The following is a 46,155-nucleotide window of genomic DNA, read 5'->3' on the forward strand; positions in this document are numbered from 1 at the left end:
GAGAAGCTGCGACTGCAGGTGCAGACGGCGCGCCTCGCCGCGGATGCCGCCGCGCGGATCCGCTTCGAGAACATCGACAAGGACAATTTCCTGCTCGTGCTGGCGCCCGTCTCCGGCGTGATCACCGACGTGACCACGACGCAGCCCGGCGACAAGATACTCGCCAACACCCCGCTCGGCAGCATCGCGCCGTCCGATGCGCGGCCGGTGGTGAAGGTCGCGATCGCGGAGCAGGACCGCGCGTTCCTGCATGAGGGCTTGCCCGTGAAGCTCAAGTTCAATGCGTTTCCGTATCAGCGCTATGGCGTGATCGACGGCACGCTGGAATACATCTCGCCGGCGACCAAGCCGCAGGCGCAGACGAAGGAACCCGTCTACGAAGGCCGCGTGGCGCTGGTGCGCAACGCGTACACGATTGCCGGCACGACCTACCCGCTGCGCTACGGGATGACGGCCACGGCGGAAATCGTGGTGCGCGAGCGCCGCCTGATCGGGTTCGCGCTGGACCCGTTCAGGCAGATCGCGGGTTGAGGGAGACTGCCACGGCGTCGTGGAGCGGGGCAGGCGGTGATGCGAGGCACCGGCGGCGAATCAGGGCGATCGCCGCGTACAGGATCAAGGGGAACGAAATGACGGCAATAGTGCGTATCGACGACGAGGTGATCGGCACCGACGATTTCATCCGCGTGCTGAAGCTCACCGGGCAGTTCGAGGGCCTCGTCGAGCAGCAGGTTCGCGACCGGCTGACGGTGATCGCGGCGCGCAAGATGGGCATGCAGGTGACGCCGGCGGAAATCCAGGAGCGTGCCGACCAGTTTCGCCGCGTGCGCGGCCTGCATCGCGCCGCGGACATGAACCGCTACCTGGACGTGTTCGGCGTCAGTCTCGACGAGTTCGAGCGATTCATCACCGACACGCTGTACCAGGAAAAGACGCTCGACACGGTGTGCAGCGATGCGGCCGTCGAAGCGTACTTCAAGCTCAATTCGCCGAAGTTCGACAGCATCGAGGTCAGTCACATCGTGCTGGATTCGGAAGGCAAGGCACGCGAAATGATGGCGCTCCTGGAGGACGACCCGGGCTGCTTCGGCGACATGGCGCGCGAGCATTCGATCGCCGACACGAGCGAGCGTGGCGGCGTGATCGGCAAGGTGCTGCGCGGCTCGCTGAAGACGGATATCGAGGCCAAGGTGTTCAACGCGCGGGTGGGCGACCTGCTCGGGCCGTTCGCGGCGCCCGACGGCGCGTTCTTCGAGATCTTCTCGGTGACCGCGAAACACCCGGCCGCGCTCGACGCCGACGTCGCGTCGGAGGTGCGTCGCCTGCTGCGCGAGGAGTGGCTCGCCGAGCGCGCGCAGGAACACATCATCGATGCACGCTGATCACGGAGAACCGCCGCGATGGACGCACAAGCCCCCGCCCCGGCCAGCAGCCCCCCGTCGCTCGCGGCGTTTCTCGCGTCGGTGGAGCCGCTGTCGCTCTTCTCGCCCGACGAACTCGAGCGCATGGCCGCGCAGGCGCAGGTGCGCACCTACGCGTTCGGCGACACCGTCTGCAATCGCGGCGAACCGGCCGAGGGCCTGTATGTGCTGCGCTTCGGGTCCGTGCGCCTGATCGCCGACGAGCGCGGCAAGGAAACCAGCGTCGGCGTGCGCAAGGAACGCGAGGTGTTCGGTGAAATGGCGATGCTGCGCGACTACTGGCACGAGGTGTCGGTGCGCGCATCAACAAAGATCGAGATTCTGTGCATCCCGCGCAGCGCGATCGAGCCGATCCTGCGCGACAATCCCGCCGCGCAGTCGTTCGTGACGAGCTATGTCGCGATCAGCTCGGCTGGCGGGTTCGTGACGCGGCTGTTCGACCTGCGCGGCAAGCTGACGCGCGCCGAACTCGAGGAGTACGTGTCGAGCGTCGGCGTGAAGCGCGTGGCGGCCGGCAAGGAGATCGTCCGGCAGGGGCCGGGCGGCGACCTCCGGCTGTATGTCGTGCGCCAGGGCGAGGTGAGCGTCTCGTGCCACGAGGACGGCAACGACTATCCGCTCGCGACGCTCGCCGCGGGCGAGATCTTCGGCGAGCGCGCGTGCCTGCTGCGGCAGGAGCAGGCGGCGACGGTCACGGCCGTCACCGATACGCGCCTGCTCGTCATTCCGGAAAAGACCGTGCACTTCATGCTCGAGCGCAACCCGAAATTGCGCGAGGTGCTCGAGGAGCGCATCCGCTTCGTCGATCAGGAGCTGAAGCGGCAGAAGAAGCTCGCCGAACGGCGCCGCCACCCGCTGCAGATCGATATCGGCGCCGACGCCGCGTTCGGCGAGCGCATGATCAAGCGCTTCGTGCTGGTCGAACAGGCCGAGGAAATGGATTGCGGGGCGGCGTGCCTCGCGATGATCTGCCGTCACTACGGCGTCGCGATGACGCTCGGCAAGCTACGCGATCTGGCGAACGTGACGACGCAGGGCGCGACGCTCGACAGTCTCGCGCGCACCGGCGAGGCGGTCGGCTTCGCGACGCGCGGCGTGCAGTGCACGTACGAGGCGCTGCTCGGGTTCGACCTGCCGTTCATCGTGCACTGGGAGGGCTACCACTACGTCGTCGTATACGGTGTGTCGAAGTCGTGGGTGCGTATCGCCGATCCGGCGCTCGGCTTCAGGAAGCTGAGCGTCGAGGCGTTCGAGCGCGGCTGGAGCGGCACGTGCCTGCTGTTTACCGCGAGGGGGCCGGCCGCGGCGCCGGCCGAGACACGTTCGCCGTGGGTGCGCTTCATCGGCTATCTGCGCCCTTACAAGAAGATTCTCGCGCATCTGTTCCTGGCGACATTCGTGATCCAGGTGCTGGGCGTCGTACCGCCGATCATCATCCAGAGCATCCTGGACGGGGTGATCGTGCACCAGAACGTCAACCTGCTGCACTTGCTGATTGCCGGGCTCGTCATTTCGCACGTGTTTACCCAGCTGATGACGACGATCCGCGCCCACCTTTCCAACTTCATGGTGCGCAGTCTCGACTTCGCGATGATGTCGCAGTTCTATAAACATACGATGTCGCTGCCGTATTCGTTCTTCGCGCGCCGCAAGAGCGGGGACGTGTTCGCGCGCTTCCAGGAGAACCAGACGATCCGGGCGTTCCTGACGGAGTCCACCGTGACCACCGCGCTCAATCTCCTGATGATCTTCATCTACTTCACGATCATGTTTCTCTACAACGTGAAGATGACGCTGGTGCTGATCGCCTTCGTGATCCCGATCATGGCGCTCACGGCGCTCGCGACCCCGAAGCTGAAAGGCTATGCGCGCGAGGTGTTTGCCGCATCCACCGATGCGAAGTCGCTGCTGATGGAGACGCTCGGCGGCGTCGAGACCGTGAAGGGCATGGGGATCGAGCGGTCGGTACGGCTGAAGTGGGAGCGCAAGTATGCGAAGGCGCTCGACGTCCAGTACCGTGCGCAGGCATTCAATATCCTGGTGGCGCTGTGCAGCCAGCTGCTGAATGCGGCAACCACCATCGTGATCCTGTGGGTCGGTGCGAACCTCGTGCTCGCGCACGAACTCAGCATCGGGCAACTGATCGCCTTCAATGCGTTCATGGGCAGCGTGCTGGCGCCGCTGATGGGACTCGTCGGCATGTGGAGCCTGATGAACGACGCGGCGGTGGCGATGGAGCGGCTCGGCGACGTCCTCGACATCGAGCCCGAGCAGCAGCCGTCCGAACTGGCCTCACGCGTGCTGCTGCCCGACCTGCAGGGCAACATCAGCTTCGACAGCGTGTATTTCCGCTATGGCGGCAACGAAACGCCTTACGTGCTCGAGAACATCAACTGCACGATCAAGCGCGGCGAGATGGTGGCCATCGTCGGGCGCAGCGGTTCGGGGAAAACCACGCTGGCGAAGCTGCTCGTCGGATTCTATGCACCCACGGACGGCAAGATCGTGGTCGACGGCTACGACATGAGCGCGATCGACAAGGCTTACTATCGTGCGCAGATCGGTTACGTGATGCAGTCCAATCTGGTCTTTTCCGGATCGATTGCCGAGAACATCGCATGCGGTGACACGAGCCCCGACTGGCACCGCATGGAGGAGGTCGCCCGGATGGCCGACGCGCATGCATTCATCAGCAAATTGCCGCTCGGCTACGAGCAGGTGGTGGGCGAGCGCGGCGTCGGCCTGTCGGGCGGCCAGATCCAGCGGCTCTGCATCGCCCGCGCGCTCTATCACGACCCGCGCCTGCTCGTGTTCGACGAGGCGACCTCGTCGCTCGACACGCAGTCGGAGAGCAACATCCTTGCGAACATGCATGAAATCCTGCAAGGGCGCACCGCGGTGATCATCGCGCACCGGCTCAGCACGATCATGCGCGCGGACAAGATCCTGGTCCTGTACGAAGGCGCGATCGTCGAACAGGGCTCGCACGACGAGCTGGTCGCCCTCAAGGGCATGTATTACCAGCTCGTGCAGAAACAGCTGGGTGCCGCATGAAACTCTTCGACCCGCACGGATTCGGCAACTCCGCGATCTCGTATGCCGGCCTGCTCGAGAAGATCGAGATCCTGCGCTCGATGCTGCGCTGGGCACCCAAGCTCGAGCGTGCCGACATCGAGAAGCTGCTCAACCAGGCGAACGTGCTGCGCGACGAAGTCATGCAGATGTCGCGCAAGGAGCGCTTCGTCGAGGCCGCCGTGGCCGCGCCGCAGACGTCCGATGCGACCGATGCGCCGGACGCGCCCGCCCCCCCCGTGCAGCGACGCCGGCAGGCGTTGATCGAGCGCAGTTTCATCTTCGAGGGCATTTTTGGCGACAATCCGAAGCTGCTCGCCGCACTCGAAATCGCCGAAAAGGCCGCACCGACCGATCTGCCGGTGCTGATCGACGGCGAGAGCGGGACCGGCAAGGAGCTGATGGCGAAAGTCATCCACGCGAACGGGGGGCGCGCCAACCGCCCGTACATCTCGGTGAACTGCGGCGCGATTCCCGACAACCTGCTCGAATCCGAGCTGTTCGGCCATCGGCGCGGCTCGTTCACCGGCGCGTCGAACGATCGCAAGGGCAAGTTCGAGAGCGCGCACACCGGCACGATCTTCCTCGACGAAATCGGCGAATTGCCGCTGTCGGGGCAGGTCAAGCTGCTGCGCGTGCTGGAGTCGCACGAGATCCAGCGGGTCGGCTCGGACGAGCTGATCAGCGTCGATACGCGCATCGTCGCCGCCACCAACAAGAATCTGCGGCAATTGAGCGAACAGGGGCTCTTTCGCGAGGACCTGTTCTACCGCCTGAGCGTCATTCATCTGACGCTGCCGGCATTGCGCGAGCGTCGCGATGAAATTCCGCTGCTGCTCGCCTACTTCGGCGACGAGGCGGCAGGGGCACTGAAGCGCAGGCCCGTCAAGACGACGCCGAAGCTGCGCGACTTCCTGCTGACCTACGCTTATCCGGGCAACATTCGCGAACTGCGCAACCTCGTCTACCGTCTGTCGTGCCTGGCCGGCGAGATCGCGGATATCGAGCACTTGCCCGAGGACATCCGCCCGAAAACCGTGTCGAGCGCCGTGCGTGCGACGGATGACGGCCTGCCGGGCAGGCCGATGTCGCTCAGCGACGCGAAGCGTGCCGCAAGCGACGAGGCGGAGCGGGCGTTTCTCGAACGCGGGTTGCAGGAGACCGGCGGCACCGTGGCCGAACTGGCGCGCCGTTGCGAGATGAACCGGTCACACCTGCAGATGCTGCTCAAGAAGCACGGCATCCGCTCGAAAGCATTCCGTCATCAGGACGGCGCGACGCCTGACAAGGACGCGTGAGCGTCGCGCGGGTCCGCTCGATCGTTCAGCGTTGCACGGCAGGATTGGCGAGCGTCCGGTCCGACGCATCGGGATCGTCGGCGCGGATCACGACGGCGGTGATGTTGTCCCGGCCGCCCTCGCGCAACGCGAGGTCGACGAGCATGTCCGTTGCGCGTGCGCAATCGCCGCAGGCGAGGGCGGCCGAGATGTCGGCTTCGTCCATCTCGTTGCTCAGGCCGTCGCTGCACAACAGAAACATGTCACCGTCGCACACGTCGATGCGTCGTTCGTCGAGATGCAACTGCTCGGCGGCGCCGACGGCGCGCGTGATCAGATGCTGCGACGGGTGATGGCGCGCCTGCTGCGCGCTCAGGTGGCCCTGGGCCTGCAGTTCCGCGACGTGGCTGTGGTCGAGCGTGAGCTGCGTCAGGTGTGCGTCGCGGTACAGGTAGATCCGGCTGTCCCCGGCCCACAGCCAGCCGCACTGACGGCCGCTCGCCAACAGCACCGCCACCGTGCTGCCGATCAAGCGTACGCCGCGCTCGGCGGCCGATGCGCGCAAGTGCAGGTTGACCGCATCGAGCGCGGTGCGCGCCGCCTCGATGAAGTCCGCCAGCGTGGCCGGGGTGGCCAGCCGTTCCAGCGCCTGCACGATCATCCGGCTCGCGAGGTCGCCGGCCGAATGTCCGCCCATTCCGTCCGCGACGGCCCACAGGCCGCGGTGCGGCAACGCGAGGCAATCGTCCTCGTTGATCTCGCGAACCAGGCCCACGTCACTGCGTGACGCCGAAGTCCATTGCAGTTCTGCGCTCACGGCGCGCCATTCCCTTTCGTCCAGTGCCTGTTCATGCCGGTAACGGGCTTGCGAACATGCATTGGCGGTTGGCGTGAAGACGCTAGACGAGCCGGTTCCTGCCGTCCGCACCCACCCCGACCGCAATGTTCGCGCCGGGCGCCGAGTTCGTGACGTCGACGTTCTGAATCTGGTTGAGGACCTGATTCGCGTAGAACGTGTTGTACGTCTGATAGAGGTTCACGACGGGCCCGAACGCCGGCGCCGGCGGCGCGTAGGGCTGGATCCAGCCGAATACCCACGGCGCGCCCGCGCCGCGGATGAACGACATCGTCTTGCGGTCGATGTCGTGCTGCATGTGAAGGTCGGTAATTGCGAGCGTGGTCATGACGATTCTCCGAATGGGGCCTGCCGACGGACCGGGTAACCGATACGTGCAAACCTCGTGCCATGCGTGACACAACCCGCGTGCGTTGCCCGGGCGCGTGCGTCGATCCGGTGAGCGCCGCACGCGGCAAGGCAAGGCGTCATCGACACGCGATGCTTGCATGCTAGTGCGTCGCGCCCGTGTCCTGCAATGGTTGTACGCAAGCCAACAGTTGCGCGCACGAACGTGGCCGCGAACCCGACACATGCCCCGGCAGACGCAAACGGCTGTCCGGCGCGCCGACTGGTGCTGTCACACCAACGAAATCCCCGGCAAATGGTTGGCCGCGCGGCGACAGCGCGGCAACCGGCTCGCCGCGCATGTCCCGTCGAGCTTCGCGCGACGGGCTCCGGCTGATTGGCACGCTTGATGCAGGTTAGTTGGCAACCGGCTAACCCTTGCGCAACACGGGCGGCCGCCAACCAGCAGACGGAGCCAGTCATGGAACGCGATCTCCAACCAGTGAACAGCGCTGCGTCCCGCACGGCTGTCGGCGCTGCGGATGCAATCGCGCACGCGGCTTCGCTGCCCGGCCGCGTCGACGCACTGCTGCCTGGCGCACACCTGGTTTCCGATCGTGCCGGTTACAGCCATCACGGCATCTACGTCGGCGACGGGCGCGTCGTCCACTACGCGGGGCTTTGCACGTCGCTGCATCGCGGCCCGATCGAGGAAGTCACGCTCGAACGCTTCGCCGCCGGTCATGCGGTTCGCGTCGTGCCGCATCCGTACGCGGCCTATGCGGGGCGCACCGCGGTGCTGCGCGCACGTTCCCGTCTCGGCGAAAACCGCTATCGCCTGCTGACGAACAATTGCGAGCACTTCTGCACGTGGTGCCTGGAAGGCACGGGCTACAGCGAGCAGGTTCGCACGTGCGTCATGCATCCGCGGACGGCGTTCCGGTTCGCGCTGTCCGTCTGCCGCGTGCTGCTCGTGGCGCGGCGTGCGGGCGGACGGTGCACCACGGTCGCCATCGCCGCCGCATGAGCGACGTCCCGGCGCGTTCGACATCGCCACGAGGGGGCTCAAATGAACGGGATCACATCATCACTGCGCATGCAGGTCGACAAGTGGCTCGCGCCGAGCGCGCGCGTGCCGGCGCGCATCGTGCGCTTCAGCCGCATGCCTGCGCAACGGCGGCGCTTTGTCTGCGTCGAGGCCGTGCATCCGGCTGGCACGATCGCGATCTTCTTCTTTCGTCACGACGACGGCTCATGGTGGGTGTTCCCGCCGGCCGACCGGCGGCCAGCGATGACGGTGCGAGCGGCCTGAGCGGGCACGCGGCGTGGTGCGTCCGTCAACGCAACAGCGTCGGACGCGCCGGCGACGCCGTTGCGTCGGCCACCGGTGCACGCGCCGACGCGGCATTGCGTGCGTCAGTGTGCAGATACGGGAACGGTTGCGGCGCGAGCATCGTCTGATGCGCACGTACCTTCGCGCCACCCGCGATGGCGGCCATCGCCTGCTTGTCGAGGTCGACGCTTTCGGGAAGATCGTTGATGACGAGCACGCCCATGGTTGGCTCCGCGAAATCGGATGGGAGAAGCGTGAAGCGGGCAGCCACGCAGCATCATGCGATGTGCCGACGTACCCGGGATCTGTCCAGTATAGGTTCCGCCGCACGGCCGCGCGGCCTGGAAATGCTAGTTCCGGCACCGATTGCACAGGGCGTTACCGCGGACTAGTATGATTTGTTAGACATCCTGTCAGAAGGCCGGCGGACGGTGCGTCGCGCGGTCGAATTCGTCTGACGATGGCGTGGCGGCGACCGCGTGTTCGACGGTGTCCGGTGCATCACCGATACGTCGCGCCGCATGGGTACGTCGTGGATAGTCCTTGCCCTGGCGGCGCCGCGAGGCGCCGAAGCGGGTCGGCAAGCTGAAGCTGAGTAGACGGCATACGAATGATGAGCTTTGCGCAGCTGATTCAGACATTCCAGAGCGGGGCGCTGTCGCAGGACGCGTTCTTCTCGGAGATCGACCGGGTGCTGGCGATCGATCAGGTCGATTGCGCACGTCTGCGCGAAGTACTCGACCAGACGCAAACCACGCAGCCGCTGTCGGACGATATCTATGCGGAAGTGCTGAAGCGCATCGAGCGATGTCATGACAGGACGGCATCCGCGGGCGATGCAACCCGGATCCAGGAGAGCCCGCTTCGGCCGGAGGCGCGGCCAGCCCCACCGTCCGGGCCGTCGGGCGGCGCGATGCCGGTCGACGGCGAATGCGTGAAAGGCATCGGCGATACGCTGAACGGGCGCTTCGTGCTGGAGGAGTGCCTGGGCGTCGGCGGGATGGGTACCGTGTACAAGGCGCTCGACCTGCGCAAGCTGGAGGCCTCGGATCGCAAGCCGCACATCGCGATCAAGGTGCTCAATGTGCAGTTTCGCGGCCAGCCGACGTCGCTGATCGCGCTTCAGCGTGAAGCCCGCAAGGCGCAGACGCTCGCCCATCGCAATATCGTCACCGTCTACGACTTCGATCGCGACGGTCCGCTCGTCTACCTCACGATGGAGTATCTGTCAGGCCGGCCGCTCAGCAAGGTGCTGCGTGCGCCGGACTTCAAGGGCATGCCGCTCGATGCCGCGTTGCCGATCATCGCCGGCATGGGCCAGGCGTTGGCCTACGCGCATGAACGCGGCTTCGTCCACTGCGATTTCAAGCCCGCCAATGTGTTTCTCACCGACCGCGGCGAAGTGAAGGTGATCGACTTCGGGATCGCACGCGCGTTCCAGCGGCGCGACGAGGATCCCGACGTGACCGTGTTCGATCCGGCGAGCCTTGGCGGCATCACGCCGGCCTACGCGAGCCCGGAGATGTTCGAGCATCTCGAGCCGGATCCGCGCGACGACGTCTACGCGCTCGCCTGTGTCACCTACGAATTGCTGACCGGACGCCATCCGTTCAACCGGCTGTCGGCTACCCAGGCGCGTCACGACCACTTGCGGCCCGCGCGCCATCCCGGTCTGGATCGCACGCAATGGCGAACCTTGAGCGCCGCGTTGTCGTTCGACCGCGCGACGCGCACGCCCAGCGTCAATCTTTTCCTGGAAGGCATGGGCGTGTTCAGTCGCCCGACGCGGGCGTCGGGCGTACGAACAGGGGTGACCGTGGGCGCTTGCACGGTGGCGGCGATCGCCGTGCTCTGGTACGGCTACCAGGCGCTTTCGCGCAGCGGCGAAAAGCGCCCCGCCGCGGACACGGTCGTGCACGCGTTTGCCGGTGGCGGAGGTGGTGCGACGGCAGGCGCCGAGGCCGGCAGCGCACCCGCGGCCGTCGCGAACGCCGTGCCCGCTGCCGCCAGCGTGCCGCCGCCGGCACCGCCACCGGCGATCTCGCTGGCCTCGGTGACGGCTGCGCTGTCGCGCATCCCGTGTTCGGCGCTGGACGCGTCGGTGCAGGATCACGTGCTGCAGGTGCGCGGTTACACGGAAGCCGGTGTCGGTATCGGACGCGTGCGAACCGCGCTCAGCGGCATGGCGGGCGGGCAGACGGCCAATCTCGACGTGCGCCCGGTCGATGCCCACAATTGCGAGATCGTGAGCGCGCTTGCCCCGTACTGGCGATCGAATCGGGCAGCGTCACACGCCGCGTCGATCCGCACGCGCGCGCCTGATGCGCATCTCGCGGAAGGCAACCCGCTGGTCATCGACATCACGACACCAGGTTACGACTCGTATGTGAACGTCGATTACTACGTGCTGAACGGGAGCGTCGTGCATCTCGTGCCAAGCAACCGCGAACGCGACAACCAGGCGCCGCCGAATTACGCCGCGACGATCGGCAGCATGGGCGAGTGGGTGATCGGCAAGCCTTTCGGGACCGAGATGATCGTGCTCCTCGTCACGCCCGCGCCGCTGTTCGACGGGATGCGCCCGCCATCCGAGCCGCGTGCCGCCTATCTCGCGGCGATCGAGCGGCAATTGAAGCTGTTCGAGGCCAAATATGGCGAGGGGCGCATTGCCGCCGATTTCGTCCAGATCACGACGCGTGCCAACGGCAGCTGAGCGAGCGGGCTCGCGCGTATCAGCGGCCTAGAGATTCCGCCGCCTTGTGAATGGCCTTGCGGATGCGCGGAAACGTGCCGCACCGGCATGCGATGTTCTTCATGGCCTCGTTGATCTGATTGTCGTCGGGGCGAGGGCATCGCATGAGCAGGGCCGTGGCGGCGATCAGCTGTGCGCTCTGGCAATAGCCGCATTGCACGACGTCGACGGCAATCCACGCGTCCTTCAGTGCGCGCGCTTCCACGCTGTCCAGCCCTTCGACGGTCGTGATGCGCGCGCCGTTCAGCGTCCCGACCGGGAGTTGGCAGGCGGGCACGGCCTGATCGTTCAAGAGCACCGTGCATGCACCGCAGACCCCGACGCCACAGCCGAACTTCGTGCCGGTCAGCTTGCGTTCGCAGCGAATCACCCAGAGCAGCGGGGTGGCGGGCTCGGAATCGACATGAGCGGTTTCCCCGTTGATACGGACTGACACCATCGGTCGTCTCCTTGGTCGGGTGGGATCGGCTTGACGAACGGCAGCGTGCGATGGCGCACGCCCGTGAGCGAATACAGCGCATTCGCCACGGCCGCCGCGATCGGCGGCGTGCCCGCTTCGCCGACGCCGTGCGGCTCGGTCCCGCCTGCCACGACTTGCGTGACGATCTCGGGACACGTCTCCATGTTGACGAGCGGATAGCTGTCGAAATAACGCTGTGCGACTTGCCCGTTCTCGATCGTGATCGCCTGCTCGAGCGCGGCCGACAATCCGAAGATGATCCCGCTTTCCATCTGCTGCTCGACCAGATTCGGATTCACAGCCAGCCCGCAGTCGATCACGCAGACCACGCGCGTCACGCGAAAGCCGTCACCTTCCTGCCGGACTTCGGCGACTTGCGCGACCACGCTGCCGAACGACTCATGCATCGCCACGCCGCGTGCGCACCGCGCGCCGGTCTTGTCACGCCATGCCAGCGGCGAACGCCAGCCGGACAGCGCGACGAGCGCCCGCAACACGGACGCATGGCGCTGGTGCGCCGGCTGCTTGAGCAGGTCGAGGCGAAACTGGATCGGGTCTTTCCGTGCCAGCGCGGCCATCTCGTCGATGAAGCTCTCGACGAAGAATGCCTGATGCGAGTGCCCGACGGAGCGCCAGTAGCCAACCGGAACCGGGAGCGTCACCGTAGTGTGCTGGACGAGCATGTTGTCGCATTCATAGGGCAGGTCGAACGCGCCTTCCGCCGTGGTGGCGTCGGGCAACCGTTTCGCGGCGAGGCTCGGCATGCCGAAAGTGCGAGGCATCGCCTGCGCGCTGATCGACTGGCTTGCCGACATGCCCTTCCAGGCGACCAGCCTGCCGCTTGCATCGATGGCGCCGCTGTATCTCGCCACACAAGCCGGGCGGTAGAAGTCGTGCGTCATATCCTGCGGGCGCGACCAGATCGTCTGTACCGGCCGCCCCTTCGCATGGAGCGCGATGGCGGCCGCCTGCGTGATGAAGTCGACCTCGAGCCGCCGGCCGAATGCCCCGCCGATCAATTGCTGATTCACGACCACCTTGTCTTCGTCCAGGCCCAGCAGCGCGGCGACCGCCTTGCGTGCCACCATCGGGACCTGCGTGCCGCACCAGATCGTTGCCGCGTCGTCGTCGACACGCACCGTGCAATTCATCGGTTCCAGCGGCCCGTGAGCCAGGTAGGGCACTTCGTACTGCGCGACGAACGGCTTCGCGCGGCCCAGCGCCGCATCGACGTCGCCGATGGCGTAGAACACGTGGCGGCCCTCGTCGCCGTCGAGGGCGTGCATCAACGCCGTGCGGACATCCACGCTATTCACGCCGGCAGCCGGCCCGTGATCCCATGTGACCGACAACTGGCACAACGTCCGCATCGCGATGAAGGGATTGTCGGCAATGACGGCAACGCCTCCCGTTCCACCGTTGGATGGCTCGATCCTGAAGATGCCGGTCACGCCTTTCAGGCTGGCGACCCCGGACTTGTCGAAATCCAGTGCATTTCCGCCGAGTGTCGGGCACATCGTGACGCTCGCATACAGGAGCTTGTCCGGAAGCACATCGATGCCATAGCGCGCGCTGCCATCGAGCTTCGCGTGCGCCTCGATGCGGCCCAGCCGTTTCCCGACCAGCGTGAACGCCCTTGGGTCCTTCAGGTCGACATGTGGCGGGCGCGGCACGTCCCGCGCGAGCTCGACAAGTTCACCGTACGTCGCAGAGCGTCCCGACCGATGCAGCACCACGCCGGCTTTCGTCTCGCATTCCGCGACGGGCACCTGCCAAAGCTTCGCCGCGGCGCTGCACAACATGACGCGGGCCGTGGCGCCCGCCTCGCGCATGGGCCCCCACAGATCGATCATGCTCGTCGATCCTCCGGTGACCATCGAACCCAGGTAGCGTGCGCCATGGCGCGCCAATGCCGCCGCGCCGCGAGCGATCAGGCTGTCGTCGTCGGGGCGAAATGGCAGGCCCTCGGCGAGGGATTCACGGTCCTTGTAGATCGTGTCGAGCGGAGACATGACGATGCGGACCCGGGGCCAGTCCGCATCGAGCTCCTCCGCCAGCAACATGGCCGAGCCGGTATGTATCCCCTGGCCCATTTCGGATTTGCTCATGACGATCGTCACGTCGTTAGACAAACTGATCATCACCCAGCCGTTCAGCGGCACATCGACGCGTGACGTCTCCAGCTGCGCGGGTATTTCCAGCCGGTCGTCGGGGCGCCACCATGCCCAACCGACCACCAGCATGCCCGCCGCTCCCGCACCGCCCAACAGGAAGGTTCTGCGCTTCAACATGATGTGGCCGCCGACATGTGTTGGTCGAGTCACGGCGCATTCGGCGAACCACGCCCACGTGCCTCGACAATTCAATGTTTCAAACACAATCCGACATTTCATTGCTGCTGCAATCACCTATATTAGTCACTGATATCGGCAACCGAGAACCGGAAAGTGATGTTCGTTTGAAACAAGCGCTGAAGACGCGGCCTGCTGTAGCCCGAGGGACGTCCGTGGCTTCCGGGACGCGAAGCGCATCGTGCCGATCGCTTCGCATGCACCACCCACCGGAGGTTGTTGATGCTTGTCGATGAGGTTCACGCGTTGCGGACCGGGGTGGCGCGAGTGCAGGCGCTGACATCGCGTGCGACAGGCTGAGGGACCGGGCTATATCGTGTGCGGCGATGCGGCGGGCTATCTCGACCCCGCGACAGGCGACGGCTTGCGTTTTGCCATCGCTTCCGGCCTGCGCGCGGGCGCGATTGCCGTCGAGGTTTCGCGTCATCCCGATCAAAGAAGCCCGCCAGGAGACGGAACCTGGCGGGCTTGAAACGCCGCGGGACAAACCCGCGGCGGACTGGAGGACTTCGGTCGTTCGGTACCACGCTAGCGAATACGGCGACCACTGCGAGGCCGCATGGCGACACTTACAGGCCCATCTTCGCGACCACCAGACCGCCAAGGTTGTTGATCGAGTTGGTCACGCTGGTGAGATCCTGGTGGGTCGATGCATCGACCTGGGTCACCGGAGCCGTGATGGTATTCGGGCTGGCGAACGAGAAGCCACTGCCGGTCGCGATGTTGTTGATACCGGCGTTCTGGAACACGCTACCACCGCTGACGGCCGCCATTTCCTTGCGGCTGAGTTCGTGGGCGCGGGACAGGTCGTTGATCATCAGTGCGGACATGGTAAATCTCCTTGGGTTTGCTGCGGTTTGGAAGAGAGCACGTTTCGTTGCGCTCGCAGCTACAAATGCACAGGGCGTGCCAGCGTCGAATCATGCGCGCATGAGGAGCGCTTAACCTCATGAAAACAAAAGCGATTCCATCTGGCATCCGACGTTTCGCCGGGACCGCCGAGCACGATCGAAGCACGCCGATGTCGGATTCTTCCAAACGATTTCCGTGGCGGCTGTCCTGTCTCGGCCAACATGAAGCGAGGCGTGGCGCTCGCGATTCGCGTCGCGGGCATCCATGTGCGGCAGCGGGGTGGACGCGTCGGCGCGAAAAGGCCGCCCACGCGCGCGCGATCGTGCGCGGCGCCCGGCAGTTGAGCGACACGCGCTTGCCGCCGGCGAACGCCGATACGACGATGCGCCGACGGGCGGCCGCAAGCGGAATCGACGCCAGGATCGGGAGCCATGTGTTTCGCATAACTGAATTCTCTGCGTACCTGCAGAGCGGCCGGACGCATCGGGAATATCGCGCCGATGGCCAACGGCGCATCGATGCGACGACGCAGTTCCTTGACTGGCACCGCGGTGTCATCAACCTCGACGACGTGGAGCGAATCTATGTGCAGGGAAGGGAAGCCGAAAGCGCGTCGGGATCAGTCCGGCCGCGGATGGGAGAGGGCGGCGCGGCTGACGTGTCGTCAGCCAATCTGCCTGTTCATGCCGGCTGCGTTTTTATCATGCAAGGAAGCCCGCCAACGGACACGGCTGGCGGGCTTTTGAACGCCGCGAGGACGACCCCGCGGCGGACTGGAGCGTTTCGGTACGACGCTATCGGATACGGCTGCCATTGCGAGGAAGGCGGGCGAAACTTACAGGCCCAGCTTCGCGACCACCAGACCGCCAAGGTTGTTGATCGAGTTGGTCACGCTGGTGAGATCCAGGTGGGTCGATGCATCGACCTGGGTCACCGGGGCCGTGATGGTATTGGGGCTGGCGAACGAGAATCCGCTGCCCGTGGCGATGTTGTTGATTCCGAGGTTCTGGAACACGCTACCACCGCTGACGGCCGCCATTTCCTTGCGGCTGAGTTCGTGGGCGCGGGACAGGTCGTTGATCATCAGTGCGGACATGATAAATCTCCTAGGTTTGCTGCGGTTTGGAAGAGAGCACGTTTGCGTTGCGCTCGCAGCTACAAATGCACAGGACGTGCCAGCTCGACTCATGCGCGCTTGATGGGTGCTTAACCTAATGAAAACAAAGGTAATTTCATCGGGATGACGACGTTTCGCCGGACCCGTCGAGCACGACCGGTAAAAGGCGGTGTCGGGTTTGTCCAAACGATTTCCCGGGTAGCTGTTTCACTTCAGCCAACACGAAAGCGGTCTGACGGGCCAGCCCCGTTCGGGATCGTGATGCCTTCGGAGCGTGGAGGATTCGTCAGGTTTTTCGCATCGGAACTGTGACGCACCTACGTCAGGAGATCGTCGTCATGAGCGCGATTGAATACGATGTCATCGTTGTCGGGAGCGGCTTCGGCGGAGCGGTGGCGGCCTGCCGCCTTGCGGAGGCGGGATGGAGGGTGCTGGTCCTGGAGCGTGGTCGCCGCTGGACCCCGAAGACGTATCCGCGCGACGAGACCGACCCGTGGCTTTGGGACCAGCAGAACCCGCAACGATTCCATGGCTGGGCCGACCTGCGGTTTTTTTCCCGCATGTCGGTGGTGGCTGCCGCGGGCGTGGGCGGCGGGTCGCTGATCTATGCCAACGTCTCGGTCGAGGCCAAGCCCGACGCCTTCGATCAGGGCTGGCCGCCCGAGATCACGTACGAGGCACTCAAGCCTTACTACCAGCGCGTGGGCTGGATGCTGTCGGTCCAGGAGGTGCCCGACAATCAGATCAGCGAACGCACCCGCTTGTTGCGCGACGCTGCCGACGCCTGCGGCTGGGGCGATCGGTATCGCAAGTTGCCGCTCGCCGTGTCGTTCTCGCCGACCTACGATCCGTCCTTGCCCGGCGCGCGCGACGACCGGCATTCTGTCAGGCACGTCAACGTGCATGGAGTATCGCAAGGCACGTGCGTGCATTGCGGCAATTGCGACATCGGGTGCCAGGTGTCGGCGAAGAACACGCTCGACCTCAACTATCTGGCCGTGGCCGAGCGCCATGGCGCAAAAATCCTTCCGCTGCACCTTGTGCAAAAGCTCGAGCCGCTCGGCGCGGGATGGCGCGTGCATTTCGACGTCATCGATCCCGCCGCCGGTAGTGTCATGCCCGGAACGGCCACGGCGGCCAGGGTGATCGTCAGCGCCGGATCGATCGGCAGTACCGAGTTGCTGCTCCGCTGTCGCGACGAACATCGCACGCTGCCGAATCTATCGCCGAGGCTCGGCTGGGGCTGGGCCTTCAACGGCGACTTCGTCACGCCGGCCTTCTACAGTCACCGGAAGATCTCTCCGTCGCACGGCGTCACCATCTCCGCTGCGATCGACCTTCTCGACAGGGCTGACGACAATGGTCAGCCTCTGTTCGTGGAGGACGGCGGCGTGCCCAATCTTGCGCATGATTTCGTGCGCCGCCACCTGCAGCGCTCGCACGGTGGGGTGATGCACGCGTTCTGGCGCGCCTTCGCGCGCCATTTCGATTGCGATGACCCGGTCGAGAACATGATGCCCTGGTTCGGCCAAGCGATCGATCCGGGGGACGGGCACATGCGTCTCGGCCGCCGCTGGTTTGCGCCATGGCATCGCATATTGCGGCTCGACTGGTCGTACGCGCGATCCCTGGCTGTCGTCGATGCGATGGTCGATGCGCACCGCCGCCTTTCGATTGCCACGGGCGGCGAACCCTTCGTCCCGCCGACATGGAGCGACTTCCACCGGCTGATCACCCCGCATCCGCTCGGTGGTTGCAACATGGGACTCACGCGCGAGGATGGCGTCGTGAACGCGGACGGAAAGGTGTTCGGTTACGACGGGCTCTACGTGATGGACGGTGCGACGATCCCGCGTGCGCTCGGGCTGAATCCGTCGCGCACGATCGCCGCGCTGGCCGAGCGCGATGTCGCCGTGCTGCTCGGCCAGCGTTCAGCGTAGGTGTTCCGGATCGGCGACGGTTGACAGGCAAGGGGAATGGCGCCGCGGCTACCTCTTGTCTCGTGAATCCGTTCAACGCGAATCGCCTTACCGGTATTACGCAAGGTAGTGCGCAGGTAGCGTTCACGTACGATGCCGCCAGCCGGCGATCGACGTTGACCTTGCCCAACGGGATCGTGGCCACCTACAGCTATGATGTGGCAAACCAGTTGACCGGCATCTCGTATGCGAACGGCAGCACCAACCGAATGCTGTGCCATTCCCACAGCTTCTCGCAGGCCAGCGTCGGCCCGAAATCGGCGTAGCGCTCGCGAACCAGGCTCAAGGCACGATGCGCCAAATCCTCGGGCAGTTGATGGTTGCTCGCATGGCCACGACGCTGCGAAATCAGCCCGACCGGGCCAGCAGCGCGATATCGGGCGACCAGCCGCTCAATCTGCCGTCGACTGATCCCAAGCCGCTCCGCGGCTCGCCAAGGCATCAGACGCTGCTCGATCACGGCTTCCACGACCTTCAGACGATCCAGCTCCCGCATGCTCATGGTGATTAGTCCAGGTTGGCCCACGATGCGCTCCGGCAGTTCGAACCGCTGCCAGCATGCGCCGAAACCCTCGAACTACGACATTTCAACTTTGCTCAGATGCGACATTACAACTTTGCTCTTAGACCATGGAATTCGATAACTCTCATTATGTCAAATACTGTGACTTCCATACTTAACAGACATCCCGCGACTGCGGATTAAGTTGAGTCTGCCTGTGCGCTCACTACCGGACATGAAAGTGGTATCGGCTTCGTTGCTAGATGGATCGGCCGGACCTGCGTCGGCGGCAACCGCCGGTCAATCGCTCTCCGCAGCGGCGAAGTCGCCGGGCGGCAACGGTCGGTTCGCCACGTCAAGTGCTTCGGCGCACGTCAGGCCGAGCGCCTGCAATACCACCGCCGCGGCCCGCTCGGGGAGCCGGCTGTCGTCCCCGGCCCGCTTCGCGGCGCCGCCCGCGGCCGCGTCGGCCGCGTAGGACTCGGCCGCGATCGCCGCGAGGATCGTGCCCGTCATCGCGAGCACACTCATGAACGGATCGCCGACCACGAAGCGGCGTGCTGCGATTCCGCGCTCGCTGTCGCGCCGCAAACGCTGGCCCAGCCCGTGGTCGAGCGCGCGCGCCGAAAAGCCCTCCCGCATCAGGAACCGTCCCCAGAGCCGCTCGCGGCGCGCGCGCATCAGCGTGTGACGCACGCAGACGGAAACGACCTCGGCCGGATCCGACAATCCGCTCGCCAGCCGCTCGAGCCCGTCCGCGAAATCGTCGAACACCCACTCCGTCAGCGCGTCGAAGATGCCGTCCTTCGATTCGAAGTGGTAGTAAAACGAGCCGAACCCCACATCCGCCGCCTCGGTGATCTCGCTGATCGCCACGTTGTCCCTGCCCTTTTCCGCCATCAGGCTGAACGCCGCCTGTAGCAGGCGCATACGCGTCACCTGCTTGCGCCGTGCGCCGCGCGGCTGACGCTGTTCCGCTTCGGCCACTGACGCGTTCGCGCTGCCGCGCCGGGCCGGTGTGTCGTCCATGAGCGCGCCTCGGTTGTCCGAAAGATTCTTCTGCATGGCGCAATTCTAGATTATTGGCTCATACTTGACAATGTTATCAGTTATGAGTCTAATCTCGAAAATCGCAGAACCGGTTCCGGTCCGGACACTGTGTCCGACTCCCGCCGACTCCCGCCGACTCCCGCCGACGAGTGTCGGCGACGTGCGGACGGCCGCGTCGGCGCACGTACGGCCATCGCAGGGCGCGAACGCGCCATGTCGGCAAGCGGAATGGTCTGCACCACGAACATCGGAGTGCTGATTGATCGTGAGGCGCACCGTCGCGGAGACGCTCGCGCGCGCCTGCATGAACCGGGGCGACCCGCCGTGGTCGCCGAACCCTTTTTAGTTTGACCCTCACTTGTCTTGGAAACATCGTGAAATCACCCGGTCTTGACGCGCGGACATCAACGCGCCCGTTTCTGACACGCATCGCACCGCCGGTGCGGCGAGCCCCGATCGCGTTCGCGTGCTGTGCGATTCTCCTCACGGCCTGCCACTCGCACGAGGCCGCTGCGCCCGAGCCGCAACCGGTGGTCGCGCTGGCCGTTCATGCGGCCGACGGCGCGATGCAACGCGTGCTGCCCGCGCAGGTTCAGGCGCGATATTCGACGCCGCTGTCGTTTCGGGTCGGCGGCAAGATCGTCGAGCGGCGCGTGCGGATCGGCGACACCGTCAAGGCCGGCCAGACCGTCGCGATGCTCGATCCGGCGGATCTGCACAACACGCTGCTGAACGCGCGCGCCCAGCTCGATGCCGCCGAGCATCGCGTTGCCTATGCGAAGCAGCAGCTGGATCGCGACCGCGCCCAGGCTCAGGCCAACCTGATCGCACCCGCGCAGCTCGAGACGACGCAGGACGCGTATGCATCGGCGGTCGCGCAACGCGATTCCTCACTCGCGCAAATGGCGCTCGCGAGTGATCAACTGCGCTACGCGACGCTGGTCGCGGATCACGATGGCGTCATCACGTCGGAGGATGCCGATACCGGGCAGAACGTGCAGCCCGGCCAGGCGGTGTTTCATCTGGACTGGAGCGGCGACCTCGACATCGTCTGCGACGTCGCGGAGCGGGACCTGCGCGATCTCGCGGTCGGCCGCACCGCGCACGTCAGCCTGACGGCACTGCCCGGCAAGGTGCTCGACGCACGTGTGCGCGAAGTCGCGGCGGCTGCCGATTCGCAGAGCCGCACCTGGCGCGTGAAGCTGACGCTGCTCGCGCCGGGGCCGGACGTGCGCTCCGGGATGACCGCCAGCATCACGTTCGACGGCGCCGCCGACACCGCCGCGGACCACGCGGTCACGCTCCCGGCCACCGCGCTCTTTCATCGCGGCGACGCGCCGGCCGTATGGGTCGTCCGCAAGGGCAGCGACACGCTGGAGCTGCGCCCGGTGTCGGTCGGACGCTACGACGAACGCACGATCACCGTCACGTCGGGTCTCGCGGACGACGAACGTGTCGTGATGCAAGGCGTTCATACGGTCAGCGCCGGCCAGCACGTGCGCGTCGTGCCGCCGCTGCATGCGGAGGACTTCGCGTCATGAATGCTCCGGAACACCGGCCGTCGACCGACGGCACGCTCGCAGGAACCGGCGCGGCATCGCACGACGGCGGCCGTTTCAACCTCTCCGCATGGGCGCTGAAGCATCAGCAACTGGTGATCTTCCTGATCGGCCTCGCGACGATCTTCGGCGTGATCGGCTATACGCGACTCGCTCAATCGGAGGATCCGCCGTTCACGTTCCGCACCATGGTGATCCAGACCTACTGGCCCGGCGCCACGGCGCGCGAGGTGCAGGAACAGGTCACCGACCGGATCGGCCGCCAGCTCCAGGCAGCGCCGTACGTCGACAACATCAAGAGCTATTCGCGGCCCGGCGAGTCGATGATCTTCTTCGCGATGAAGGATTCGGCGCCGGTCGACCAGGTGCCGGAGACCTGGTATCAGGTGCGCAAGAAGGTCGGCGACATCCGGGCGACGCTGCCGAAGGGAATCGCCGGCCCGTTCTTCAACGACGAATTCGGTGACGTCTATACCAACATCTACGCGCTCGAAGGCGACGGCTACTCGCCCGCGCAACTGCACGATTACGCGGACAAGCTGCGCACCGTGCTGTTGCGCGTGCCGGGTGTCGCGAAGGTCGACTACTTCGGCGACCCCGCCCAGCACGTGTTCGTCGAGATCTCGAACGCGCAGCTGACGCGGCTCGCGATCACGCCGCAGCAGCTCGCGCAGGCGATCGATGCACAAAACGCGGTCGCGCCGGTCGGCACGATCATGACGGCGGACGATCGCGTATTCGTGCGCCCGAGCGGCGCGTTCAAGGACACGCAGGCGCTCGCCGACATGCTGATCACAGTGAACGGCCGGACGTTCCGGCTCGGCGACGTCGCGAAGGTCACGCGCGGCTACGACGATCCGCCGGCCACGCAGATGCGGACGAACGGTCACGCGGTGCTCGGCATCGGCGTCACGATGCAAAAAGGCGGTGACGTGATCGATCTCGGCAAGGCGCTCGATGCGAAGGCAGCCGAGCTGCAGGCCGGCTTGCCGGCCGGTCTGAAGCTGGCTGCGGTGTCCAGCATGCCGCATGCCGTGAAGCACTCGGTGGACGACTTCGTCGAAGCGGTCGGAGAAGCCGTCGCGATCGTGCTCGTCGTCAGCCTCGTGTCGCTCGGCCTGCGCACCGGGATGGTCGTAGTCATCACGATTCCGATCGTGCTCGCCGTGACGGCACTGTGCATGCACGCGTTCGGCATCGGCCTCGACAAGGTGTCGCTCGGCACGCTCGTACTCGCGCTCGGGCTGCTGGTGGACGATGCGATCATCGCGGTCGAGATGATGGCGGTGAAGCTCGAGCAGGGGGGGAGCCGGGCGAGCGCCGCCGCATTCGCGTACACGAGCACGGCGTTCCCGATGCTGACGGGCACGCTCGTCACCGTGTCGGGCTTCCTGCCGATCGCGCTCGCGAAATCCAGCACCGGCGAATACACGCGCTCGATCTTCGAGGTATCGGCGATCTCGCTGATCGTGTCGTGGTTCGCGGCCGTCGTGCTGGTGCCGCTGCTCGGCTACCACATGCTGCCCGAGCACGCGCATCGCGACGGTCACGCGCATGGCGACGAAGTGTACGACACGGGCTTCTACCGCCGGCTGTCCGGGTGGATCTCGGCCTGCATCGAGCGCCGCTGGGTCGTGCTCGGCGTGACGGCCGTGCTGTTCGCGATCGCGATGGTCGCATTCACGCGCGTGCCGCAGCAGTTCTTCCCGAATTCCGAGCGGCCCGAACTGCTCGTCGACATGCGCTTGCCGGAAGGCGCGTCGTTCGACGCGACGCTGCGCGAGGCGAAGCGGCTCGAAAAGGCGCTCGACGGTCGGCCTGAAATCGATCATGTCGTCGACTTCGTCGGCACCGGTGCGCCGCGTTTCTACCTGCCGCTCGACCAGCAGCTTCAGCAGCCGAACTTCGCGCAATTCGTGATCACGGCCAAGGACGTCGAGACGCGCGATCGGCTGTCGCACTGGCTCGAAGCGACGCTCGCAAGCCGCTTCCCGACCGTGCGCACGCGCGTCGCACGGCTCGAAAACGGGCCGCCCGTCGGCTTCCCGATCAAGTTCCGCGTCAGCGGCGACGACATCGCGACCGTGCGCGGCATCGCCGAGAAAGTGGCGGACAAGGTCCGCGCCGACGCCCGCACGCGCAACGTGCAGTTCGACTGGGACGAACCGGCCGAGCGGTCGGTCTCGTTCGAGATCGACCAGCTCAAGGCACGCCAGCTCGGCGTGACGTCGGAAGACGTGTCGGGTTTTCTCGCGATGACGCTGTCCGGCTACACGGTTACGCAGTATCGCGAGCGCGACAAGCTGATCGACGTCGACCTGCGCGCGCCGAAGAGCGAACGCATCGACCCGTCGAAGCTCGCCGGCCTGGCGATCCCGACGCCGCACGGCCCGGTGCCGCTCGGCACGATCGGCCACGTGCGCGACACGCTCGAGTACGGCGTGATCTGGGAACGCGACCGCCAGCCGACCGTCACCGTGCAGGCCGACGTGCGCGGCGACGCGCCGAGCATCGGCGTGACGCGCGACATCGACAGCGCGCTCGCGACGGTGCGCGCGACGCTGCCGGCCGGTTACCGGGTCGAGATCGGCGGTGCGGCCGAGGAGAGCGTGAAGGGCCAGACGTCGATCAATGCGCAGATGCCGCTCATGATCATCGCGGTGCTGACGCTGCTGATGATCCAGCTCAAGCGCTTCTCGCGCGCCTTCATCGTCGTGCTGACGGCGCCGCTCGGCCTGATCGGCGTGGTCGCCGCGCTGCTGCTGTTCGGCAAGCCGTTCGGTTTCGTCGCGCTGCTCGGCGTGATCGCGATGTTCGGGATCATCATGCGCAACTCCGTGATCCTGGTCGATCAGATCGACCGGGACATCGCGGCCGGGCAGCCGCGCTTCGCCGCGATCGTCGGCGCGACCGTGCGCCGCTTCCGGCCGATCATGCTGACCGCCGCCGCCGCCGTGTTCGCGCTGATCCCGCTGTTGCGTTCCGGCTTCTTCGGCCCGATGGCAACCGCGCTGATGGGCGGCATCACGATCGCGACGGTACTGACCATCTTCTTCCTGCCGGCCCTGTATGCGACGTGCTTCAAGGTGCGCCGCGACGAGAGCGAGCCGCGCGCAATGAACGTCGCGTCCTCGGAGACATGCTGATGAAATTCCCTCTTCTCACATCGGTGCTTGCCGTGAGCGCGGCGCTGGGCTTGAGCGGCTGTGCAATGGCACCGAGCGGCACGCCGCCCGCGATGCCGTCGCCCGCGCACTACGGCGCGACGCCCCAGGCGCCGCGCACCGTCGAAGCGGCGGGCGTCGCGCAGCAATTCGACGTCGGCGCCGCACCCGTTCCGCAATGGTGGCGCCTGTATCGCTCCAGCGCGCTCGACGCACTGGTCGACGAAGGCCTGCGCGCGAACCCGACGCTCGCCGCGACGGAGAAAACGCTCGCCGCCGCGCAGCAGGAACTGCGTGCGCAGATCGGCGCATCGACCCTGCCGTCGCTCGACGCGAACGCGCAGGTTGCCCGCACCCGCACGCCGGACATCTCCGGCGCCGGCACGCAAAACCTGCGCTACAACGTATTCGTCGGACAGCTGCAGGCGCATTACACCTTCGACCTGTTCGGCGCCACGCGGTATGCGAATGCGGCGAGCGCCGCGCGTGTCGACGTGCGCGGTTGCGAACTCGAAGCGGCTCGGCGCGCGCTGGCGGCCAACATCGTTGGCACCGCGATCGGCGCAGCGGCGCTCGACCGCCAGATCATGCTGACCGAGCGCCTCATCGCAGTCGCCGAAGCGTCAGCGCTCGACGACCAGCAGCGCTACGCGCTCGGCGCGATGTCCCACGTGCAGGCGCTGGCGTCGACGCAAGGCGCCGCGTCGCTTGCCGCGTCGCTGCCGCCGCTGCGCCAGCAACGCGCGAGCGCCGTTCACGCGCTCGCGATCCTGCTCGGCCGCACGCCCGACGCGCCGCCGCCGATCCCGGCTTTCGCCGGGCTGTCGCTGCCGGAACACGTGCCCGTGGCCGTGCCGTCCGACCTGCTGAAGGCGCGCCCCGACATCCGCGCGGCCGAGGCCGCCGTGAAGGCCGCGGCGGCGGACGTCGGCGAGGCGACCGCGCAGTTGTTCCCGAGCCTGTCGCTCACCGCGACGATGGGGCGCGGCGGCTTCAGCTGGCCCGCGCTGCTGTCGGGCGCGGGCGGGCTGTGGGCGGTCGGCGCGGGGCTGTCGCAGCCGCTGTTCCACGGCGGCGCGCTGCTGGCTCACCGACGCGCGTCGCGCGATCTGTACGACGCGGCGGTGCTGCAGTACAAGGCGGCGGTGCTGTCTGCGTTCGGCGACGTCGCCGATTCGCTCGCGGCGCTGGACAACGATGCGCAAGCGCTGGCGGCGAACGAACTCGCGGCGCGCGCGGCGGGCGCGGCTTTCGACGAGACGGTGCAACGCCGCACGCTGGGCGCCGTGCCGATGTCCGCGCAACAGGCGAGCGAGCAGCGGTATCTGAGCGCGGAACTGGAGGCGGTCCGTGCCGCGAGCCGCCGGATGACGGACACGGCCGCGCTGCTGCAGGCCATGGGCGAACTGCCGCCCGACACCCACACGACGATCGCAGCTCGGCAATAGCCGGTGCGTGTCCAGATGCGCCCGGTCGCGCGCCTTCGGGCCGCCCCGGGCGAATTCCGAGTTCCGAAGCCCGATGCGCGGCGTGTCGCGCGCGCCGAGCTTCCGTTACGCCGCATGACGGATTCCCGATGAAACCCGACAACCTGATCGCCTGCCACGAATGCGATCTGCTGCTTCAGCGTCCGCCGCGCCTGCGCGCGCTGGTTCCACACTGCCCGCGATGCGGCGCTCGCGTGAGCGGCGCGGCGCACGGCCACGCGACGCTCGACCGGATGTGCGCAACGACGCTCGCCGCGCTACTGACGTATTGCGTCGCGCAGGCCTTTCCGATCGTCGCGCTCGATGCGGCCGGCATCGCGTCGCACGCGACGCTGGGCGACACCGTGCGTGCGCTATGGTCGAACGGTCAGCCGGAGGTGGCCGCGCTCGTGTTCTGCACGACGATGCTGTTCCCGCTGCTGGAGCTGGCCGCATGGCTGTACCTGCTCGTGCCGTTGCGCGCAGGGCGGGTGCCGCGGCGCTTCGCGCCGATCCTGCACGGTGTTCAGCGATTGCGGCCGTGGAGCATGGTGGAAGTGCTGATGCTCGGCGTGCTGGTCACGATCGTCAAGATGACGAGCCTCGCGCACGTGATCGCCGGGCCCGCGCTGTTCGCGTTCGCCGGCCTCGCCGTGATGCTCGGCTTCCTGTCGTCGATCGAGCCGGCCGGCCTGTGGGACGCGCGCGACGAACTCGTCGCGCTGCAGCCGGCCGGCGCAGATCACCCGAGGCCGTCCGGAGCCGGCATGACGCTACCCGCCGCGCTCCAGGCACGCGGCGGCAGCGAATCGCCGGGCATGACGGCCCGTGCCGCGGGATTGATCGCCTGTCACCACTGCGCGCGCGTACAGCCCGCGCACGCGCGCGGCCAGCGCTGCACGCGTTGCGGTTCGCCGCTGCACGCGCGGCGCCCGCGCAGCGTCGCCCGCACCGGCGCGCTGGTCGCCGCCGCCGCCCTGCTCTACATCCCGGCGAACCTGCTGCCCGTCATGCACGCGACGTCGCTCGGCCGCGCCGAGGACGACACGATCCTCGGCGGCGTCGCGTACTTCTGGACGTCGGGCGACTGGGCGCTCGCCGTCGTCGTGTTCGTCGCCAGCGTGCTCGTGCCGATGCTCAAGCTCGCGATCCTCGCGTTGCAGGCGATGGCCGCGCATCGCGGCGCGCAATGGCGCCCGCTCGAACGGGCGCGGCTCCACCGGCTGGTCGAGCGCGTGGGACGCTGGTCGATGCTGGACGTGTTCGTCGTCGCGCTGACGATCGCGCTCGTGCATTTCGGCACGTTTGCCGACATCACACCCGGCCCCGGCGCGCTCGCGTTCGGCGCCGTGGTCGTGCTGACGATGTGCGCGTCGATGCAGTTCGATCCGCGGCTCATCTGGGACGGCTCATCGCGCCCCGCGTCCGCCCGTCGTCCGTCCTGAACGGGTGCAAGCCCGTCGATTATTTCGAATTCCAAAACGATGCCTCCGTTCTATTTACCTCAACCCGAGATCCGGCCGCGCAGCCGCTGGATTCCGTCGCTCGTCTGGATCGTGCCGCTCGTGTGCGCGCTGATCGGGCTGTCGCTCGTGATCCGGACCGTCGCCGCGACCGGCCCTACGATCTCGGTCACGTTCGCCAACGCCGAAGGCCTCGAAGCCGGCAAGACCAAGGTCCGCTACAAGGATGTCGAAATCGGCTCCGTCCAGACCATTACGCTCACCCCCGACTTCAAGCGCGTGGTCGTCGGGATTCAACTGACCCGCGACGCAGCGCGGTTCGCGAACCGCGGTACGCGCTTCTGGGTCGTGCGGCCGCGCGTCGGCGCCACCGGGATTTCCGGGCTCGGCACACTGCTCTCCGGCGCGTACATCGGCGCGGATCTCGGCCGCTCGCAGCAGAAGCAGACCGACTTCACCGGTCTCGAGACGCCGCCCGCCGTCACCGCGGACCAACAGGGCCACAGCTATCTGCTGCATGGCGACTCGCTCGGATCGATCGACATCGGTTCGCCGGTGTTCTACCGGCATCTGCAGGTCGGTCAGGTTGTCGGTTTCTCGCTCGACAAGGACGGTACCGGCGTCGACGTACAGGCGTTCGTTAAGGCCCCCTACGACAAGTACGTCGGCACCAACACGCGCTGGTGGCACGCAAGCGGCGTGGATCTGCGGCTCGACTCGAGCGGCCTGAAACTCAACACGCAGTCGCTGGCGACGGTGATCGTCGGCGGTCTCGCGTTTCAGTCGCCGCCCGGGCAGCCGGAGGCGCCGCAGGCGGCCGACAACGCGTCGTTCCGGCTCGCGTCCGACGAAGCCGACGCGATGCGCGACCCCGACGGCACGCCGCTGATGGTCGTGATGCGCTTCGACCAGTCGCTGCGCGGGCTGTCGGTCGGCGCGCCGGTCGATCTTCGAGGCATCGCTCTCGGCCAGGTCACGAACATCGGCATCGAGTACGACGAGCACACGCGCAGTTTCAGCATGAAGGTCACGATGGCGCTGTATCCGGCACGACTGAGTCGGCACAGCGATACGGCGCTGCCCGCGCCCGATACGGCCGGCGGCCATGAACTGCTCGAACACCTGGTGCTCCAGGGTCTGCGCGGGCAGTTGCGCACCGGCAGCCTGCTGACTGGCCAGCTCTACGTGGCGCTCGACATGTTCCCGAAGGCACCGCGCGCGAGCGTGAACGTGCACCGCACACCGGTCGAGCTTCCGACCGTCCCGAACACGCTCGACGAACTGCAGGTGCAGATCGCCGATATCGCGCGCAAGCTCGACCAGGTTCCGTTCGACCGGATCGGCAACAGTCTGAACGGTGCACTGGAGCATGCGAGCCAGTTGTTCGGCCACCTCGACGAGCAGGTCGTGCCGCAGGCGCGCGATACGCTGGCCGCCGCGCAGCGCACGTTCAACACCGCCGAGTCGACGTTGCGGCAGGATTCGCCGATGCAGTCGGACGTGCATGACGCGATGCAGTCGCTCACGCATACGCTCCAGTCGTTGAACGCGCTCACCGACTATCTGGAACGTCATCCCGAAGCCCTGCTGTTCGGCAAGAAGGGAGATCGGCAATGAACGCGCGCCCGTTTCGCCTCCTTCGCATGACGGCGCGCATCGCGACGTGCATCGCGCTGGCCGTGCTGAGCGCCTGCGCGTCGCCGCCCGTGCGCTTCCATACCCTGGCGGCGCCGGCCAGTGCTGGCGGCGACCCCACCACGCATCCCGCATGGCTGATCGACATCCAGGCCGTGCACGTCGTGGCGCCAGCGGACGGCAGCCGGTTCGTCGTGCAGCGTGGCCCCGAGCGGGCCGACATCCTGGAGCAGGAACGCTGGGCCGCGCCGCTCGGTGACGAAATACGCGACGGGCTGTCGACGCGCGTCGCGTCCGCGCTGGGCACGATCGACGTTCACCGTGTCGCTTACCCGGACGGCACGCCCGTCTACCGGGTCGCGGTGGACGTCCAGCGAATCGAATCGTGGCCGGCGTCGCACGTGCTGCTCGACGTGACATGGAGTGTGAACTCCGGCTCCGGACAGCCGGCACTGATGTGCCGCAGCATCGTTCGGGCCGGTGCGTCGGCGGGCTACGACGCGCTCGTCGACGCGCATCGCCATGCGCTCGACACGCTCGCGCTCGGAATCGTTGCCGGCATTCGCGCGGCGGCGACGCACGCGCCGCCGCCCGCCGGATGCCGCGCGGGAACACCCGACCGACAGATCGCGCCATCCGCCGTCGAGCGCGGCGCGCGGGATCCGCTCGTCGATTGAATCGGACCGCGAAGACGCACCCGGTCGGGTCGGGCGGCCGGCCTCGCGCCGATCCCCTTGCACGATCAAGCGACATCGTCAGACGGAATCGTCCCGATGAAAAACGAATCGCCGCACCGCCGTTCCCGCATCGATCCGACGTTTCGCGCGGCGCGGTATCGCGCCGCTTCAATCATTTCCACCTGCATGGACTATCCAGGATGAAACCCGTCCGCCTCACGCGAGAGCAACGCAGGCTCGACACACGCGAACGACTCGTCGCTACCGCTCGCGCGCTGTTCATCGCGAAAGGCTTCGCCCATACGAGCGTCGAACATATCGCCGAGGGCGCCGGGTACACGCGCGGCGCGTTCTATGCGCACTTCGAACACAAACGCGAACTGTTGGTCGAGATCCTTCGCCGCGACCATGATCGAATGATCACGAAAGTTCGGCTGGCGGCGCCGAAGAGCGGCGGCTCCTGCACCGCAGCCGACTATGCGGACATTGCCGCCGGCTGGGAATGTTTCCCGCTGTGGGTCGAGGTCCATCTGTACGCGCTGCGCGATGCCGGGTTTCGGCACATCGTCGACTGCCTGCACACCGAACCGGCTGCGCTGCCGGACGCGGCAAGCGGCGCGGCAGGCGCCGCCGAACGGATGCCGTCCGCGGCCGGGTGGGCGGCCGCGCTCGGCGTTGCGCTGCTGAGCGTCGGCGCGCGGTATGCCCGGCGCGACGATCCGGCGTAGCAGGCAGCCCCGTTCGAACCGTCGCCCCGGCTATAATTTCAACCGTTCCCCGACGAGTATCCGCACAATATCTGCATCAGGTCGTGATGAACCCGTGCAGCAACGCGATCCATGCAATGCCGTCAGGCGGCACACTGCACGTCGAACTCGACCTGGTCTGCATCGAGACGCCGCGCTCGCTGTCGCACGGCGCGGTGAGCGCAGGCCGTTTCGTGCGTCTCGCGGTTGCGGACGACGGCAACGGCATTCCGGCCGATATCCTCGAGAGAATCTTCAATCCGTTCTTCACGACGCGCGCCGCCGGCGAGGGAACCGGTCTCGGCCTGTCGCTCGTCGACGGCATCGTCCCCGAACACGGCGGGGCCGTCGACGTCCACTCCATACCCGGCGAAGGCGCGCGTTTCGACGTTTATCTGCCCGCCGCGGACGTGCGCCCGGCCCGGCAAGCCGAGACGAGACGATCCAGGTGCCTCGCGGTGGCGGGCAGGTAGTGCTGCTGATCGACGACGAGGACGCGCTCGTCCGGCTCGGGGAAGACGTGCTGGCCGATCTCGGCTTCGAACCGGTCGGATTTTCATCGAGCGAGGCCGCATGGGCTGCATTGGACGCTGATCCGGCCCGCTTCGACGTCGTCGTGACCAACCGTACGATGCCGGATCTGACAGGCCTGCAACTCGCGGCGCGCATCGCGCAGCGGCGCAACGACCTTCCGGTCATCCTGTGCAGCGGTTTCAGCACACCGGCGCTCGCCACGGTAGAACTGTCGGGCGTCGAGATGCCGGCCGATGCGACCGCGCGCGCCGTTCGCGATTCGCGCGCGCGTCGCTTTATCACGTTCAGAACCGATCTGGCACGATCAGCAGCCCGAAGCGATCCGACGCAACGCCCACGCTCGTTCGGCGCGGCCGTTGGCGGTATTCCACCAACGGACTGATATCGCGGGCGCGCCACGGGCGCGCTGGCCGGAAGCCGCGGCTCCCCGTTGCGTCACTGGGCCGCCTCGGCCGCCTCCACGACCGGCAGCGGCCGGCTAGCGATCTTCTCGGCTTCCGAGCGCTTGAGCCCCAGCGTATGCAGCAGCGTTGCCGCCGTGCGTTCCGGAAAATGCTCCCCGCTGAAGCCGAGTTCCTTCAGCACACCGGCCGCCGGCGCGCCCGGCGCGACGAAGTTGAGTTCGGCGGCAATGGCGGTCAGCACCGTACCGCCGACCGAAAGAAAGCCGATGAACGGATCGGCGACCACGAAGCGTTTCTCGGCAATGCCGCGCTCGATGTCCCGCAGCAGGCGCTGACCCAGGCCACGCGTCAGGACGCGCGCCGAAAAACCCTCGCGTATCAGGAAGTGTCCCCACACCGGCTCGCGCCGCGCGCGCATCAGCGTATGCCGCACCGACACGGAAATGATTTCCGCCGGATCGGACAAGCCGCTGGCCACGCGGTCGAGCGAATCCGCGAATTCATCGAATACCGATTCCACGAGGGTGGCGTAGATCGCCTCCTTCGATTCGAAGTGGTTGTAGAACGAGCCGAAGCCGACGTCGGCGGCCTCGGTAATTTCATTGATGGCGACGCCTTCCATGCCCTTCTCGGCCATCAGCCTGAGCGCGGCGTCCAGCAGGCGGGCACGGGTCTCCCGCTTGCGGCGCGCGCCGCGCGGCTCGCGCTCTTCGGCGACCGCGACCACGGGCTTGGGCGCGTCCGGAGCGGAGCGCTTTGGGGTCCGGCGATTCGGTGTGTTCGGCATGACGTTTCCGATTCTTGTTCGTGCCCAAGTATAGATTCAAATGTCTACATTGACAAAATCATCATCTATGATTTTAATGTCACCAAAGGCAGCGAAACAAGGCCTCGAGAACCGATCGACAGACGAATGGAGAAACGGTGGAGACACATCTGCACACGGACGCCAGCGCGTCCATTCACGACAACCCGCCCTCGTCGCCCGAGCGCGGATTGCGTTCGACGCTCGGCGTACCGATCCCGGGATCCGGGCCGGCCGGCGCCGTAGCGGACGATTTTCCGGGTAGTCGCCGCCCCCACGACGACGCGCGCCGCCTACATGCGCAATCGACGAGCGACGCCGCGACATTCATGGGCCGGCCAGTCATGTCATGCGACGGTGCGCTTGCATGCGTGCCGTCGCGCGGACAGCCCCTCGATGCGACGGCGCCTGCCTTCGCGATTGCCATTCGACCTGCCTGATCGTCATCCGCGATGAAACTGACTACTCCACAGCCGGCGCGACACCCCCACCCCACAACGAAGGCATCGGCGCTCGCGTATCTGATCTTCGATCGTCCGGACCTCGACGAGGCCGAGCACTTTCTCAACGACTTCGGTCTTCGCACCGTGCTGCGGGACGACACGCAATTGCTGCTGCGCGGAACGGGCGCCGCACACTTCTGTTATGTCGTTCGCCACGCGCCGAAGGCTCGCTTCGTCGGCTTCGGCTTGCGGGTCGACAGCCGGACCGATCTGGAGGCGCTCGCCGGCGTCCCCGGCGCGTCGAAGGTCGAGGCATCGGATTGGCCCGGCGGCGGCCACCGGGTGCGTCTCACCGATCCTTCCGGCTTTCGGGTCGACGCAATTGCGGGCCAGGCACCGGCCGACACGCTGCCGCATCGCGCTCCGCTCCCGTTCAACTCGGTCGACACGCCCGTGCGAATCAACGACACGCAGCGGCCGCCGGCGAGCGCACCCGAGGTCATCCGGCTCGGGCACGTCGTGCTCGAACTCGCCGACTACCAGGAAACCTGCGCGTGGTACACGCAGCACTTCGGGTTCATCCCCAGCGATGTCCAGGTACTGCCGGACGGCTCCCCAGCGGTTGCATTCATGCGGCTCGATCTGGGCGACGAGCCGGCCGATCACCATACGCTCGCGCTCGCCCAAGGGTTCGTGCCGACTTATAGCCATAGCGCGTACGAACTGGTCGACGCCGACGCAGTCGGCATGGGCCAGCGCATGCTCCGCGACAACGGGTGGACCCATGCATGGGGCATCGGCCGACACATTCTCGGCAGCCAGATCTTCGACTACTGGCAGGACCCGTGGGGCGACAAGCACGAACACTATTGCGACGGCGACCTGTTCACGGCCGACGAACCGACGGGCGTGCACGCGGTCAGCCGCGAAGCGATGGCGCAGTGGGGCCCGACGATGCCGCGCAGCTTCACGAAGCCCCGGTTCACGCCGTCGAGCGTCGCGGCGCTGTTGCGCAACCTGCGCCGCAGCCCCGATCTGACGCTCAGCAAGTTGCTGACCCTGGCGAAGCTGTTCGCCTGACCCCGACCGCCTGTTCGACTCACGAGAGATCCATTCATGTCACTGCTCGTCCTGCACTTCCGGCACAACGGCCGCGCCCAATGGGGCGTCGTTGCCAATAGCGCCGTCACGCCGATTCCCGGCGACTTCGACACGACCGCGAGCTTTCTGGCGGCAAACCCGGTTGAACGGCTCGTCACGCTCGACGGACCGACGATTCCGGAGACGGACGCGGAATGGCTGTCCCCCGTCACGGCCAACCAGCAGTTCGTTTGCCAGGGCGCGAACTATCGCCAGCACATGATCGAATCCGGCATGGATCCGGACGCGAAGAAGTTCAACATGATCTTCACCAAGGCGACGAGTTGCATCGTCGCCGCCGACTCGCCGGTCGTGAAACCGCGGCACGTCCGGTTTCTCGACTACGAAATCGAGCTCGGCCTCGTCCTCAAACGCGACATCACGTCTCACTGCCAGATCACGGACGCGAATCTGCACGACTACGTCGCCGGCACCGTGATCGTCAACGACTATTCCGCGCGCGATGTCCAGATCCCGCAGATGCAGTTCTACAAGGGCAAGAGTTTCCGGACGTTCGGCCCGGTCGGCCCGTATCTGTGCCTGCTCGAGCGGCGTGACGTCCCGAAGCTGAAGGCGCTCGACCTGACGTTGACCGTCAACGGCGCGGTGCGCCAGCAGGATTCGACATCGAACCTCGTCTATGGTCCGGCAGAAACGTTGACCGAGCTGTCGGGCGTGCACGACCTTCGCGCCGGCGACCTGCTCGCGACCGGCACGCCGGCTGGCTGCGCACTCAGCATCCCGTCGCCGCTCAAGCAGCGGGCCGTCGCGCTGTTTCCCGAATCCGTCAAGTGGAAGATGTTCATGAAGGTGCAGGCGGGACGCGCACAGTACCTGAAGGCCGGAGACATCGTCGAAGCTCGGATCGCGAGCCGCGATGGAACGATCGATCTGGGCGTGCAACGTAACGAGATCGAGGACGAAGCAGCATGAACGGCATCGCGACCCAGGACGACGTGCTGGCGATCGAAGCGCAGGGCTTTCCGCCGGACCTCCCTGCCAGCACGTACGAGATGATTTGCGCCGGTGCGGCCATCGATCCGTCCGCGCCCGCGCTCTCCTTTTTTGCGACCGCCGATGCGCACCGCGACGCCGAGTGCTGGACCTATCGCGAGCTGGTGCGCGACATCACGCGTACGGCGAACATGTTCACACGCATCGGCGTGCGCTCGAGTTCGGTGATCGCCTATGTCCTGCCCAATCTTCCCGAAACGCATTTCGTGATCTGGGGCGGGCAGGCGGCCGGCATCGTCTGCGCGATCAATCCGCTGCTCGAAGGTGAAGCGATAGGCAATCTGCTCAAAGCGGCCGGTGCCTGCGTACTCGTGACGCTCGCGCCATTTCCCGGAACCGATCTCTGGCAGAAAGTCGCGGAGATCCTTCCCCAGGTCGAGCCGTTGCGGCATCTCGTGCTGGTCAATCCGGCCGATCGCGTGCGGGGCACGGCGCAATCGGCAGCCCGAACGCTCCAGCGTGACGCGTGCATGAAGCTGCACGGCGATGGTGGTTTGCGCGGCGCGGTACCCGCGCATATCCAGATTCACGACTTCGGTACGGCAATCGTGCGGGAATCGGGTGCGGCGCTCGACAACGTGCGTCGCTTTCAACCCGGCGACATGTCGTCGTTCTTCTGCACCGGCGGCACCACCGGGTTGCCGAAAATCGCGATGCGCAGCCACGGCAACGAAGTAGCCAATGCATGGAGCGCCGGCCGGTTCTTCGGCGACAGCATCGGTCCCGGCAAGACGACTTTCTGCGGATTGCCGCTCTTTCACGTCAATGCCGCGATGGTGACCGGCCTTCTGCCTTTCTCGCGCGGCGCCCATGTCGTGCTCGGCACACCGCAGGGTTACCGAGGTGACGGCGTCGTCAAGCGTTTCTGGGAAATCGTCGAACATCATCGCATCAATTTCTTCAGTGGCGTCCCGACGCTTTATGCGTCGCTGCTCGACGTTCCCGTCAACGATCACGCCATCGATTCGCTCGAATACGGCCTGTGCGGGGCGGCACCGATGCCGGTCGGCGTGCTCAAAGCGTTCCAGGAAAAAACGGGCATCCGGATTCTCGAAGGCTACGGCCTGACCGAAGGAACGTGCGTGAGCAGCGTCAACCCGACGACCGGCGAGCGCCGGCTGGGATCGATCGGGCTGCGCATCCCCTTTCAGGCGATGAAAGCAGTCGTCGTGGACGACGCGGGACGGTATCTGCGCGATTGCGCGGCTAACGAAGAGGGGCTGCTCGTCATTTCCGGGCCGAACGTCTTCACCGGCTACACGCGTCCCGACCAGAACAACGCCCTGTGGCTCGATCTCGGCGACGGCAAGCGTTGGCTCAACACCGGCGACCTGGGCCGCTGCGACGTCGACGGTTACTTTTGGCTGACCGGCCGCAAGAAGGATTTGATCATCCGCGGCGGACACAATATCGATCCGGCGACGATCGAGGAACCGCTGCATCGACACCCGGCGGTCCAGATCGCCGCGGCAATCGGGCGCCCCGATGCATATGCCGGTGAGTTGCCGGTGGCGTATGTTCAGCTCAAGCCGGGTATGACCGCTACCGAGCACGATCTGGAAGTGTTCATGCAGCAGGAGATCGCTGAACGCGCTGCCCTGCCCAAGCACGTCCGAATCGTCGAAGCGATCCCGCTCACTGGCGTCGGCAAGATATTCAAACCGGAACTCAAGCGCCGCGAGACGAGCGACGCGCTGCGCGCGGCATTGGACCAGGGCGGAGCCCCTGGCGCATCAGTCGACGTCACGACCAACGATTCAAGCGGAATGTCGGTCCTGGTCGAGCTGAGCGATCCCGGGCTCGAGACTGCGGCGCGCTTCGTGCTGGGGCGATTTCCGTTTGCGTTCTCGATTTCGATCGCCGCGAGGCCGATACGATCGCCCGGACCGACAGCGACGGATCTGCAGTAACGGTGGAGAGCGACTAGCCGCGATAACACAAGCTCCGAAATCGGCTCGTCATGATCAATAAGGTATCCAAATCAATTGTTATTCGTGAATCGGATCGAGGCAGAGGAGACAAAAAATGAATTTCACGCGAACGATGCGTTTTTCAGGCGTGGCAGTTTGTATCTGCATGGCTGCACTTGCCGGCAATGCAGATGCACAGACGGCCGGAAGCATCACCACATCGGTGGGATGGCTGCACATATCGCCACAGGGCGACGCAACACCGCTGACCGTGCAAAGTGTTGGCGGCGTGACGGTGAATCAGCAACTGGCCGGTACCGGGGCGCATGCCAGCTCGACGGATACGATGGGAATCACCACCGAGTACTACGTCACCGACAACGTTGGTGTCGCCATGCTGTTTGGACTGCCACTGAAAGTAGATCTGATCGGCGACGGGACGTTGCAGAAGTATGGCACCCTCGGCACGACAAGGCCGATGCCGCCCGCCATCGAACTTCGATATCACCTGTTTTCGGCCGCATCGAAATTCCGGCCATACGCAGGACTCGGCGTGAACTATACGTGGTTCACTCAGGTTCGGGCGACCAATCGCCGGTTTGTCTCCGATAGCTTTGGGCCGGGCGGCTCGGCGCGCGCGACACTCAGTTCATCGTGGAACCCTGTGTTCGAGCTGGGGGCGCGTTACGCGATTACAAAACACTGGTCCGTCGGCACCTCCGTCAACTACATGCCGGTGAAGACCCACCTCACGTTATACGGACAGACCGCGACCGGGACGCAGATCGTTTCCAGATCGACGCTCCGACTCAACCCCCTCAGCGTTTTCTTGAACGTCGCTTATACGTTCTAGCGGATGTGCCCGGATGCCAGTGCCCCCGCATAGAAGCAACACTCTGGATCGAACGATGAAACGACAGGCTCTCAAGACCATTCTTTTTGCATTGCCCAAGGTTCTGGACCTGACGGCGCGCCGCTTCCCCGCCTATCGTGATCGCCTAAAGGAGCGCAATCTCGTCGCGTGGATCGGGCTCATGGATCAAAGCATCGGTCGCGCCATCGAGTTCAAGAATGGCCGTATTCGGTCGCGTGCCGGCAAGCATCCGCGGCCCGACGTGCGCATGGCCTTCAAGGATGTCGCCACTGCCCTGAAGTTCCTCTCTCCCAGCCCCGACCAGGGCGAAATCGTCCACGCCGCCAAGAACTTCAAGGTGGTCACCGAGGGCGAGGACGAACTGTTGGTCTGGCTCATGCAAACCCTGAGCATGATGCGCACCGTCGGCCTGCCGATGGGCACGCCCATGCGCGACGGCACCCGACGCTACACCACCTGTACCAATGGCGGGCCCCTGTTCGTCTACGTCAAGGATGGCCGCATCGTCCGCGTGACCCCCATCGAGCTGGACGATACGGATGCGGCGAGTTGGGTGATCGAGGCACGGGGACGCCGCTTCAGCCCGCCACGGCGTGGATTGGTCGCGCCCCACGCGTTGACGCTCAAGTCGCTGGTCTACTCCGACAAGCGCATCCTCCACCCGATGAAACGGGTCGACTTCGACCCCGATGGCGAGCGCAATCCCCAGAACCGCGGCAAGTCCGGCTATGTGCGTATCAGCTGGGACGAGGCCCTGGACATTGTCTCCAAGGAGATCAATCGGCAGAAGCGCGTTCACGGCCCCGGTTCCATCACTTTCCCGATGTCGTCCCACCACCAGTGGGGCAACGTGGGCTACTACCTCAGCGCGCTGACGCGCTTCGCCAACCTGATTGGCTTTACCCGGGTCGCCGCGAATCCGGACAGTTGGGAAGGCTGGTACTGGGGCGCCATGCATCATTTCGGCAACTCGATGCGCGTCGGCGTGCCCTCCGGCTACGGCGGCCTCGAGGATGGTCTGAAGGAAGCCGAAATGATCGTCTTCTGGTCCTGCGACCCCGAAAGTACCAACGGGGCCTACGCAGGATTCGAGGGAACACCGCGCCGCCTGTGGGCCAAGGAACTCGGGATCGAGTTCGTTCACATCGACCCGCACTGCAATCCGACCGCACAGCTGCTGGGCGGCCGCTGGATCCCGATCCGGCCGCAAACCGATGCCGCCCTGGCGACCGCCATCATGTATGTATGGACCGTCGAGGGCCTGTACGACAAGGATTACGTCGCGACGCGCACGACCGGTTTCGACGATTGGAAAGCCTACCTTCTGGGCGAAACCGACGGTACCCCCAAGACTCCCGAGTGGCAGGAGAGCGAGACCGGCGTGCCGGCCAAGGACGCCCGTGCGCTTGCGCGCCTATGGGGAAAGAAAAAAGTTCATCTCGCCGTCGGGATGACCGGCGCGGGATTCGGTGGCGCGGGCCGCGGGGCGACCGGAGCGCAATGGGCGCGCTGCATGATCATGATGATGTCCATGCAGGGCTGGGGCAAGCCGGGAGTGAATTTCGGCTGCCTCGAAATCGGCGTCCCGCACGATCTCCAGTTCTACTTCCCTGGCTACGCGGACGGCGGCATCTCGGGCGATCTGGCGTGGACCGCCAATGCGGTGGACAACTACCAGCGCATGCCGCACATCCTGACCATGAATCCCGTCAAGCAGATGGTGCCGCGACAGCAGATGCCCGATGCGATCCTCAACGGTCAAGCCACCGGTTATCTCTGGGACGGCATGTCCCAGGAAGCCCAGTTTGCGCCGTTCACCTACCCGATGCCCGGCTATTCGCCGATCCACATGATCTATCGCTACGGCGGATCCGCGTTCAGTACCGTGACGAATTCCGGACGGTGGACGCAGGCCTACCGGCACTCGAGCATCGAGTTCGTCGTCAATCAGTCGATCTGGATGGAAGGCGAAGCCCAGTTCGCCGACATCATCCTGCCCGCGTGCACTTCGCTGGAGCGTTGGGACATCGGAGAATGGGCGAATTCGGGCGGCTACGCCCATCATGGGTATGGCACGGTCAACCATCGCATGCTGACGCTGCAGCACAAGTGCATCGAGCCTTTGGGCGAGTCCCGCTCCGACTACGACATTTTCACCGCCATCCTGACCCGGTTGGGCCTGGGTGGCGTTTTCACCGAAGGCTGCGGCGATCTTGACTGGGTCAAGCGCGTCTTCGACTCGTCGGATCTGCCCGATCACATTTCGTGGCGCGAATTCTGCCGCAAGGGCTACTTCGTCGTGCCGCCCGAAAAGCCCGAGCTTCGCCATCCCGTGGACATGCGCTGGTATGCGGAAGACAGGAGGAAGGACCTGCCGGAACCTCATCCGCTGCCGTCGCAGTTCCCGGAAAAGTTCGGCAGGGGCCTGCAGACGCCGAGCGGCAAGCTGGAGTTCGTGCCCGAGTTGCTGAAGCGGCACACTGCGGACAATCCCGAGCGGCCACCGCTCAACCGATATATCCCGTCCTGGGAGGGTCTGCGCTCGGACCTGTCTCGGCGCTACCCGCTGCAATTGATCGCCACCCACAGCCGCTACAGCTTTCATACCCATTGCGACGGCAAGAATTCTGCGGTGAACAGCGTCGACGATCATCGTGCCCTGATCGCGGGGCACCGGTTCTGGCTGCTGAGGCTCAATCCGGCTGACGCCGCCATTCGACGCATTGCCCATCGCGATCTTGTCAAAGTTCACAACGACCGAGGCGCAGTGATCTGTGCGGCCGATGTCTCACCCCTGGTAAACGCTGGAGTGGTGAAATCCTACGAGGCGAGCGCCGAATTTCAGCTGATCGAAATCGACGGCGAGCAAGTCGAGATCGGCGGGTGCATGAACATGCTTACCCCTGACCGGCCGCAGACCGCCGGCACCAGCAGCATGAGCCCGAATTCCTGCCTGGTGCAGGTCGAGAAATGGCGCGGTGCCGAGGCGTTCATGCTCGGCCGCGCAGCGTGAGGAATTTCAAATGAGCAAGTGGAACCTGATTATCAAAGTCGGGCATTGCGAGAACTGCCAGAACTGCGTGATCGCCGCGCGGGACGAGCACGTCGGCAACGACTTCCCCGGTTACGCTGCGCCCGCCGCGGCCAACGCCGAGAGCCCCATTCGCATCCTGCGTCGCGTCCAGGGCGCCTCGCATATGGTCGAGACTACTTATCTGCCGGTCATGTGCAACCACTGCGACGACGCGCCCTGCATGCGTGTGGGCGGCAGCGCCATTCGCAAGCGTGCCGACGGCATCGTCATCATCGATCCGGACAAGGCGCGCGGCCGAAAGGACATCGTCAAGGCCTGCCCTTATAAGGCGATCGTCTGGAACGAGGAGTTGCAACTGCCCCAGATCTGGATCTTCGATGCTCATTTGCTTGACCAGGGTTGGTCCCGCCCGCGTTGTCAGCAGTCGTGCCCCACCGATGTCTTCGAGACGGTCAAGCTCGATGACACGGCGATGGCCGAGAAGGCCCGGCGCGAGGGACTCCAGGTATTGCGACCCAACCTGGGCACGAAGCCCCGCGTGTGGTACAGGGGCCTTGAGCGTTGGGAAACGTGCTTCGTCGGCGGAAGTGTCAGTGTCCAGGCGGGAGACGTGGTCGAGTGTGTTACGGATGCGGCCGTCGCCTTGTACGTCGGTAATCGGCAGGTAGCCGAAACCGTCTCGGACGGCTTCGGCGATTTCCGGTTCGACGGCCTGGCCAAGGGCAGCGGTTCCTACAGAGTCAAAATCCGACATGCCCTCGGCAACGCTTGGCGCGAGTGCGAATTGGGCGACAGCGCCTACCTGGGCGAGATCAGGCTCAGTCGGTCGACAGACGCCGTGGCGATCGAGTGCTCATGATCCGGGCAAGGCTGGACGCTGCGGTACTCGCACCCATCTCCGTGGCACAGCCTTCTCGCTTCATCAGACCTTCGCCGACCACAACCAGACGGCCCACATCATCATGGGCTCCGCAATCTCGGGAGCCTGCCTCCATCTGGTCACCACGAGGTATGGCGCCTCAACTTCGATGCACGCCGTCTCCTGTGGCCGCGACCGAACTTCATTGACCCGGGAGTATCAGGATCACACTACTGCATGTCGATTCCAGCATCCTTGGCGATCAATCAGTGCCGACTGCTCACGGCTTCGATCGTCGCATCGCCTGATATCGGCCCCCGATTGCGACCGAACGTCGGTAGCAGACGAAGATCAGCACTCGATCTGGCGCTGCATTAGATAGAACCTCATGTCGTCGCGATCGTGCATTGAAATCGGTATCGGATTGCGATTAAAGCCGAGCATTTCATAGAATTGATATGCTGATTCACGCGCCGTGCACCAGAGCAGAATTCCGCGCTGTTCGCGGACATAGCGAATGGATAGATTGACCAGCAGGCGTCCGAATCCCAGACCACGTACCGATGGATGGACGGCCATGCCGCGAAGGCGCCAGGCTTCAGAGTTCGAAACGCCGGATTGTCCTTCTTTACACACTGTCGCCACAGCAACAATATTGTCGTTGTCACGAACGGCAAAGTGCATTGTCGTCGGGGCAAGGTCTCCGTGTAGAGCGCTCCGCTCCTCGTCTCCTGCCATCAAGATGGCGGCCCTGAGGGGATAGGTTTCTTCCGCACGGACGCCGCAGATGGTAAAGCGCACATCTTGTGAAGTCATTTAATGATCAGCTCTCGTCGTGACGCAGATTTTCTCCGGTTCTCTTTCTGCATACCCACTAGCAAAATTAGCAGTTGCGGGGCGTTACCGGTAAGGATAATTTCCTGGCAACCACTTCTTTTCCAATCATACGCTAACTGCGATCACAGATGACGTCGAAAGTCTCGACAGATGCAGAGCTTGCCTACGACGAGATCCGATCGAGGATCTTTGACGGCCGCCTTGCGCCTGGGCAGAAAGTATCCCACCGAGGCCTCTCGGACGAACTTGGCTTCGGCCAAATGCCCGTGCGCAGCGCATTGCATTTGCTTGAGTCAGAAGGGTTGGTCGTCGTGATCGAAAAGAGTGGGACCTATGTCGCATCGCCGACTACGAGCGATCTCCGCGAAATTTTTGAAATGCGGCTGGCCCTAGAGAGTACAGCAGCGTTTCTTGCAGCTAGGTCGGGAGTAACGGTAGGCCTTCGCGAGGCGGCAGAGAAAATGCAGGAGTTGGTTGACCGAGACGTCGCGGACATCATGCTCGAGCAACGTGTCGGTTGGGTGTTTCATCAAGAGTTGTTTGCCGCCGCAAGGAACGCGCGAATCTCATCGGCGTATGGTCTATTGCGGGCCCAAACCTTAGCCCTAAACGAACTCCCGCGTGGCGACGCTGAAACCGTTCGGCGCGGCACGATCGAGCACCTGCATATCTTTCACGCAATCGAAGCGAACAACGGCGAGCTTGCGCGTCAGCATATGTGGAATCACATCATTGACGGTACTCCGGCACGGATAAAATTGCTAAAGGCGCAGCATGAACACGAAAAATAAGGGGTCTTCCCTCCCGATGCAAATGCTTGGCGGACTTGTCCTAGGCGCCGCTTGCGGCGTGTTTGCTCCCGGCTTTGCCGCGAAGCTAGGCTTTTTAAGCACGATGTTCGGCCACGCGATCAAGATGGTCGTCATGCCGTTGATCTTCCTGTCGGTCACGGTCGGTGTCTTTCGTGCGGGCAGACTTCGCGAGCGACTTGGAAAGGTCGCACTGTCCAGTATCGGCTTCTTCGTTTCCATGACTGGCTTGGCTGCATCGCTCGGCCTGCTGCTCAACTTTGTATTTCGACCGGGTCTCGGTGCGAGCGTGATTCACTCTGGATCGATGCCCACGGCTCTCGTGTCCAGCATCGACTGGACGAAATTTCTCGTTGATTTGATCCCCGCAAACATCGTCGCTGCGCTTTCTGCAGGGAATTCTCTCCCAGTGCTCGTTTTCGGAGTAATTTTCGGCGCAGCATTGGCGGCTGCCCCGGAGCGTGCTGAGCCTGCGATTGCCGTTTTCGAGGCGCTGCTGTCGGGACTATTCAAGATGACCCAGTGGGTGATCGCATGGTCGCCGCTCGCGATCTTCGCCGCGATCGCGCAGCTGTTGTCAGCTAAGGGCTTTACCGGTGCGCACTCGCTTATCGAGCTTCTGGGCGTGGCATATCTCGGCATGGCGGTTCTGGCGGTTGTACTCACCACCGTCATTCGCCTTGCCGGCCAGTCGCCTCTCGCAGTTCTCAGGAAGGTGAAGGAACCACTGATCCTTGGTTTCACGACGCGTTCGTCTGAAATTACATACCCGTTGCACCTGAAGAAGTTGGTTGAATTGGGCGTTCCCTACGGCGTGGCGTCCACGATTTTGCCTCTGGCATATATTTTCAATCGCGACGGCGCGGTCCTCTACACGGCCCTTGCGGTCGGCTATCTGGCCGACGCATATCACCTTGTCTGGTCTTGGCCGCTGGCGATTTCGATTTTGATTTTGATTTTGATTTTGACGATCGTCACCATCGACGGAGCAGCCAATGTGCCCTCCGGGGCGATCGTAGCCATCACCATCGTTCTAACGTCGATCGGGTTGCCGGCCGACGCGGTGCTGCTGCTTTTGGGCGTTGATGCCTTTTTCGACATGGGGAGAACCGCCCTCAACGTCTACGGGAGCACGGCGGCAACTGCTGTTGCGGTGAGACTTTCCGGTTCGGACAGCATCTCCGCAGAAACCGTGACTCGTCAGGCAAGCGTGTAGGTGCTTCGGAAGCTACGGGTGCTGGGCGTTTCAATGTTGCGCCCGCCCGTTGCAAGGCGCTGGGGTACGTCCACTCAAGCATCCAGGCACGGCGAGGAGAACAGGATTGAATGAGCATGCGTATTTATTAAATTTCAGTTAGTAAGGCGACGTATTGTTGCAGGAGAAACATGATGGTTGGTTCAGAATCCGCAGATTTTTTTATGCTGCGCTTAGGCACGCCGCATCCGCCGTGGACATTAACTGATGACAGCAACATGATTGGCATTGGCGATTGCGACGGGGTGGTGAGTGCCATGTTCGAGTTGGATCGCAATCAGATCGCACAGATTAGAGGATTGGGCCAATCGATGGAGAGAATCAGGTGTACTTACGACCGCGCTGGCCGGGAGCTTCACTTTTATCTCCATGGCAGGCAGGTATCTCGAGGAGTGTGGGCCGGGGTCGCGTCGGCCGATCCTGACTATCTTCCGAATGACGCGATGATCGCAAAATGGGACGTACCGAAGCCCGACGATGCCTTCACGTTTCCGGGCGTGAGTGCACACCTCGCCGCATCCGCTAGCCTGGCCTAAACTGCGATCACAGATTGTTGCGAGGGCTCGAGCCGGAAAGGCCCCGATTTTCGGGATAGATCGTTTGAGATGCCCGTCTGTCTGCACGCATACGCCGTTCAAGGCCTGTGGTTCTGGCACACTTCAACCTCGGATCGCCAGGACTATTTTTCTGGCCAGTTCACCGGCCAGCACTTTTTATTCATTGAGCCGATCGCATCGGTTCCCTTCCTGTTGCCGATGTCCGGTGCCGAATTGACATCGTTGCTTTGCAAACAGAAATGCTGCCGATTTGCGAAAGTCGTTAGATAGTGACGTGGCGACCCAGTTGTTCAGCGTCTTAATTGCCGCACACGACGCGCCAGACCGTCCGCCTCCGGCATTTATGAATTTCCTATGCATCAAAAGTCCCAGCTTAAGTTGACAGGATTGGGTATAGTTGCGCATCCGCCCCACGTAACGAGATCGCAACATTCCAAATGGGCTCTATCGCTCGCCGCCGGTCGGAAAACAACGGACGAGCCTGTTTTTTTTGTCTTCCGGAATAACTAAATTCTTCCGATTATCGAGGGACTATGGATTTGCTGGCGGCCATGCGAATATTCGTGCGGGTTGTCGAGCGCGGCAATTTATCGAGGGCCGCGAAAGATCTCGGCCTGGGCCAACCTACCGTTAGCGACCGCGTCGATCGGCTCGAACGGTTTCTCGGCGTCAAATTGCTGCTCCGGAACACGCGTGCGGTGTCGTGCACCGATGAAGGCATTCTGTTCTATCAGCGAAGCAAGATCGTGCTCGACGCGGCCGACGAGGCGCGGGCCGTCGTCACGCTCGGCAACAAGATCGTGCGTGGGCGCATTCGCATTGCCGCGCCGCATGGGTTTGGCGAAGTCGTGCTGCCGGAAATCCTCGCGGTAATCCGCGAACATAATCCGCAGCTCTATATCGATCTCGTCCTGAATGACGAAATCACCGACCCCGTCACCGAGGGCGTCGATATTTCATTGCGGCTCGGCCAGATCGGCGATGGCAATTTCGTCGCGCGTCGGTTGGGTTACGTACGACGCGTACTGGTCGCGTCGCCGCTTTATATCGAAAAGCACGGGCTGCCAGAGGAACCGACCGACATCGTCGGGCACCCATTCATTCGCGTCACGGGGCTCTTCAACGACGGCCAGCTTCGCCTGATGAGCCCGTCGAAATCGGTGCGGCCGACGCCGATCAACGTCGTCATCAGCACCAGCCACTGGCGGCCGGTCTACGAGCTACTGCTGAACGGCGGTAAGCGCTCGACACGTACCGTCTGTTCATGAGGGCGCGGCACCGGCAATCTGATTCCCATCAGATGTAATGGGAATCAGATTGATGAAGCCAGTGGTGCATGGAAGACAACCGGGATCGAGGAACTACACGAAGGAGTTTCGGGAAGCGGTTGCTGCCGAAGCGAACGATCCGAATCGCTCGATTGCCGAGGTAGCGCGTGCGCACGGCTTGAACGCCAATATGGTCGCGCAGTGGCGAAGAAGCTTACTCGATACGCAACCTGCACCGTCGGTACCAAACATCGCGCTGCTACCGGTTGATGTGGTCGATCTGCCTGCGAAAGACATCCCACATCACGCTCTGCCGCAAACGCCGGACGTGTCGGCGAGCCCGGCGATGCCGC

37 protein-coding genes and 3 pseudogenes (1 of these 40 cut by a window edge) are annotated in these 46,155 nt (G+C 64.8%); 29 read left to right on the top strand and 11 right to left on the bottom strand.

The window, feature by feature from the left end; translation table 11 throughout:
* From ACPUER_RS11375 to ACPUER_RS11390, 4 genes are all read left to right on the top strand, one after another.
* Nucleotides 1-531, top strand: the end of a protein-coding gene (locus ACPUER_RS11375; RefSeq protein ID WP_175962947.1) for an HlyD family efflux transporter periplasmic adaptor subunit. The gene continues 879 nt to the left of window position 1, outside the view; 531 of the gene's 1,410 nt are visible here — the last part of the coding sequence; the start codon falls outside the window, past its left edge; it ends in the stop codon at nt 529-531.
* Between the two features lie 98 nt (nt 532-629).
* On the top strand, nt 630-1,382 hold the full coding sequence (locus ACPUER_RS11380) for a peptidylprolyl isomerase (RefSeq protein ID WP_124629213.1): 753 nt from the start codon (nt 630-632) through the stop codon (nt 1,380-1,382).
* A gap of 18 nt (nt 1,383-1,400) precedes the next feature.
* Nucleotides 1,401-4,475, top strand: a complete 3,075-nt coding sequence (locus tag ACPUER_RS11385) for a peptidase domain-containing ABC transporter (RefSeq protein WP_425131106.1) — start codon at nt 1,401-1,403, stop codon at nt 4,473-4,475.
* Nucleotides 4,472-5,791 (top strand): sigma-54 interaction domain-containing protein, encoded by a 1,320-nt coding sequence (locus ACPUER_RS11390; protein WP_425131107.1) that lies wholly within the window; start codon nt 4,472-4,474, stop codon nt 5,789-5,791. The genes ACPUER_RS11385 and ACPUER_RS11390 overlap by 4 nt, the downstream gene beginning before the upstream one ends.
* Nucleotides 5,792-5,816: 25 nt before the next feature.
* Here ACPUER_RS11390 and ACPUER_RS11395 read toward each other — a convergent pair whose 3' ends face one another.
* Both ACPUER_RS11395 and ACPUER_RS11400 read right to left on the bottom strand, forming a co-directional pair.
* Nucleotides 5,817-6,587 carry a PP2C family protein-serine/threonine phosphatase gene (locus tag ACPUER_RS11395; RefSeq protein WP_174913264.1) on the bottom strand — a complete coding sequence of 257 codons (771 nt, stop codon included), beginning with the start codon at nt 6,585-6,587 and terminating at the stop codon, nt 5,817-5,819.
* Between the two features lie 82 nt (nt 6,588-6,669).
* The gene (locus ACPUER_RS11400; RefSeq protein ID WP_124617921.1) at nt 6,670-6,954 is read right to left on the bottom strand and encodes a hypothetical protein; all 285 of its coding nucleotides are present in this window, start codon (nt 6,952-6,954) and stop codon (nt 6,670-6,672) included.
* A 480-nt stretch (nt 6,955-7,434) separates the two neighbouring features.
* Between ACPUER_RS11400 and ACPUER_RS11405 the strand changes: the two genes are divergently transcribed.
* Nucleotides 7,435-7,980, top strand: a complete 546-nt coding sequence (locus ACPUER_RS11405; RefSeq protein WP_310136490.1) for a lecithin retinol acyltransferase family protein — start codon at nt 7,435-7,437, stop codon at nt 7,978-7,980.
* A gap of 42 nt (nt 7,981-8,022) precedes the next feature.
* Entirely contained in the window at nt 8,023-8,265 is a 243-nt protein-coding gene (locus ACPUER_RS11410) for a hypothetical protein (protein WP_244137385.1), read from the top strand.
* A 25-nt stretch (nt 8,266-8,290) separates the two neighbouring features.
* Here ACPUER_RS11410 and ACPUER_RS11415 read toward each other — a convergent pair whose 3' ends face one another.
* The gene (locus tag ACPUER_RS11415; RefSeq protein ID WP_175962943.1) at nt 8,291-8,509 is read right to left on the bottom strand and encodes a hypothetical protein; all 219 of its coding nucleotides are present in this window, start codon (nt 8,507-8,509) and stop codon (nt 8,291-8,293) included.
* 387 nt (nt 8,510-8,896) lie between these two features.
* Between ACPUER_RS11415 and ACPUER_RS11420 the strand changes: the two genes are divergently transcribed.
* Nucleotides 8,897-10,999, top strand: a complete 2,103-nt coding sequence (locus ACPUER_RS11420; RefSeq protein ID WP_425131108.1) for a protein kinase domain-containing protein — start codon at nt 8,897-8,899, stop codon at nt 10,997-10,999.
* A 19-nt stretch (nt 11,000-11,018) separates the two neighbouring features.
* On the opposite strand, the gene ACPUER_RS11425 is transcribed toward ACPUER_RS11420, so the two are convergent.
* The 4 genes from ACPUER_RS11425 to ACPUER_RS11440 all read right to left on the bottom strand — a co-directional run bounded on the left by ACPUER_RS11425 (nt 11,019) and on the right by ACPUER_RS11440 (nt 15,797).
* On the bottom strand, nt 11,019-11,477 hold the full coding sequence (locus ACPUER_RS11425; protein WP_175962941.1) for a (2Fe-2S)-binding protein: 459 nt from the start codon (nt 11,475-11,477) through the stop codon (nt 11,019-11,021).
* A complete protein-coding gene (locus ACPUER_RS11430) occupies nt 11,405-13,789 on the bottom strand; it encodes a molybdopterin cofactor-binding domain-containing protein (RefSeq protein WP_425131109.1) in 2,385 nt (794 codons plus the stop codon). The genes ACPUER_RS11425 and ACPUER_RS11430 overlap by 73 nt, the downstream gene beginning before the upstream one ends.
* Nucleotides 13,790-14,418: 629 nt before the next feature.
* The gene (locus tag ACPUER_RS11435) at nt 14,419-14,679 is read right to left on the bottom strand and encodes a hypothetical protein (RefSeq protein ID WP_175816862.1); all 261 of its coding nucleotides are present in this window, start codon (nt 14,677-14,679) and stop codon (nt 14,419-14,421) included.
* 857 nt (nt 14,680-15,536) lie between these two features.
* Entirely contained in the window at nt 15,537-15,797 is a 261-nt protein-coding gene (locus ACPUER_RS11440; protein WP_175962939.1) for a hypothetical protein, read from the bottom strand.
* Nucleotides 15,798-16,156: 359 nt separating this feature from the next.
* Between ACPUER_RS11440 and ACPUER_RS11445 the strand changes: the two genes are divergently transcribed.
* The gene (locus ACPUER_RS11445; RefSeq protein ID WP_425131110.1) at nt 16,157-17,758 is read left to right on the top strand and encodes a GMC oxidoreductase; all 1,602 of its coding nucleotides are present in this window, start codon (nt 16,157-16,159) and stop codon (nt 17,756-17,758) included.
* 241 nt (nt 17,759-17,999) lie between these two features.
* Here ACPUER_RS11445 and ACPUER_RS11450 read toward each other — a convergent pair.
* Nucleotides 18,000-18,299, bottom strand: a pseudogene (locus ACPUER_RS11450) (helix-turn-helix domain-containing protein); the annotation flags it as partial.
* Between the two features lie 300 nt (nt 18,300-18,599).
* The gene (locus ACPUER_RS11455; protein ID WP_425131130.1) at nt 18,600-19,328 is read right to left on the bottom strand and encodes a TetR/AcrR family transcriptional regulator; all 729 of its coding nucleotides are present in this window, start codon (nt 19,326-19,328) and stop codon (nt 18,600-18,602) included.
* 395 nt (nt 19,329-19,723) lie between these two features.
* Here ACPUER_RS11455 and ACPUER_RS11460 point away from each other — a divergent pair, with 395 nt between their 5' ends.
* The 9 genes from ACPUER_RS11460 to ACPUER_RS11500 all read left to right on the top strand — a co-directional run bounded on the left by ACPUER_RS11460 (nt 19,724) and on the right by ACPUER_RS11500 (nt 30,975).
* A complete protein-coding gene (locus ACPUER_RS11460) occupies nt 19,724-20,890 on the top strand; it encodes an efflux RND transporter periplasmic adaptor subunit (RefSeq protein WP_425131111.1) in 1,167 nt (388 codons plus the stop codon).
* Nucleotides 20,887-24,054, top strand: a complete 3,168-nt coding sequence (locus tag ACPUER_RS11465) for an efflux RND transporter permease subunit (protein WP_425131112.1) — start codon at nt 20,887-20,889, stop codon at nt 24,052-24,054. The genes ACPUER_RS11460 and ACPUER_RS11465 overlap by 4 nt, the downstream gene beginning before the upstream one ends.
* Nucleotides 24,054-25,520: an efflux transporter outer membrane subunit gene (locus tag ACPUER_RS11470; protein ID WP_425131113.1), complete on the top strand. Its 1,467-nt coding sequence runs from the start codon at nt 24,054-24,056 to the stop codon at nt 25,518-25,520. Before ACPUER_RS11465 ends, ACPUER_RS11470 begins: the two co-directional genes overlap by 1 nt.
* Nucleotides 25,521-25,648: 128 nt before the next feature.
* Nucleotides 25,649-26,983 (top strand): paraquat-inducible protein A, encoded by a 1,335-nt coding sequence (locus ACPUER_RS11475; protein WP_425131114.1) that lies wholly within the window; start codon nt 25,649-25,651, stop codon nt 26,981-26,983.
* Between the two features lie 39 nt (nt 26,984-27,022).
* Nucleotides 27,023-28,618: an intermembrane transport protein PqiB gene (locus tag ACPUER_RS11480; RefSeq protein ID WP_425131115.1), complete on the top strand. Its 1,596-nt coding sequence runs from the start codon at nt 27,023-27,025 to the stop codon at nt 28,616-28,618.
* On the top strand, nt 28,615-29,313 hold the full coding sequence (locus ACPUER_RS11485; protein WP_425131116.1) for a PqiC family protein: 699 nt from the start codon (nt 28,615-28,617) through the stop codon (nt 29,311-29,313). The genes ACPUER_RS11480 and ACPUER_RS11485 overlap by 4 nt, the downstream gene beginning before the upstream one ends.
* A 200-nt stretch (nt 29,314-29,513) precedes the next feature.
* Nucleotides 29,514-30,041 carry a TetR/AcrR family transcriptional regulator gene (locus ACPUER_RS11490; protein WP_175963033.1) on the top strand — a complete coding sequence of 176 codons (528 nt, stop codon included), beginning with the start codon at nt 29,514-29,516 and terminating at the stop codon, nt 30,039-30,041.
* Nucleotides 29,969-30,532: an ATP-binding protein gene (locus ACPUER_RS11495; protein WP_425131117.1), complete on the top strand. Its 564-nt coding sequence runs from the start codon at nt 29,969-29,971 to the stop codon at nt 30,530-30,532. Before ACPUER_RS11490 ends, ACPUER_RS11495 begins: the two co-directional genes overlap by 73 nt.
* Nucleotides 30,532-30,975, top strand: a complete 444-nt coding sequence (locus ACPUER_RS11500) for a response regulator (RefSeq protein ID WP_425131118.1) — start codon at nt 30,532-30,534, stop codon at nt 30,973-30,975. The genes ACPUER_RS11495 and ACPUER_RS11500 overlap by 1 nt, the downstream gene beginning before the upstream one ends.
* A 53-nt stretch (nt 30,976-31,028) precedes the next feature.
* Here the strand turns inward: ACPUER_RS11500 and ACPUER_RS11505 are convergent, their stop codons facing one another.
* Entirely contained in the window at nt 31,029-31,784 is a 756-nt protein-coding gene (locus ACPUER_RS11505; protein WP_425131119.1) for a TetR/AcrR family transcriptional regulator, read from the bottom strand.
* A gap of 470 nt (nt 31,785-32,254) precedes the next feature.
* On the opposite strand from ACPUER_RS11505, the gene ACPUER_RS11510 reads away from it, so the two are divergent.
* The 6 genes from ACPUER_RS11510 (at nt 32,255) to ACPUER_RS11535 (ending at nt 41,076) form a co-directional block, all read left to right on the top strand.
* Nucleotides 32,255-33,325 carry a VOC family protein gene (locus tag ACPUER_RS11510; RefSeq protein ID WP_310134183.1) on the top strand — a complete coding sequence of 357 codons (1,071 nt, stop codon included), beginning with the start codon at nt 32,255-32,257 and terminating at the stop codon, nt 33,323-33,325.
* A 36-nt stretch (nt 33,326-33,361) separates the two neighbouring features.
* A complete protein-coding gene (locus ACPUER_RS11515) occupies nt 33,362-34,318 on the top strand; it encodes a fumarylacetoacetate hydrolase family protein (protein WP_425131120.1) in 957 nt (318 codons plus the stop codon).
* Nucleotides 34,315-36,309: an acyl-CoA synthetase gene (locus ACPUER_RS11520; protein WP_425131121.1), complete on the top strand. Its 1,995-nt coding sequence runs from the start codon at nt 34,315-34,317 to the stop codon at nt 36,307-36,309. Before ACPUER_RS11515 ends, ACPUER_RS11520 begins: the two co-directional genes overlap by 4 nt.
* Nucleotides 36,310-36,424: 115 nt before the next feature.
* Nucleotides 36,425-37,162, top strand: a complete 738-nt coding sequence (locus tag ACPUER_RS11525) for an OmpW/AlkL family protein (protein WP_425131122.1) — start codon at nt 36,425-36,427, stop codon at nt 37,160-37,162.
* A 55-nt stretch (nt 37,163-37,217) separates the two neighbouring features.
* The gene (locus tag ACPUER_RS11530; protein WP_425131123.1) at nt 37,218-40,196 is read left to right on the top strand and encodes a molybdopterin-dependent oxidoreductase; all 2,979 of its coding nucleotides are present in this window, start codon (nt 37,218-37,220) and stop codon (nt 40,194-40,196) included.
* 10 nt (nt 40,197-40,206) lie between these two features.
* The gene (locus tag ACPUER_RS11535; protein WP_425131124.1) at nt 40,207-41,076 is read left to right on the top strand and encodes a 4Fe-4S dicluster domain-containing protein; all 870 of its coding nucleotides are present in this window, start codon (nt 40,207-40,209) and stop codon (nt 41,074-41,076) included.
* 351 nt (nt 41,077-41,427) lie between these two features.
* Here the strand turns inward: ACPUER_RS11535 and ACPUER_RS11540 are convergent, their stop codons facing one another.
* Nucleotides 41,428-41,892 (bottom strand): GNAT family N-acetyltransferase, encoded by a 465-nt coding sequence (locus ACPUER_RS11540; RefSeq protein WP_425131125.1) that lies wholly within the window; start codon nt 41,890-41,892, stop codon nt 41,428-41,430.
* A gap of 149 nt (nt 41,893-42,041) precedes the next feature.
* On the opposite strand from ACPUER_RS11540, the gene ACPUER_RS11545 reads away from it, so the two are divergent.
* The 6 genes and pseudogenes from ACPUER_RS11545 to ACPUER_RS11570 all read left to right on the top strand — a co-directional run.
* Nucleotides 42,042-42,704: a GntR family transcriptional regulator gene (locus tag ACPUER_RS11545; protein WP_175962923.1), complete on the top strand. Its 663-nt coding sequence runs from the start codon at nt 42,042-42,044 to the stop codon at nt 42,702-42,704.
* Complete coding sequence (locus tag ACPUER_RS11550) at nt 42,688-43,938, top strand: dicarboxylate/amino acid:cation symporter (protein WP_425131126.1); 1,251 nt, start codon at nt 42,688-42,690, stop codon at nt 43,936-43,938. The genes ACPUER_RS11545 and ACPUER_RS11550 overlap by 17 nt, the downstream gene beginning before the upstream one ends.
* Nucleotides 43,939-44,108: 170 nt before the next feature.
* Nucleotides 44,109-44,513, top strand: coding sequence for a hypothetical protein (locus ACPUER_RS11555; RefSeq protein WP_175963826.1), 405 nt, complete (start codon nt 44,109-44,111; stop codon nt 44,511-44,513).
* Nucleotides 44,514-45,085: 572 nt separating this feature from the next.
* Nucleotides 45,086-45,241 (top strand): annotated as a pseudogene (locus tag ACPUER_RS11560) (helix-turn-helix domain-containing protein); the annotation flags it as partial.
* A gap of 156 nt (nt 45,242-45,397) precedes the next feature.
* Nucleotides 45,398-45,802: pseudogene (locus ACPUER_RS11565) on the top strand (LysR substrate-binding domain-containing protein); the annotation flags it as partial.
* A 52-nt stretch (nt 45,803-45,854) separates the two neighbouring features.
* A partial coding sequence (locus tag ACPUER_RS11570; protein WP_425131127.1) for a transposase occupies nt 45,855-46,155 on the top strand: 301 nt, incomplete at its 3' end.

Origin of the sequence: Burkholderia sp. DN3021 (genome assembly GCF_049805555.1) — a bacterium.
Lineage (GTDB): Bacteria > Pseudomonadota > Gammaproteobacteria > Burkholderiales > Burkholderiaceae > Burkholderia > Burkholderia pyrrocinia_C.

Bases quoted from the DNA above. Each gene is read 5' to 3' on its own strand.
- ACPUER_RS11520 (WP_425131121.1), top strand. From the start codon at position 34,315: ATGAACGGCATCGCGACCCAGGACGACGTGCTGGCGATCGAAGCGCAG.
- ACPUER_RS11440 (WP_175962939.1), bottom strand. From the start codon at position 15,797: ATGTCCGCACTGATGATCAACGACCTGTCCCGCGCCCACGAACTCAGC.
- ACPUER_RS11380 (WP_124629213.1), top strand. From the start codon at position 630: ATGACGGCAATAGTGCGTATCGACGACGAGGTGATCGGCACCGACGAT.
- ACPUER_RS11430 (WP_425131109.1), bottom strand. From the start codon at position 13,789: ATGTTGAAGCGCAGAACCTTCCTGTTGGGCGGTGCGGGAGCGGCGGGC.
- ACPUER_RS11480 (WP_425131115.1), top strand. From the start codon at position 27,023: ATGCCTCCGTTCTATTTACCTCAACCCGAGATCCGGCCGCGCAGCCGC.
- ACPUER_RS11415 (WP_175962943.1), bottom strand. From the start codon at position 8,509: ATGGGCGTGCTCGTCATCAACGATCTTCCCGAAAGCGTCGACCTCGAC.
- ACPUER_RS11390 (WP_425131107.1), top strand. From the start codon at position 4,472: ATGAAACTCTTCGACCCGCACGGATTCGGCAACTCCGCGATCTCGTAT.
- ACPUER_RS11490 (WP_175963033.1), top strand. From the start codon at position 29,514: ATGAAACCCGTCCGCCTCACGCGAGAGCAACGCAGGCTCGACACACGC.
- ACPUER_RS11445 (WP_425131110.1), top strand. From the start codon at position 16,157: ATGAGCGCGATTGAATACGATGTCATCGTTGTCGGGAGCGGCTTCGGC.
- ACPUER_RS11465 (WP_425131112.1), top strand. From the start codon at position 20,887: ATGAATGCTCCGGAACACCGGCCGTCGACCGACGGCACGCTCGCAGGA.
- ACPUER_RS11410 (WP_244137385.1), top strand. From the start codon at position 8,023: ATGAACGGGATCACATCATCACTGCGCATGCAGGTCGACAAGTGGCTC.
- ACPUER_RS11510 (WP_310134183.1), top strand. From the start codon at position 32,255: ATGAAACTGACTACTCCACAGCCGGCGCGACACCCCCACCCCACAACG.
- ACPUER_RS11470 (WP_425131113.1), top strand. From the start codon at position 24,054: ATGAAATTCCCTCTTCTCACATCGGTGCTTGCCGTGAGCGCGGCGCTG.
- ACPUER_RS11530 (WP_425131123.1), top strand. From the start codon at position 37,218: ATGAAACGACAGGCTCTCAAGACCATTCTTTTTGCATTGCCCAAGGTT.
- ACPUER_RS11455 (WP_425131130.1), bottom strand. From the start codon at position 19,328: ATGGACGACACACCGGCCCGGCGCGGCAGCGCGAACGCGTCAGTGGCC.
- ACPUER_RS11540 (WP_425131125.1), bottom strand. From the start codon at position 41,892: ATGACTTCACAAGATGTGCGCTTTACCATCTGCGGCGTCCGTGCGGAA.
- ACPUER_RS11515 (WP_425131120.1), top strand. From the start codon at position 33,362: ATGTCACTGCTCGTCCTGCACTTCCGGCACAACGGCCGCGCCCAATGG.
- ACPUER_RS11475 (WP_425131114.1), top strand. From the start codon at position 25,649: ATGAAACCCGACAACCTGATCGCCTGCCACGAATGCGATCTGCTGCTT.
- ACPUER_RS11555 (WP_175963826.1), top strand. From the start codon at position 44,109: ATGATGGTTGGTTCAGAATCCGCAGATTTTTTTATGCTGCGCTTAGGC.
- ACPUER_RS11545 (WP_175962923.1), top strand. From the start codon at position 42,042: ATGACGTCGAAAGTCTCGACAGATGCAGAGCTTGCCTACGACGAGATC.
- ACPUER_RS11400 (WP_124617921.1), bottom strand. From the start codon at position 6,954: ATGACCACGCTCGCAATTACCGACCTTCACATGCAGCACGACATCGAC.
- ACPUER_RS11385 (WP_425131106.1), top strand. From the start codon at position 1,401: ATGGACGCACAAGCCCCCGCCCCGGCCAGCAGCCCCCCGTCGCTCGCG.
- ACPUER_RS11505 (WP_425131119.1), bottom strand. From the start codon at position 31,784: ATGCCGAACACACCGAATCGCCGGACCCCAAAGCGCTCCGCTCCGGAC.
- ACPUER_RS11420 (WP_425131108.1), top strand. From the start codon at position 8,897: ATGATGAGCTTTGCGCAGCTGATTCAGACATTCCAGAGCGGGGCGCTG.
- ACPUER_RS11425 (WP_175962941.1), bottom strand. From the start codon at position 11,477: ATGGTGTCAGTCCGTATCAACGGGGAAACCGCTCATGTCGATTCCGAG.
- ACPUER_RS11485 (WP_425131116.1), top strand. From the start codon at position 28,615: ATGAACGCGCGCCCGTTTCGCCTCCTTCGCATGACGGCGCGCATCGCG.
- ACPUER_RS11550 (WP_425131126.1), top strand. From the start codon at position 42,688: ATGAACACGAAAAATAAGGGGTCTTCCCTCCCGATGCAAATGCTTGGC.
- ACPUER_RS11535 (WP_425131124.1), top strand. From the start codon at position 40,207: ATGAGCAAGTGGAACCTGATTATCAAAGTCGGGCATTGCGAGAACTGC.
- ACPUER_RS11525 (WP_425131122.1), top strand. From the start codon at position 36,425: ATGAATTTCACGCGAACGATGCGTTTTTCAGGCGTGGCAGTTTGTATC.
- ACPUER_RS11405 (WP_310136490.1), top strand. From the start codon at position 7,435: ATGGAACGCGATCTCCAACCAGTGAACAGCGCTGCGTCCCGCACGGCT.
- ACPUER_RS11435 (WP_175816862.1), bottom strand. From the start codon at position 14,679: ATGTCCGCACTGATGATCAACGACCTGTCCCGCGCCCACGAACTCAGC.